This window comes from Bradyrhizobium sp. HKCCYLRH3097 (genome assembly GCF_051167875.1).
Classification (GTDB): Bacteria; Pseudomonadota; Alphaproteobacteria; order Rhizobiales; family Xanthobacteraceae; genus Bradyrhizobium.
Genome location: NZ_JBNPTX010000003.1, coordinates 508,621 through 564,728 on the forward strand (window position 1 = coordinate 508,621; position 56,108 = coordinate 564,728).

54 protein-coding genes (2 of these 54 only partly in view) are annotated in these 56,108 nt (G+C 65.7%); 27 read left to right on the top strand and 27 right to left on the bottom strand.

Annotated elements, in window-relative coordinates; genetic code table 11:
* The 4 genes from ACQR0U_RS11315 to ACQR0U_RS11330 form a co-directional block, all read right to left on the bottom strand.
* Positions 1-196, bottom strand: the 5' portion of a protein-coding gene (locus ACQR0U_RS11315; protein ID WP_434843221.1) for a hypothetical protein. Its footprint begins 530 nt before the window's first position; 196 of the gene's 726 nt are visible here — the first part of the coding sequence; it begins with the start codon at positions 194-196; its stop codon lies off the left edge, out of view.
* A 240-nt stretch (positions 197-436) separates the two neighbouring features.
* Positions 437-1,288, bottom strand: a complete 852-nt coding sequence (locus ACQR0U_RS11320; protein ID WP_434843222.1) for a DUF3037 domain-containing protein — start codon at positions 1,286-1,288, stop codon at positions 437-439.
* On the bottom strand, positions 1,285-2,076 hold the full coding sequence (locus ACQR0U_RS11325; RefSeq protein WP_434843223.1) for a HipA family kinase: 792 nt from the start codon (positions 2,074-2,076) through the stop codon (positions 1,285-1,287). The genes ACQR0U_RS11320 and ACQR0U_RS11325 overlap by 4 nt, the downstream gene beginning before the upstream one ends.
* 1,293 nt (positions 2,077-3,369) lie before the next feature.
* The gene (locus tag ACQR0U_RS11330; protein ID WP_434843224.1) at positions 3,370-4,863 is read right to left on the bottom strand and encodes an FAD-linked oxidase C-terminal domain-containing protein; all 1,494 of its coding nucleotides are present in this window, start codon (positions 4,861-4,863) and stop codon (positions 3,370-3,372) included.
* Positions 4,864-5,071: 208 nt separating this feature from the next.
* Here ACQR0U_RS11330 and cycA point away from each other — a divergent pair, with 208 nt between their 5' ends.
* On the top strand, positions 5,072-5,467 hold the full coding sequence (gene cycA / locus ACQR0U_RS11335; protein WP_315716648.1) for a cytochrome c-550 CycA: 396 nt from the start codon (positions 5,072-5,074) through the stop codon (positions 5,465-5,467).
* A 65-nt stretch (positions 5,468-5,532) separates the two neighbouring features.
* On the opposite strand, the gene ACQR0U_RS11340 is transcribed toward cycA, so the two are convergent.
* On the bottom strand, positions 5,533-6,492 hold the full coding sequence (locus ACQR0U_RS11340; RefSeq protein ID WP_434843225.1) for an alpha/beta fold hydrolase: 960 nt from the start codon (positions 6,490-6,492) through the stop codon (positions 5,533-5,535).
* A gap of 251 nt (positions 6,493-6,743) precedes the next feature.
* On the opposite strand from ACQR0U_RS11340, the gene ACQR0U_RS11345 reads away from it, so the two are divergent.
* Positions 6,744-6,926: a hypothetical protein gene (locus tag ACQR0U_RS11345; protein ID WP_315716646.1), complete on the top strand. Its 183-nt coding sequence runs from the start codon at positions 6,744-6,746 to the stop codon at positions 6,924-6,926.
* Between the two features lie 28 nt (positions 6,927-6,954).
* Here ACQR0U_RS11345 and ACQR0U_RS11350 read toward each other — a convergent pair whose 3' ends face one another.
* From ACQR0U_RS11350 to ykgO, 3 genes are all read right to left on the bottom strand, one after another.
* Positions 6,955-7,212: a hypothetical protein gene (locus ACQR0U_RS11350; RefSeq protein WP_315825408.1), complete on the bottom strand. Its 258-nt coding sequence runs from the start codon at positions 7,210-7,212 to the stop codon at positions 6,955-6,957.
* Positions 7,213-7,315: 103 nt separating this feature from the next.
* Positions 7,316-7,945 carry a tetratricopeptide repeat protein gene (locus ACQR0U_RS11355; protein ID WP_315825409.1) on the bottom strand — a complete coding sequence of 210 codons (630 nt, stop codon included), beginning with the start codon at positions 7,943-7,945 and terminating at the stop codon, positions 7,316-7,318.
* A 96-nt stretch (positions 7,946-8,041) separates the two neighbouring features.
* The gene (gene ykgO, locus ACQR0U_RS11360) at positions 8,042-8,167 is read right to left on the bottom strand and encodes a type B 50S ribosomal protein L36 (RefSeq protein ID WP_006611362.1); all 126 of its coding nucleotides are present in this window, start codon (positions 8,165-8,167) and stop codon (positions 8,042-8,044) included.
* Positions 8,168-8,421: 254 nt separating this feature from the next.
* Between ykgO and ACQR0U_RS11365 the strand changes: the two genes are divergently transcribed.
* The 3 genes from ACQR0U_RS11365 (at position 8,422) to ACQR0U_RS11375 (ending at position 10,607) form a co-directional block, all read left to right on the top strand.
* A complete protein-coding gene (locus ACQR0U_RS11365) occupies positions 8,422-9,306 on the top strand; it encodes an amidohydrolase family protein (RefSeq protein WP_315716643.1) in 885 nt (294 codons plus the stop codon).
* Positions 9,307-9,403: 97 nt separating this feature from the next.
* The gene (locus ACQR0U_RS11370) at positions 9,404-10,150 is read left to right on the top strand and encodes a haloacid dehalogenase type II (protein ID WP_315825410.1); all 747 of its coding nucleotides are present in this window, start codon (positions 9,404-9,406) and stop codon (positions 10,148-10,150) included.
* Positions 10,140-10,607: a YbaK/EbsC family protein gene (locus tag ACQR0U_RS11375; protein WP_315716641.1), complete on the top strand. Its 468-nt coding sequence runs from the start codon at positions 10,140-10,142 to the stop codon at positions 10,605-10,607. The genes ACQR0U_RS11370 and ACQR0U_RS11375 overlap by 11 nt, the downstream gene beginning before the upstream one ends.
* Before the next feature lie 23 nt (positions 10,608-10,630).
* On the opposite strand, the gene ACQR0U_RS11380 is transcribed toward ACQR0U_RS11375, so the two are convergent.
* Positions 10,631-11,539: a LysR family transcriptional regulator gene (locus tag ACQR0U_RS11380; protein ID WP_315716640.1), complete on the bottom strand. Its 909-nt coding sequence runs from the start codon at positions 11,537-11,539 to the stop codon at positions 10,631-10,633.
* Positions 11,540-11,669: 130 nt separating this feature from the next.
* Between ACQR0U_RS11380 and ACQR0U_RS11385 the strand changes: the two genes are divergently transcribed.
* The 3 genes from ACQR0U_RS11385 (at position 11,670) to ACQR0U_RS11395 (ending at position 13,269) form a co-directional block, all read left to right on the top strand.
* The gene (locus ACQR0U_RS11385; protein ID WP_315753387.1) at positions 11,670-12,368 is read left to right on the top strand and encodes a pirin family protein; all 699 of its coding nucleotides are present in this window, start codon (positions 11,670-11,672) and stop codon (positions 12,366-12,368) included.
* A gap of 74 nt (positions 12,369-12,442) precedes the next feature.
* Entirely contained in the window at positions 12,443-13,042 is a 600-nt protein-coding gene (gene wrbA / locus ACQR0U_RS11390; RefSeq protein ID WP_315825412.1) for an NAD(P)H:quinone oxidoreductase, read from the top strand.
* 77 nt (positions 13,043-13,119) lie between these two features.
* Positions 13,120-13,269, top strand: coding sequence for a hypothetical protein (locus ACQR0U_RS11395; protein WP_315753383.1), 150 nt, complete (start codon positions 13,120-13,122; stop codon positions 13,267-13,269).
* On the opposite strand, the gene ACQR0U_RS11400 is transcribed toward ACQR0U_RS11395, so the two are convergent.
* The 9 genes from ACQR0U_RS11400 to ACQR0U_RS11440 all read right to left on the bottom strand — a co-directional run bounded on the left by ACQR0U_RS11400 (position 13,256) and on the right by ACQR0U_RS11440 (position 23,326).
* Positions 13,256-13,849, bottom strand: a complete 594-nt coding sequence (locus tag ACQR0U_RS11400) for a 3-keto-disaccharide hydrolase (RefSeq protein ID WP_315753381.1) — start codon at positions 13,847-13,849, stop codon at positions 13,256-13,258. The two genes, ACQR0U_RS11395 and ACQR0U_RS11400, sit on opposite strands and share 14 nt — an antisense overlap.
* A 103-nt stretch (positions 13,850-13,952) precedes the next feature.
* Complete coding sequence (locus tag ACQR0U_RS11405) at positions 13,953-14,813, bottom strand: D-amino-acid transaminase (RefSeq protein ID WP_316226963.1); 861 nt, start codon at positions 14,811-14,813, stop codon at positions 13,953-13,955.
* Between the two features lie 151 nt (positions 14,814-14,964).
* Positions 14,965-15,696: an amino acid ABC transporter ATP-binding protein gene (locus ACQR0U_RS11410; RefSeq protein ID WP_315753377.1), complete on the bottom strand. Its 732-nt coding sequence runs from the start codon at positions 15,694-15,696 to the stop codon at positions 14,965-14,967.
* 9 nt (positions 15,697-15,705) lie between these two features.
* Positions 15,706-16,398 (bottom strand): amino acid ABC transporter permease, encoded by a 693-nt coding sequence (locus ACQR0U_RS11415; protein ID WP_315736525.1) that lies wholly within the window; start codon positions 16,396-16,398, stop codon positions 15,706-15,708.
* A 1-nt stretch (position 16,399) separates the two neighbouring features.
* Complete coding sequence (locus ACQR0U_RS11420; RefSeq protein ID WP_315736524.1) at positions 16,400-17,131, bottom strand: amino acid ABC transporter permease; 732 nt, start codon at positions 17,129-17,131, stop codon at positions 16,400-16,402.
* A 204-nt stretch (positions 17,132-17,335) separates the two neighbouring features.
* The gene (locus ACQR0U_RS11425; protein WP_315753374.1) at positions 17,336-18,250 is read right to left on the bottom strand and encodes an amino acid ABC transporter substrate-binding protein; all 915 of its coding nucleotides are present in this window, start codon (positions 18,248-18,250) and stop codon (positions 17,336-17,338) included.
* Between the two features lie 417 nt (positions 18,251-18,667).
* A complete protein-coding gene (locus ACQR0U_RS11430) occupies positions 18,668-20,050 on the bottom strand; it encodes a M20 family metallopeptidase (protein WP_434843226.1) in 1,383 nt (460 codons plus the stop codon).
* A 333-nt stretch (positions 20,051-20,383) separates the two neighbouring features.
* Complete coding sequence (locus ACQR0U_RS11435) at positions 20,384-22,048, bottom strand: thiamine pyrophosphate-binding protein (protein WP_434843227.1); 1,665 nt, start codon at positions 22,046-22,048, stop codon at positions 20,384-20,386.
* Between the two features lie 153 nt (positions 22,049-22,201).
* On the bottom strand, positions 22,202-23,326 hold the full coding sequence (locus ACQR0U_RS11440; protein WP_316226966.1) for an alkene reductase: 1,125 nt from the start codon (positions 23,324-23,326) through the stop codon (positions 22,202-22,204).
* A 100-nt stretch (positions 23,327-23,426) separates the two neighbouring features.
* Between ACQR0U_RS11440 and ACQR0U_RS11445 the strand changes: the two genes are divergently transcribed.
* From ACQR0U_RS11445 to ACQR0U_RS11455, 3 genes are all read left to right on the top strand, one after another.
* A complete protein-coding gene (locus ACQR0U_RS11445) occupies positions 23,427-23,816 on the top strand; it encodes a winged helix-turn-helix domain-containing protein (protein ID WP_316184228.1) in 390 nt (129 codons plus the stop codon).
* A 151-nt stretch (positions 23,817-23,967) separates the two neighbouring features.
* A complete protein-coding gene (locus tag ACQR0U_RS11450; protein ID WP_316226967.1) occupies positions 23,968-24,819 on the top strand; it encodes an SDR family NAD(P)-dependent oxidoreductase in 852 nt (283 codons plus the stop codon).
* Between the two features lie 532 nt (positions 24,820-25,351).
* Positions 25,352-26,830, top strand: a complete 1,479-nt coding sequence (locus tag ACQR0U_RS11455; protein WP_316174950.1) for a hypothetical protein — start codon at positions 25,352-25,354, stop codon at positions 26,828-26,830.
* Here the strand turns inward: ACQR0U_RS11455 and ACQR0U_RS11460 are convergent.
* From ACQR0U_RS11460 to ACQR0U_RS11475, 4 genes are all read right to left on the bottom strand, one after another.
* Positions 26,757-28,031 (bottom strand): hypothetical protein, encoded by a 1,275-nt coding sequence (locus tag ACQR0U_RS11460; RefSeq protein ID WP_316174951.1) that lies wholly within the window; start codon positions 28,029-28,031, stop codon positions 26,757-26,759. The genes ACQR0U_RS11455 and ACQR0U_RS11460 overlap by 74 nt on opposite strands.
* Complete coding sequence (locus ACQR0U_RS11465; RefSeq protein ID WP_315716623.1) at positions 28,028-29,032, bottom strand: hypothetical protein; 1,005 nt, start codon at positions 29,030-29,032, stop codon at positions 28,028-28,030. Before ACQR0U_RS11465 ends, ACQR0U_RS11460 begins: the two co-directional genes overlap by 4 nt.
* Before the next feature lie 335 nt (positions 29,033-29,367).
* Positions 29,368-29,643 (bottom strand): YiaA/YiaB family inner membrane protein, encoded by a 276-nt coding sequence (locus ACQR0U_RS11470; protein WP_315716622.1) that lies wholly within the window; start codon positions 29,641-29,643, stop codon positions 29,368-29,370.
* A gap of 55 nt (positions 29,644-29,698) precedes the next feature.
* On the bottom strand, positions 29,699-30,397 hold the full coding sequence (locus ACQR0U_RS11475; RefSeq protein WP_315716621.1) for a PspA/IM30 family protein: 699 nt from the start codon (positions 30,395-30,397) through the stop codon (positions 29,699-29,701).
* 103 nt (positions 30,398-30,500) lie between these two features.
* Here ACQR0U_RS11475 and ACQR0U_RS11480 point away from each other — a divergent pair, with 103 nt between their 5' ends.
* The 4 genes from ACQR0U_RS11480 to ACQR0U_RS11495 all read left to right on the top strand — a co-directional run bounded on the left by ACQR0U_RS11480 (position 30,501) and on the right by ACQR0U_RS11495 (position 35,385).
* Positions 30,501-31,118 carry a TetR/AcrR family transcriptional regulator gene (locus ACQR0U_RS11480; RefSeq protein WP_434843228.1) on the top strand — a complete coding sequence of 206 codons (618 nt, stop codon included), beginning with the start codon at positions 30,501-30,503 and terminating at the stop codon, positions 31,116-31,118.
* Positions 31,119-31,504: 386 nt separating this feature from the next.
* Positions 31,505-33,139, top strand: a complete 1,635-nt coding sequence (locus ACQR0U_RS11485) for an ABC transporter substrate-binding protein (protein WP_434872148.1) — start codon at positions 31,505-31,507, stop codon at positions 33,137-33,139.
* Between the two features lie 264 nt (positions 33,140-33,403).
* Positions 33,404-34,444 carry a tryptophan--tRNA ligase gene (trpS, locus tag ACQR0U_RS11490; RefSeq protein ID WP_434872149.1) on the top strand — a complete coding sequence of 347 codons (1,041 nt, stop codon included), beginning with the start codon at positions 33,404-33,406 and terminating at the stop codon, positions 34,442-34,444.
* Between the two features lie 191 nt (positions 34,445-34,635).
* Positions 34,636-35,385 carry a Crp/Fnr family transcriptional regulator gene (locus tag ACQR0U_RS11495; protein WP_434872150.1) on the top strand — a complete coding sequence of 250 codons (750 nt, stop codon included), beginning with the start codon at positions 34,636-34,638 and terminating at the stop codon, positions 35,383-35,385.
* Positions 35,386-35,445: 60 nt separating this feature from the next.
* Here ACQR0U_RS11495 and ACQR0U_RS11500 read toward each other — a convergent pair whose 3' ends face one another.
* Positions 35,446-36,018 (bottom strand): Crp/Fnr family transcriptional regulator, encoded by a 573-nt coding sequence (locus ACQR0U_RS11500; RefSeq protein ID WP_434872151.1) that lies wholly within the window; start codon positions 36,016-36,018, stop codon positions 35,446-35,448.
* A gap of 21 nt (positions 36,019-36,039) precedes the next feature.
* On the opposite strand from ACQR0U_RS11500, the gene ACQR0U_RS11505 reads away from it, so the two are divergent.
* The 3 genes from ACQR0U_RS11505 to ACQR0U_RS11515 all read left to right on the top strand — a co-directional run bounded on the left by ACQR0U_RS11505 (position 36,040) and on the right by ACQR0U_RS11515 (position 38,826).
* Positions 36,040-36,216, top strand: a complete 177-nt coding sequence (locus ACQR0U_RS11505; RefSeq protein ID WP_315716614.1) for a hypothetical protein — start codon at positions 36,040-36,042, stop codon at positions 36,214-36,216.
* 857 nt (positions 36,217-37,073) lie between these two features.
* Positions 37,074-38,342 carry a sensor histidine kinase gene (locus tag ACQR0U_RS11510; RefSeq protein ID WP_434872152.1) on the top strand — a complete coding sequence of 423 codons (1,269 nt, stop codon included), beginning with the start codon at positions 37,074-37,076 and terminating at the stop codon, positions 38,340-38,342.
* A gap of 211 nt (positions 38,343-38,553) precedes the next feature.
* On the top strand, positions 38,554-38,826 hold the full coding sequence (locus ACQR0U_RS11515; protein ID WP_434872153.1) for a hypothetical protein: 273 nt from the start codon (positions 38,554-38,556) through the stop codon (positions 38,824-38,826).
* 38 nt (positions 38,827-38,864) lie between these two features.
* On the opposite strand, the gene galE is transcribed toward ACQR0U_RS11515, so the two are convergent.
* Positions 38,865-39,860, bottom strand: a complete 996-nt coding sequence (gene galE / locus ACQR0U_RS11520) for a UDP-glucose 4-epimerase GalE (protein ID WP_316193607.1) — start codon at positions 39,858-39,860, stop codon at positions 38,865-38,867.
* 602 nt (positions 39,861-40,462) lie between these two features.
* On the opposite strand from galE, the gene ACQR0U_RS11525 reads away from it, so the two are divergent.
* Positions 40,463-41,587: an HlyD family secretion protein gene (locus ACQR0U_RS11525; RefSeq protein WP_315810741.1), complete on the top strand. Its 1,125-nt coding sequence runs from the start codon at positions 40,463-40,465 to the stop codon at positions 41,585-41,587.
* Positions 41,574-43,199, top strand: a complete 1,626-nt coding sequence (locus ACQR0U_RS11530; RefSeq protein WP_315753352.1) for an MFS transporter — start codon at positions 41,574-41,576, stop codon at positions 43,197-43,199. The genes ACQR0U_RS11525 and ACQR0U_RS11530 overlap by 14 nt, the downstream gene beginning before the upstream one ends.
* Positions 43,200-43,458: 259 nt before the next feature.
* On the opposite strand, the gene ACQR0U_RS11535 is transcribed toward ACQR0U_RS11530, so the two are convergent.
* Both ACQR0U_RS11535 and ACQR0U_RS11540 read right to left on the bottom strand, forming a co-directional pair.
* Positions 43,459-44,934 carry a M81 family metallopeptidase gene (locus ACQR0U_RS11535; protein WP_316184242.1) on the bottom strand — a complete coding sequence of 492 codons (1,476 nt, stop codon included), beginning with the start codon at positions 44,932-44,934 and terminating at the stop codon, positions 43,459-43,461.
* 118 nt (positions 44,935-45,052) lie between these two features.
* Positions 45,053-45,670, bottom strand: coding sequence for a TetR/AcrR family transcriptional regulator (locus ACQR0U_RS11540; RefSeq protein WP_315716607.1), 618 nt, complete (start codon positions 45,668-45,670; stop codon positions 45,053-45,055).
* Between the two features lie 190 nt (positions 45,671-45,860).
* Here ACQR0U_RS11540 and ACQR0U_RS11545 point away from each other — a divergent pair, with 190 nt between their 5' ends.
* From ACQR0U_RS11545 to ACQR0U_RS11575, 7 genes are all read left to right on the top strand, one after another.
* Positions 45,861-47,099 (top strand): efflux RND transporter periplasmic adaptor subunit, encoded by a 1,239-nt coding sequence (locus ACQR0U_RS11545; RefSeq protein WP_315753346.1) that lies wholly within the window; start codon positions 45,861-45,863, stop codon positions 47,097-47,099.
* A gap of 323 nt (positions 47,100-47,422) precedes the next feature.
* Positions 47,423-50,605: an efflux RND transporter permease subunit gene (locus ACQR0U_RS11550; protein WP_434843231.1), complete on the top strand. Its 3,183-nt coding sequence runs from the start codon at positions 47,423-47,425 to the stop codon at positions 50,603-50,605.
* A gap of 21 nt (positions 50,606-50,626) precedes the next feature.
* On the top strand, positions 50,627-51,079 hold the full coding sequence (locus tag ACQR0U_RS11555; RefSeq protein WP_316168069.1) for a hypothetical protein: 453 nt from the start codon (positions 50,627-50,629) through the stop codon (positions 51,077-51,079).
* Between the two features lie 318 nt (positions 51,080-51,397).
* On the top strand, positions 51,398-52,399 hold the full coding sequence (locus ACQR0U_RS11560) for an ABC transporter substrate-binding protein (RefSeq protein ID WP_434843240.1): 1,002 nt from the start codon (positions 51,398-51,400) through the stop codon (positions 52,397-52,399).
* A 105-nt stretch (positions 52,400-52,504) separates the two neighbouring features.
* On the top strand, positions 52,505-53,599 hold the full coding sequence (locus ACQR0U_RS11565; RefSeq protein WP_316184247.1) for an ABC transporter ATP-binding protein: 1,095 nt from the start codon (positions 52,505-52,507) through the stop codon (positions 53,597-53,599).
* 35 nt (positions 53,600-53,634) lie between these two features.
* Positions 53,635-54,747 (top strand): ABC transporter permease, encoded by a 1,113-nt coding sequence (locus tag ACQR0U_RS11570; RefSeq protein WP_434843241.1) that lies wholly within the window; start codon positions 53,635-53,637, stop codon positions 54,745-54,747.
* Positions 54,744-55,523 (top strand): ABC transporter permease, encoded by a 780-nt coding sequence (locus ACQR0U_RS11575; protein WP_315753338.1) that lies wholly within the window; start codon positions 54,744-54,746, stop codon positions 55,521-55,523. The genes ACQR0U_RS11570 and ACQR0U_RS11575 overlap by 4 nt, the downstream gene beginning before the upstream one ends.
* Before the next feature lie 125 nt (positions 55,524-55,648).
* Here the strand turns inward: ACQR0U_RS11575 and ACQR0U_RS11580 are convergent, their stop codons facing one another.
* Positions 55,649-56,108, bottom strand: partial view of an NAD-dependent epimerase/dehydratase family protein gene (locus ACQR0U_RS11580; protein ID WP_434843233.1) — the 3' portion only. Its footprint extends 440 nt past the window's final position; 460 of the gene's 900 nt are visible here — the last part of the coding sequence; the start codon falls outside the window, past its right edge — the gene reads right to left on this strand; its stop codon occupies positions 55,649-55,651.

Here is a 56,108-nt window from a genome sequence, read left to right on the forward strand (position 1 = left end):
TCTGCATTGTATTCTCGTCTTCGGATTGAGATTTGTGGTCGATAGTGTAGACAAAGATCAGCGACATTAGCCTTTGTATCATTTCCAGCCGTCGCGCCAGTTCCGGGTCAGCGCGCACCAGGGCCAGGCTTTCCTCGCGTAGCCTTTCCTCATGGCCATGCGTCGTCTCGATGTCCTCGAACTGCGCCTTCGCCATCGACTCTCTCCGAAAAAGCGACACCAAGAACCGCCAACCGCGCCGGATTTTATCAGTAATCCACACCCACATCACCGCCCTCCCCCGATGAGATCCAGAACCGGGCAAGCACCCAGAATGTCGGCGGCGCCCCAATCTTCCGCGCTCGACGTGATTCAGAAGCGAAGGTGTTCGAAGGTCGCCCCGGCCCTCCACTACTGGCAGCGCACGATTCCTGACTGAAAACAAGCCGCTCAACCTTTAAGGCTGGAAGTGCGCCCTGACTTCATCCTCAATCTGAGCAACAAACTCATCAATTTGATTTTCTTCGAAAACTTCAGGACTATTGGGCGCTTGTCGTAGTATCTTTTTTGCGGCCTCATAGGCATCGTGGAGCTTAGGCTCAGATGGAGCTCCAACAAAGAAGTGCGGCTTGAAGGACTCCGCCGTACCATCCGCGACCACAGCAGACAGATGCCCGAGCCACTCGCGCGCCTTAGCTTTTATGCCGTCTGCTTCAGCTAGGTCGAAGGAAACAGGTTCATAGACATGCCATTGACCATTCTTCCAAGCATGCTTGAAGGTAACGTCATCGACGGTACTCGCAATTACCTTCTCCTGAAGCTTACTATCGAGATTTAGCTCGGCAAGCCGCACGAGCACCGGTCGCCAAACCTCGTCATCGGTACGACGGTGAGTCGCCTTTTGATCATAACGACTGACGAACTGATAATAGAGGCGCTCGAAGGTTTCTTGGGGATTCGAGGTGAAGCCACCTCCCACGGAAGACCATTGCAACGAACTATCGTCGTGCGGAACGGCCTCCCTTGCAATCGTCAGCACCGACTGATTGGAGGAGAACATGTCAGCGGCCGGTCTTCGTCTCGCGATTTTCCGAAAGCCCCTACTCACGTTTCTCATCGCCGAAAGGAAAGCAGCTCGATCCAGATCAGGAAACACCCCCCTGAGCCTGCCCATGGTGTGTCGCGTCCTAGCGAGGATACGACCATCCTTCGGCAGGTACATGACCAAGCCTACATTAACGAATTCAGCAGTCAGGACGTCATGCACATAGCGCAAGACCGTGAAGCCGTATTGTTGCTTTTCCTTCATGATAGAATCCGCCTGATTTCGTCTAGGCAGCCATCGATATTGTCACGAGCGTCACGAATGAGCTTCAGTGCCGAATCGACGTCCGCAGAGATGTTGCCCCACTGCATCGGAACGGCTGCCCGGTACTCGGCGAGTCGCTCGTCGCTTATGGCGCACCAACTCGTTCGGACAGCGGCAAAATCAGCTCCAGAGCGCTTTAGGTCCGCAAGGAAAATATGACTCCCCTTCCTCTCAATCCAGTTAAGGCCTCCGGGCGTCCAGGGCGGTCGCCAGCCTAGAATTAGGCGGTGGGCGAAAGCTAACTCGTGATCGAAAATACGGATCTCTTCACCTCGGACCAGACAATTCGGATTCTCGCTTCTCCGGTCAGAATTTTGAATGATCGCATCAAAGGCAAAGATCGCCGTTGCGTTATCGATCATCCCGGCCGTTATCCGAGTATCTGGCGTCCAGGCGTTATAGCCACCCGTAACCAGCAATGAACCGAACGCGAATCCTCCGCTTGCTCGCACCTTCGCTTGCCGGACCGGATCAGGGATGACGTCGGCCCAACCACCCGGCACCGCAACGAGAAACGGAACAGGGATCGGAAGCCCGAGATCGGCTGCAAGACACGCCGCCACTATCTCTCTCGCCAAATGAACTTCCTTCTGGTCACAAAATTCAGAGAACTTCGCGACGACCGCGACAATTTCCCCGTCGGCCTTCTCGCAATTTACGAGTAGCGGACTTGTCCGGCCCGCGTCCATAGGACGCACATATTCCGCGGCCGTTGCGGTCGCTAGCATTAAATCCCCCGCGTTTAGGGCGATTGTGACCCATCCGCGGTAGGAAAGTCCAGGACGTTGCAACCCTCACTGGCGCCATGCCGTTGCGGTCGCGCTTCGCAACTCAGATCCGCTGCTGCGTATTCATGGCCACGCATCGTCGGCCGGGCCGCTCACGAGCCGACAAGAGTTTCTTGCTCCGGCCGTTCGACAAAGGTCGCAGCACTTCTCCACGAGCTTTCGCGCGCGATTAATTTCCACCCGGACGGACACCGAGTCCGCCCTGGGCTCACCACCCTCTGAAGGTCCTCGGGTGAATATTAGAACATAAAAAGAACAAAAGGTCTAGCTGCCAGTTTCGAGGCGAGGTCACTTGCAAGACGATCTTCGTTTCAAGATCAAAGTGACAATCCAGGAAGCGGCGTGCTCGGTAGCGCTCACCCGGTTTTACAGCGGCTCCAATCCACGCTCGCCCGGCTTGAGCCCACATCTCAACTTCTGACTGTGGCGCAGGAAATTCATTCCGTGAGCATTTTCAACGCCGAGCGAAAAGACGCCCAGCAAACAGAAATTAATCTTCCGATTTTTCGAAAACCATGCCATACTCCACCCATCCCGCCTCACCGAGAGGGGCGTACGCGCGGTCGTCACGATATGCGAGGCGGGGATGCGGTGGCCGTGTCGGGTCGCAGCGTGGCTTCAGTCATGCCGACGAACGACTGTGATGCGGACGTGAAATCGTGTGGTCCTGGCCTCCCGGTGCTGAGGCCAAGCGTGCGATGCCCCGATAGGGGCACGCAGGCGACGGGGGCAAGAACGCCGGTCCCCGAGGAGATCACGTATAAGCGTTAAGACCGCCGGGCGGGGAATGCCGGTTGTTCGGCTGAACCTGTGGTACCTGCCGCCTGCATTTTTTTTCGCAGGCGGGCCATGGGTGAGGCCTTCACCCGGCATTCCCCGCGCCCTCTCGTTTGCTTCGAAGGGCGATGTCGATGGCATGATCCGGGCGTCAAGCGCCGCGGGGATGCGGACGTGTGTCTGCGGAGTGGAGATGGATGCGATGAGGACAACTCTCTCGTCGTCATTCCGGGGCATCGCGCAGCGATGAGCCCGGAATCCATAACCACAGGCGGATGTTGGTCGAGCGGGATGGAGCTGCCCGCGTGCCTCACGTATCGGCCCGTGGCTATGGATTCCGGGCTCGCCCTGCGGGCGCCCCGGAATGACGCGGGGAGAGAGGTTCGCGTCAGATCCAGCAGACGTAGTTGATCGGGCAGACGTCGGATGACGCCGCCCTGCTCTCCCGTCCGCGCCTCAGAATCTCGGCAGATCGGGAAACGCCAGCTTGCCGCCGTGGACATGCATGCGGCCGAGCTCGGCGCAGCGGTGCAGGGTCGGGAACACCTTGCCGGGATTGAGCAGACCCTGGCTGTCGAACGCGCACTTCACCCGCTGCTGCTGGTTGAGGTCGATCTCGGTGAACATCTCCGGCATCAGGTCGCGCTTCTCGATGCCGACGCCGTGCTCGCCGGTCAGGACGCCGCCGAGCTCGACGCAGCAGCGCAGGATGTCGGCGCCGAACGCCTCGGCGCGCTCCATCTCGCCCGGCTTGTTGGCATCGTAGAGGATCAGCGGATGCAGATTGCCGTCGCCGGCATGGAACACGTTGGCGCAGCCGAGCTGGTACTTCTCCGAGAGCTCGCGGATGCGGGCCAGCGCCTTCGGCAGCGCGCCGCGCGGGATGGTGCCGTCCATGCAGAGATAGTCCGGCGAGATACGCCCGACGGCCGGGAACGCCGCCTTGCGGCCGGCCCAGAACAGGTTGCGCTCGGCCTCCGAGGTCGAGATGCGGCAGGTGGTCGAGCCGCAGGCGTTTGCAATGGCCTCGACGCGGCCGATCAGCTCGTCCACCTCGACGCCGGGGCCGTCGAGCTCGATGATCAGGAGCGCCTCGACGTTGAGCGGATAGCCGGCATGGACGAAGGCCTCGGCGGCGTGGATCGCCGGCTTGTCCATCATCTCCATGCCGCCGGGGATGATGCCGGCGCCGATGATGCGCGCGACGCATTCCCCGGCCGCCTCCACTTCGGCGAAACCGACCATCAGGGCGCGGGCCGTCTCCGGCTTCTGCAGGATGCGCACCGTCACCTCGGTAACCACGCCGAGCAGGCCCTCCGAGCCGGTGATCAGGCCCATCAGGTCATAGCCGGCGTTCTCGGCGCACTTGCCGCCGATGCGCAGGACCTCGCCGGTCATCAGCACGAACTCGCAGCCGAGCACGTTGTTGGTGGTCATGCCGTATTTCAGGCAGTGCACGCCGCCGGAATTCTCGGCGACATTGCCGCCGATCGAGCAGGCGATCTGCGACGACGGATCCGGCGCATAGTAGAAGCCGGCATGCGCCACCGCCTGGCTGATGGCGAGGTTGGTGACCCCTGGCTCGGTGACGACGACGCGGTTGTCGAAATCGATCTCGCGGATGCGCTTGAACTTGCCGAGCCCGAGCAGCACCCCGTCGGCGAGCGGCAGCGCGCCGCCGGACAGCGAGGTGCCCGAGCCGCGCGGAACCACCTTGATGCCCTGCCCGTGGCAATATTTCAGGACCTGCGAGACCTGCGCGGTGGTCTCCGGCAGAACCACGACCATCGGCGGCTGGCGGTAGGCCATCAACCCGTCGGACTCGTAGGGCAGCATCTCGGCGGCGCTGTCGATGACGCCTTCGCCCGGCACGATCGCGCGCAGTGCAGCAACGATCTCGTCGCGGCGCGCCAGCACCGCCCGATCAGCTTCCGGCATCATGATCGCCATCGCGTTCCTCCGGCCCTCGATTTGTGCTGGCATATCAATCACAACGGAAACGGTTTGGATAGGCAGCGGATCCGCATCGAAGTTTGCGGCAGAGCAACAAGCTCCGCCATTATGCTGATTTGCCTCAGTGCTTCCCCGCTTGTGCGTCGCCTGAGGCCATGCCACAACCTGCGCGCAAACTCGTCTCGTAACCCACAGAGCCTGATCCATGAAGAAAATGACTTTGAGCGCGCTCGTCGTCCTCGCCTCGTCGTCGCTGGCATCTGCCGCGCTGGCGCAGGATGCCGCCGCCGGCAAGACGTCCTTCAACAAGTGCCTGCCCTGCCACGCGATCGGCGAGGGCGCGAAGAACAAGGTCGGCCCGGAACTCAACGGCCTCGACGGCCGCAAGTCGGGCAGCGCGCCGGACTACAACTATTCGGAAGCCAACAAGAACTCGGGCATCACCTGGAACGAGGCGGTCTTCAAGGAATACATCAAGGACCCGAAGGCCAAGATCCCCGGCACCAAGATGACCTTCGCCGGCATCAAGAACGAGACCGAGATCAACAACCTCTGGGCCTATGTCTCGTCGTTCGACAAGGACGGCAAGCAGAAGCAGTAAGCGGCCGCCGGCCGACACGTCACCTCGACTGCAAAGCCCCGGCGGACCGCCGGGGCTTTTTCACATCACGGCGCCAGGGCGTCGACCGGGATCACCGCGGCGACGATCCGGTCGACCTCGCCCGCCACCAGCTCCGGCACCGCGTTCTGGACCATGTGCCCGAGGTCGGGCAGCACGATCAGGCGGCTCTGTGGCACGACCCGCGCGAGCGGGCGGGAATGGATGTCGGTATGGACCGTCCGGTCGGCCTCGCCCGCCACGATCGTGACCGGGACCTTGATCTCGCCATAGCGCGGCGCCTGCTCGATCACCGCCTGCTTCAGGGTGACGAGATCGCGGGCATTGGCCATGAACTCGCGCGGGCGCAGCAGCAGCGGCGTCGCGGTCCGGTCGACGAAATCGTCCGGCATCGCCTGCGGCGCGAACACGCCGCGGGCGCCAGGCGCCATCAGCGCCAGGCCGAGCGGCAGCGTGATCGTGTGCGCCAGCAACGGCCCGACCACCGGCGTCGTGACGGCCTCGTTGTAGCGCCCGACCCCGCCCCGCCAGGGATAGGCGACCGGCGCCAGCATCACGAGGCCCGCAACCCGGTCGGGGAAGTCGAGCGCCATGCGCAGGCCGAGCGCGCCGCTCCAGGAATGCACCACCAGGACGACCTGGCCGACGCCGAGCCGGGCCAGCACCTCGTCCAGCATCCGGGCCTGGGCGGCGGGCGTGGAATCCTCCGGCCGCGCGCGCGGGCTCCAGCCGTGGCCGGGACGGTCGACCAGGAGCACCCGGTGGCGCTGCGCCAGGAGATCACCCAGCGGGCGGCGCATGGCTTCGAGGTTCGAGCTCGCCCCATGGAGCAGCAAGAGCGGCGGTCCAGACGCGTTGCGCGGCCCGATATCCACAAGATTGATGGTCGCACCGGCGACCGGGATCGCCTGCCCTTGCTGCGGATAGCGCTTTTCGACGATCGCTATACCGGCCCGCGTGGCCAGCGCGAGCCCTCCCAGGACGACAGCAATAGTGATTGAAATCATTGATACTTTTCTACGTGTCACGCTGACAGATACGGTGCAGAACGAAGGCGGTTGCGCGGGCAAGCGCGCAATTCCACGTCCCGTCAAGCCAGTCCTGTCATCATGGCGTCGTCGGCCATTTTATAACCATGGTCGGGACATTTCCTCGCAATCGGCTGATGCCCGTGAATTACTTGCGGTCAGATCATTGCGTCGTTTGAACACGATGACCGGCCCTGTGTTTTGTTTGGTGTTTTGGGAGGGGGTTACCGATGAGTTTTCGTTCGAGCGAGGCTGCGATCGACGAGATCGTCGCAAGTTGCAATGGCGATCTCCGCGGCGCGCTGAAGGCCCTGCTGCTGGTCAACGAGCATCTCGAGGCCGAGATCGCGCAGCTGTATGCCGCAGCCGCGCAGTACGGCATGCCGGACCGCCGCAGTACCGCATTTCACTGAGCCGGCTGACCGGGCCGGATTGCGCCGATCAGTCCTCGGACGTGATGTCCTTGTTCGGGCACGCGTTGATCGTCGATCGCGCCAGCTTGGCGTCGTCTTTCGACTTGAACGGCCCGGACGCGAACCAGATGTCACCCATGGTGGGGGTGACGATCGGATTGCTGGTCACGATCTCGCAGCGATTGGTGGCGCGGTTGCCGACCACCCAGAACATATCCGGATCCTCGGCCCAGGCGGCCGTCGCCGTCATTCCGATGAGCGCTGCCGTCAGCACTGCACGCGTCATTGCGCCACCTCCTCGCCGGATGTCCTCCGATCAACGGCAGGTGGGATGGCGCGGATCGGCCGGCAAGGACGGCCGTCCTGACATGGTTAATCGACCGCCAAGGCTAGATGTCGCGGCCTTCGACCTTCTCGGTCAGCGTCTTGACCAGCTCCGGCACCTTGTCCAGGTGCGGATTGACCTCGAGCGCCTTGCGGAACGCGTCCAGCGCCCGCTTCTCCTCGCCGAGGTCCTGCATGATCATGCCGAGACCGGCGAGCGCGCCGAAGTGCCGCGGCTCACGCAGCAGGACCTGCTGGATGTCGGCAAGCGAGCGACCGTAATCGTTCTGGAGGTAATAGATCGTCGCGCGACGGTTCCAGGCCTCGACGTAGTCCGGCCGGAGCTTGATGACCGAATCGAGCAGCTTGAGCGCAACCTCGTTCTGCTTCGCGTCCATCGCCGCCTTGGACCGCGCCATCAGCAGGGCGACGGTGTCACTGGGGGTCTGCAGCCAGATCGCCCAGATCCGCGCCTCGACGTGCTTGGCGCTGATCTCGTCGGGTGCGGCCTTCAGGGCGCCGAACAGGAAATCGAGGCCCTTGGTCTTGTCGGCTCCGACCTTGGGCAGCTTGGCCGGAGCCTCGGGCGGCTTTGGCTTGGGCGTCGCGCGCGGCTCGCCCTGCGCAAAGGCAAGATGCGGTACCGAAATGACGACAACGGCGAGAAGAATCGCCCGCAAGGATCGCTTGGCCATGCTCCAAGTCTAAACGCAGTCGGCGCGTCCTGCAAAGCAGCACGCGCCTCAAAGACCTGTGAGGAGGCCCCTCCTCTCGAGGGGAGATCTACGGGATCAGCCCTGGCGCGCCTTGAAGCGGCGCTGGACCTTGTTGATCACGTAGACGCGGCCCTTGCGGCGGACCAGACGGTTGGCGCGATGGCGGCCACGCAGCGACTTCAGCGAGTTACGGACCTTCATGGGACATCCTGATACGTTGAAAGGCCGTGTTGGACAGGCCGGAAGTGGCAAATACAAAGGGAGTTCCGCAAGCGACCAAGTCGCCCGGATTGGCCGGTTTCTAACCACCAGCCCGCCGGATGTCAATCATGGCGGGCCCCGGCTTCAACAGAACCGGCCGGCGACGCGCCCCTCGATCCAACTTGGCGATTGCCAAATTTGTTATATCCTATAATCAATTTTCCAAAGCCAAGAACCAACCGCCGGGAACGCCCATGCCCAAGCTCGCTCTGCCCAAGATCGACGACGTCGTCGCCATCGACATCCACACCCACGCCGAAGAGCCCTGCGGCATGCATGCGGATGACGGCTACGACGATTTCCAGGCCCAGATGGCCGACTACTTCAAGTCGCCGCACAAGCACCCGCCGACGGTGCCGGAGACGGCGGCCTATTACCGCTCCAAGAACATCGCCGCCGTGATCTTCCCGGTCGACGCCGAGCGCGAGACCGGCTTCCGCCGCTACAACAATTACGAGATGCTCGAGGTCGCTTCCGACCATCTCGATGTGCTGATCCCCTTCGTCAGCATCGATCCGCACAAGGGCAAGCTCGGCGTCCGCGAGGCGCGCAAGCTGATCGAGGAGTATGGCGTCCGCGGCTTCAAGTTCCACCCGACCATGCAGGGCTTCTACGCCAACGACCGGCTGGCCTATCCGCTGTATGAGGCGATCAACGACGGCGGCGCGATCGCGCTGTTCCACACCGGCCAGACCGGCGTCGGCTCGGGCATGCCGGGCGGCATGGGGATGCGGCTGAAGTACTCGAACCCGATGTACATGGATGACGTCGCGGCCGACTTCCCCGACCTCAAGATCATTCTCGCCCACCCCTCCTTCCCCTGGCAGGAGGAGGCGCTGTCGGTCGCGACCCACAAGCCGAACGTGTACATCGACCTCTCCGGCTGGTCGCCAAAGTACTTCCCGCCGATCCTGGTGCGCTACATCAACTCGATCCTGCAGGACAAGATGCTGTTCGGCTCCGACTGGCCGGTGATCACGCCCGACCGCTGGCTCGCCGATTTCGCCAAGCTCGACATCCGCGAGGAGATCCGGCCGAAAGTGTTGAAGGCCAACGCGCGCAGGCTGCTCGGGATCTGAGGCCGTCCGACGGCTCGTATCGTCGAGGATCGTGCTATCATCCGCGGGCGCGGTGGCCATCGGCCATCGCGCCTGCCTCTCTGATGAGGTGAGCGCCGTGCCCTTCAAAGCCGTGGTCTTCGATGCCTATGGCACGCTGTACGACGTCCAGTCGGTAGCGGCGGTCACCGAGCAGGCCTTTCCCGGCCACGGCGACATCATCACCCAGATCTGGCGCATCAAGCAGCTCGAATACACCTGGCTGCGCTCGCTGATGCAGCGCTACGAGGATTTTTCGGTCGTTACCCGCGAGTCGCTGCTCTATACGCTGCGCGTTCTCGGCCTGCAGGCGGATGCGATCACACGCGATCGCATCATCGCCAAATATCTCGATCTCGATCCCTACCCTGATGCACGTGCCGCGCTCGCCGCGATGAAGGACCGCCGGCTCGCGATCCTCTCCAACGGCAGCCCAGCGATGCTCGACGGCCTGGTGAAAGCCAGCGCCTTCGACACGCTGCTCGATGCCGTCATCAGCGTCGATGCCCACAAGATCTTCAAGCCGAGTTCGCAAGCCTATGCGCTGATCGAGGAGACACTCGGGCTTGCGCCCGACGAGGTGCTGTTCGTGTCCTCCAATCCCTGGGACGTCTGCGGCGCCAAGGCCTTCGGCCTCAACGTTGCCTGGATCGAGCGCGTCACTCCCGAAGCCATGGCGGCGGCCTGCATCGAGACCGATCTCGTGTCCCCGCTCACGATGTTCAAGGCGCTGCGGACCCAGATGGACGAGTTGGGTTTTGCGCCCGATCATCGTATTGCTGCGCTTTCCGAATTGCCTGAGATCGTCAACACGCATGAGCCTTGAATCCGTCCGCGCCTTCTTCGCCGAAAAAGCCCCCGACATCGACGTTCTCGTCTCCAGCCAGAGCTCCGCAACCGTGGCGCTCGCGGCGGAAGCCTATGGCGTGGAGCCGGCCCGCATCGCCAAGACGCTGTCGTTGCGCGTCGGCGAGCGCGTCATCCTGATCGTCGCCGCAGGCCACGCGCGCATGGACAACAAGAAGGTGAAGGCACTGTTCGGCGGCAAGCCGAAGATGCTCGGCCTCGACGAGGTCGCCGACATCACCGGACACGAGGTCGGCGGCGTCTGCCCGTTCGGCTTGAAGTCGCCGCTACCGGTGTATTGCGACGTCTCGCTGAAGGCCTTCGACATCGTGGTGCCCGCCGCGGGCTCGACCCACAGCGCGGTGAAGATCACGCCGGATCGCTTGGCCGAGCTGACGGGAGCCGCATGGGTCGATGTGTGCGAGGTGCAGTCCTGATCGGCTGGGATCGGCGGCCGCGATCATCGCTTCTTCCCCTTCGCGAGTTCCTTCACCAGAAACTCCGTCAGCACCTCGACCCGCGCGGGGCGCGGGCCGCCGGGCGGCATCACCAGATGCATTGCGCCTTCGGGCTGGCTCCAGCCCTTCAGCACCACCTCGACCTCGCCAGACGCGATCGCGTCGCCAACGATGAAATCCGGCAGGTCCGCGATGCCGAGCCCGGCGAGCACCGCCGGCAACAGCGCTTCGCCATTGTTGACGCGCAGCTGTCCCGCCGGCCGTACGCTGGCCTGCTCGCCGGCCGCATTGGTGTAGTGCCAGACGCCGGCGGTGGAGAGATAGGCGTAGCCGAAGCATTTGTGCTCGGCGAGATGCATCGGATGCGTCGGCCGTCCGTGGCGCTTCAGATAGGACGGCGCCGCCACCGTGTAGCGCGGCATGGGGCAAAGGCGGCGCGCGACCAGCGACGAGTCCGGAAGCCGCGCGATCCGCAGCGCGAGGTCGAACCCTTCGCCGATGAGATCGACGGTGGCATCGCTCATGTGGAGGTCGATCGAGACCTCCGGATATTGCTCCAGAAACGCCGGCAGCAGCGGCGCGATCTTCTTGACGCCGAACGTCATCGGCACCGCGAAGCGCACCAGGCCGCGCGGCGTCAGCGACTGCGCGAGCGCCTCGGTCTCGGCAGCCTCGCCATCGGCGAGCAGCTGCGCGGCGCGCTCGGACAGGCGCTGGCCGGCGTCCGTCAGCGCCAAGCGCCGCGAGGTGCGGTTGAACAGCCGCGTGCCCAGACGCTCCTCCAGCCGGCTCACCGCCTTGGAGACGGAGGCCTTGGAGAGGCCCAGCTCCTGCGCGGCGCCCGCGAAGGAGCGCAGCTCGACGACCTTGGCGAAGATCGCCATCGCCTCGAAATCCGGAAGTCGCGCCATCGCCTCAAATCTCGTTTTTGGAAACAATAGGTTTCAATAGTTTCTATTTCTATACTCCGGTCGCTTCCTTATTCCAATGCCCAACAGCACGGCGGCCCCGGCCGTCCGTTGCAACCACAGGAGCAGACCCATGATCGAATTGAAGCCCTTTGCGGCGCTGGGCGGCGCCGACCACGGCTGGCTGAAGGCCAAGCACCATTTCTCGTTCGCGAGCTACTACGACCCCAGCAACATGGGCCACGGCGCCCTGCGCGTCTGGAACGACGACGAGATCGCGCCGAACACCGGCTTCCCGGCGCATCCGCACCGGAACATGGAGATCATCACCTATGTCCGCGAGGGTGCGATCACCCATCAGGACAGCCTCGGCAACAAGGGCCGCACCGAGGCCGGCGACGTCCAGGTGATGAGTGCGGGCAGCGGCATCCGCCACTCCGAATACAATCTGGAGCCGACCACGACGCGGATCTTCCAGATCTGGATCGAGCCGACCACCGATGGCGGACAACCGACCTGGGGCGCCAAGCCGTTCCCGAAGTCCGACCGCTCCGGCAAGCTGGTCACGCTGGCGAGCGGCTTCGCAGATGACGGCGACGCGTTGCCGATCCGTGCCAAGGCGCGCGTACTCGGCACCACGCTGAAGGCCGGCGAGACCGCCGAGTACAGCGCCGACAAGGCCCGGCACATCTATCTGGTGCCCGCAGCCGGCAGCGTCGAAGTGAACGGCGTCCGAGTCAACGCCCGTGACGGCGCCGCCATCCGCGACGAGGCCACGCTCAAGATCACCGCGCTCGAAGATTCCGAGCTGGTGCTCGTCGACGCCGCCTGACCTCTCACGCGATCCCGGCCGGGCATCCGGCCGGGACGCTCTCCCCGATCATCCTCGTCCCCACGGAGACTGCCATGACCAAGGTTCTCGTTCTCTACTACTCCGCATACGGCCACATCGAAGCGATGGCCAACGCGGTGGCCGAAGGCGCCCGCGAGACCGGCGCCACCGTCGACGTCAAGCGCGTGCCCGAACTGGTGCCGGCCGACGTCGCCAAGGCCTCCCACTACAAGCTCGACCAGGCCGCTCCGATAGCAAAGGTCGAGGAGCTCGCCGACTACGACGCGATCATCGTCGGTACCGGCACCCGCTTCGGCCGCATGGCCTCGCAGATGGCCAACTTCCTCGATCAGGCCGGCGGCCTGTGGGCCAAGGGCGCGCTCCACGGCAAGGTCGGCGGCGCCTTCACCTCGACCGCGACCCAGCACGGCGGCCAGGAGGTCACGCTGTTCTCGATCATCACCAACCTCTTGCATTTCGGCATGACCATCGTCGGCCTCAACTACGGCTTCGCCGGCCAGATGAAGCTCGACGAGGTGACCGGCGGCTCGCCCTATGGCGCCACCACCATCACCGGCGGTGACGGCAGCCGGCAGCCGAGCGCGAACGAGCTGGCGGGGGCGCGCTATCAGGGCCGCGTCATCGCCGAGACCGCAAAGAAGCTGCATGGCTGATGCGACTGGGGCGGCACTTCCGTAAACGAAGTGCCGCCCCATCTCGCAAAAGTCGGAAGGATGCCAAGGAGTCTGCAATGCCCGCCATGCTCGAACTGGTGACGCTGGCCCGGTTGGCCCGCCATCCCCTGCAGATGATAGCGCGCCGCTGGTACTGCAAGAGCCTCTACCGCGCCAGCCGCGGCCAGCGCCGCTGCCCGGAATGCACGGCCGCTACAGCGGCTTGATCTGCACCTTCCTGAACTTCACGACGCCCGAGCCGTACTGCAGGGCGATCGGTCCCGCCGCGTGCTTGCTGTCGTCGACATCGGCGGTCTTCTCGCCGTTGAGGATCACGGTCAGCCGCGTGCCCTTGGCGGTGATCTCATAGGTATTCCACTTGCCGCCGGCCTTCGGCATCGGATCGACCTTGGACACGTCGACGATCGCGCCGGTGCCGTATTTCGGATCGGGCCGCTTGTCGAAGATGTTGACCTCGTAGCAGATGTTGGAGTCGATCTTCGCCGACTGGTCGCAGCGGATGAAGATGCCGCTGTTGGCGGCGTCATCGACCCAGAACTCGGCCTTGATCTGGAAGTCCTTGTAGCTCTCCTTGGTCACCAGATACGATGGATCCTTGCCATCGAGCTTGTCGGCCGACAGCGCGCCGTCCTTCATCTCCCAATTGGCCTTGCCGACCTCGGTGAAGTCGGCCTTGGTCGTGGAGTCGACCAGGGTCACCCAGCCGTCATCGGCCAATGCCGCTCCCGTCATGCCTGCGCCCGCAATCAATAGTCCGGCCGCGAGCCCTCTCAAGCGATACCGCATCGAAACTCCTCCCTGATTTCTGTTTCGTTCGTCGCCACGATAGCAAAGCGCCGGACAATGCAAACGGGTTTCGATGCTGCACCTGCTCTATCGTCTCCTCCAACTACACCGCCGTGGCGCGCGCAAAATCGACATAGATCTCGCGCAGCCGCGCCGCCACCGGTCCCGGCTTGCCGTCGCCGACGGGCTTGCCGTCGATCGTGACCACCGGCTGCACGAACGAGCTCGCGCTGGTGATGAAGGCTTCCTTCGCCGCGAGCGCCTCCTCCACCGTGAACAGCCGCTCCTCGACCTTGAGCTGGCGCTCCTCGGCGAGCTTCACCACGGCCTTGCGGGTGCAGCCCGGCAGGATCGCGTTCGAGTTCGGCCGCGTCACGATGACGTCGTCCTTGGTCAGGATGAAGGCCGAGGACGAGCCGCCCTCGGTGACATGACCGTCCTCGACCATCCACGCCTCGCCGGCCCCGGCCGCGGCGGCCGCCTGCTTCGCGAGCACCTGCGCCAGCAGCGCCACGCTCTTGATGTCGCGGCGCGCCCAGCGGATGTCGGGCACGGTGATGACGCCAATTCCCGTCTTCGCCGAGGGCGCATTGATGATGTCCTTGGCGGTGACGAACATCACCAAGGTCGGCTTGACGTCGCCCTTGGGAAACGGGAAGTCGCGGCCCTTGTCGGCGCCGCGCGTCACCTGCAGATAGACCATACCCTGGTCGAGCCGGTTGCGTGCGACCAGCTCCTTCTGCAGCTCCTCGATCCGCGCCAGGCTCTCCGGCAGCGCCAGCCCGATCTCGCCGACCGAGCGCTTCAGGCGGGCAAGATGCGGGGCACTGTCGACCAGCTTGCCATCGAGCACCGCCGCCACTTCGTAGATGCCGTCGGCAAACAGGAAGCCGCGATCGAGGACCGAGACCTTGGCCTCGGACAGGGGCACGAAGGCGCCGTTGACGTAAGCGATCGGGTCCAAGGACGTGTCTCCATTCTCATCTGCGCACGCAAAGCCATCTGCGTACACCAATTGTTACTCTCGCCGTCATTCGGGGGCGATGCGCAGCATCGAACCCGGAATCTCGAGATTCCGGGTTCGCCCTGCGGGCGCCCCGGAATTACTCACCGGACTAATGCGACAGGATCTTCGACAGGAACTGCTGCGCGCGCTCGCTGCGCGGCTGGCCGAAGAACTCCTCCTTCTTGGCGTCCTCGACGATCTCGCCGCGGTCCATGAAGATGACGCGGTGGGCGACCTTCCTGGCGAAGCCCATCTCGTGGGTCACGACCATCATGGTCATGCCCTCGCGGGCGAGATCAACCATGACATCGAGCACCTCGCTGATCATCTCCGGATCGAGCGCCGAAGTCGGCTCGTCGAACAGCATCGCGATCGGATCCATGGCGAGCGCACGTGCGATCGCCACGCGCTGCTGCTGGCCGCCGGAGAGCTGCGCCGGAAACTTCTGCGCCTGCTCCTTGAGACCGACGCGATCCAGGAGCTTCATGCCCTTCGCGGTCGCTTCCTCATGGCCACGACCCAGCACCTTCTGCTGGGCGAGGCAGAGGTTGTCGATGATCTTGAGATGCGGAAACAGCTCGAAGTGCTGGAACACCATGCCGACCCGCGAGCGCAGCTTCGGCAGGTTGGTCTTGGAATCATTGACCTTGAGGCCGTCGATCGTGATCACGCCGTCCTGGAACGGCTCCAGCGCGTTGACGCATTTGATCAGGGTCGACTTGCCGGAGCCGGAGGGGCCGCAGACCACCACCACCTCGCCCTTGGCGACCGAGGTCGTGCAGTCCTTCAGCACCTGGAAGCTCGGGCTGTACCATTTGTTGACGTGGCTGATTTCGATCATGGGAGCCGACTATCTGATGATGGAGATGCGCGACTGCAGGCGGCGGACGCCGTAGGACGCGACACAGGAGATGGTGAAGTAGACCAGGGCCGCGAACAGGTACATCTCGACCAGGCGGCCGTCGCGCTGGGCGACTTTCGAAGCAGCGCCGAGGAAGTCCGGAATCGAGAGCACGTAGACCAGCGACGTGTCCTGGAACAGCACGATGGTCTGGGTCAGCAGCACCGGCAGCATGTTGCGGAACGCCTGCGGCAACACGACGTAGCGCATGGTCTGCGCATAGGTCAGGCCGAGCGCCGAGGCCGCGGCCGGCTGGCCGCGCGAGATCGACTGGATGCCGGCGCGCATGATCTCGGAGAAATAGGCCGCCTCGAACAGGATGAAGGTGATCAGGGAGGACGCGAACGCGCCGACCTTGATCGGCCGCGACGAGCCGGTGATCCACTGCCCGATATAGGGCACCAAGAAGTAGAACCAGAAGATCACCAGAACCAGCGGCAGCGAGCGCATGAAGTCGACATAGAGCCCGGCGATAAAGCCCATCACCCGATAGCCGGACAGCCGCATCAGCGCGATCAGGGTGCCGAACACAAGACCGCCCGTCGCCGACAGCGCCGTCAAGGTCAGCGTGAAGGTCATGCCGTCGATGAAAAGATAGCTCAGCGAGCGGCGGATGACGTCGAAATCGAAATTGGCCAGCATCTCATTTGCCCGTGATGTAGCCAGGGACCGCCACCGCGCGCTCCAAGAGCCGCATGCCGATCACGACGATGACGTTGATGACGAGATACATCAAGGTGGCGGCGCTGAAGGCCTCGAACACCTGGAACGAGAATTCCTGCATGGCGCGCGCAGCGCCCGTCAGTTCGATCAGACCGATCGTGATTGCGACGGCGCTGTTCTTGACCGTGTTGAGAAATTCGGACGTCAGCGGCGGCAGGATGATGCGGAAAGCCATCGGCAGCAGCACGTAGCGGTAGGCCTGCAAGGTGGTGAGGCCGAGCGCGGTCGCCGCCAGCTTCTGGCCGCGCGGCAGCGAGCCGATGCCGGCCGCCAATTGCACGGCGACACGCGCCGACATGAACAGGCCGATGCCGACGGCCGCCGTATAGAATGGCGCATTGGGCATCTGCTTCAGCCACAGGCCGATCGTGGGCGGCAACAGCTCCGGCAGCACGAAGAACCACAGGAACAGCTGCACCAAAAGCGGCATGTTGCGGAAGAACTCGACATAGGCGAAGGCGATCCAGGTCGCCAGCTTGGACGGCAAGCTGCGCAGGATGCCGACGATCGTGCCGCAGATCAGCGCGATCACCCAGGCCGACAGCGAGGTCACGATGGTGACCTTCAGCCCCGCCAGCAGCATGTCGAAATAGGTGCCGGCCCCGGTCGGGTTCGGCTCCAGGAAGATGTGCCAGTTCCAGGTGTAGTTCACGGGGACATCCTGAGAGGGAATTAGCTCGCAAGTCGCATTACACAGTCTTTGCCAAAAACTCGCTGCGCTCCCTCCCCCCCTTGCGGGGGAGGGTCGGGGTGGGGGGTCCACACGGGCAGTCTTTCCTGAGACCCCCACCCCCGACCCCTCCCCGCAAGGGGGAGGGGAGCACATCGAATTCGGCGCGAGAGCTGCGGCCTCACGTTACGGCTTGTACGAATCCGGATCCGGCGAGTCCGACGGCTTGGCGAACTCGGCCTTCAGCTCGGCCGACAGCGGGGTGTTGAGGTTCAGGCCCTTCGGCGGGATCTTCTGCATGAACCACTTGTCATACAGCTTGGCGCCCTCGCCGCTGGTGTAGATCTTGGCGGTCGCCGCATCGACCACCTTCTTGAACTGCGGATCGTCCTTGCGCAGCATGATGCCGTAGGGCTCGGGCTTCGAGAACGCGTCCTTGGAGACGACATAGGCGGCCGGATCCTTGGAGCCGGCGACGAGGCTCGCCAGAAGAATGTCGTCCATCACGAAGGCGACGGCGCGATCGGTCTCCACCATCAGGAAGGCCTCGGCATGATCCTTGGCCGGAATGATGTTGATGCCGAGATTGCGCGCGGCATTGGCCTCGGTCAACTGCTTGATGTTGGTGGTGCCGGCGGTCGACACGACCGATTTCCCCTTCAGATCGTCGATCGAGTTGATCTTGCTCGCCTTCTTCGAGACGTAGCGGCTCGCCGTCAGGAAGTGGGTGTTGGTGAAGGAGATCTGCTTCTGGCGCTCGGCATTGTTGGTGGTCGAGCCGCATTCGAGATCGATGGTGCCGTTGGCGAGCAGCGGGATGCGGGTCGACGACGTCACCGGGTTGAGCTTCACATCGAGCTTGTCGAGCTTGAGCTCCTTCTTCACGGCATCGACGATGCCCATGCAGATGTCGATGGCAAAGCCGATCGGCTTCTGATTGTCGTCGAGATAGGAGAACGGGATCGAGGAGTCGCGGACGCCGAGCGTAATGGTGCCGGTCTCCTTGATGTTCTTCAGGGTCCCCGTCAGGTCCTCGGCCTGCACCTGGCCGGCGCAGAGCGCGGCGGCGACGGCAAGACCGAATAGGCGAAGCTGCTTCATAACTGATCTCCTCAATCCGGCTGATCGCCGGATGCTTGCATAAACCACAGCGAACTCAAAATGGCCCCCGCCCCCGGACGATCTCCGGCCGGACGAGCGCGGGCACCATAGACCGCCCCGCGGCGGGACGTCCTCGGACGATTGCGACAAATTGCCTGTCCCGCGTCCCCTTCGACAAGACGTCCGGGCTGAAACGGCAGCGCCGAACGTCGGGATGGTAAACTACGAGGGGCTCGCAGGCCCCGCGACCAGACGAAAGTTGCAGGCGGGTTCCCGCACGCGGCAATGCAACCGCACGGCACACGGACCTCATGGTTCGAGACGCGCCGCGCCCAGCAAGCCCGCCTTCCGTCTTCCTGGCCGGCGCGCGCTCCTCACCAGACGCCAGGCGATGTGTGCTCATGCCTCCTTCTCGGCTCACAGCGGCTTCCGCAATTCACCAAGATCCCAGAACAGCCCGGCCATCAGGCCGAGCGCCTCGTCCGTGACATCCAGCAGGATGTGCTCATCCGGCGCGTGCTGCGAGCAGCCCGGATAGGAATGCGGCACCCACATGGTCGGCATCTTCAACACGTCGGCAAACACGTCATTGGGCAGCGAGCCGCCGAAGTTCGGCAGCACCGCGGGCGCCTTGCCGGTGCTCATCTTGATGGACTCCGCGGCCCATTTGATCCAGGGGCTGTCGATGTCGGCGCGCGAGGCCGCGAAACCTTGCGTCATGCTGACCTCGACCATCGGGAAGCCGTGCGCGGCGAGATGGCTCCTCACGTCCTCCACGATGCTGTCGACCTTGGTGCCGACCACGAAGCGCAGCTGCAGCACGGCGCGGGCGCGGCCGGGGATCGCATTCGCCGGCTTGTCGATATTGCCGGAGGAGATCGCGAGCACCTCGAGCGTATTCCAGGCATAGAGCCGCTCCGCCGGCGTCAGCCCCTCCTCGCCCCAATGGTCCGACAGCGCCGGCTCGTCGGCGGTCGGCTCCACCTTCACGTCGGCGAGGATGGCGCGGATGGCATTGGTGAGGCGCGGCGGCTTCAAGGTATCGAGCTTGATACGGCCATGGCCGTCGACCAGTGTGGAAATGGCATTGGCAAGGATGGTCGCGGGATTGGCGAGCACGCCGCCCCAATTGCCGGAATGGTTGCCGCCCTCGCGCAGGTTGACGTCGAGATGCAACCGGATGCCGCCGCGGCAGCCGAGAAAGATGGTGGGGCGTGCGGTCGACAGCCGCGGGCCGTCCGAGCCGATGAAGACGTCGGCCTTCAAGGCGTCGCGATGCAGATCGGCCACCTTGGCGAGATCGGGCGAGCCGATCTCCTCGCCCATCTCCATGATGAACTTGGCATTGAAGCCGAGCTTGCCGCCGCGGGCCTCGCGCACCGCGCGCAGCGCCGCCATGTTGATGCTGTGCTGGCCCTTGTTGTCGGCGGTGCCGCGGCCATAGAGACGATTGCCCGCTGGCGTCACCGCCCAGGGATCGCGGCCGTCGCGCCATTCGCCGGCCATGCCGTCGACGGTGTCGCCGTGGCCATAGCTGAGCATCGTCGGGGCGCTGTCGCTCTCGTGGTAGGTCGCGATCAGGAACGGCGACTTGCCGCTCGGCGAGGGCACGAGCTCGGAGGAAAAGCCGAGCGCTGCAAAGGACGGCGTCAGCTCGTTGGTCAGATACGCCGCGAGCTCGTCCTTGCGCTCGGGATTGAGGCTCTCGGTGCGATAGGCGACCCGGCGGCCGAGCTCGGCCAAGAAGTCACCGCTCGTCAGGCTCTGACGGGCACGGGCGATTGCATCAATCCTGGTCATGGCGCTTTTCCAGTCACAACGAAGGCGGCGTCATATCGGGATCGCGCGACGAGCGGAAGGGGCTGGGTTTGAATTCAATGCTGACATCAAGCAAGTCTCGGATTTCGGAACTTGTCGCAGAGATCGATGATGGGCGTGTGTCGGGATGCGCGCTTCCGTTCTCGCGGCGCCAGGAGCGTCCGAGGTTTGCCGGTGCGGTGCCTTCGCAAGGCGGAGGGCGCGGGGATGCCCGGCGAAGGCCTCACCCATGGCTCGCCCGCAGAAGAAAAGCAGGCGGCAGTCACCAAAGGTTCGGCCGGACGTCCGGCATTCCCCGCGCGACGGGAGTAACGCTCAGTTCACCGCGTTGCTGACCATCACCTCGATCAGCTTGGCGCCGGGGCGGCGGAACGCCGCCGAGAGCGTCGGCTGCAATTCACGAGGATCGCTGATGCGCATTGCCTCGCAGCCGAGCGAGCGGGCGAGCCCGGCAAAATCCACCTGCGGATCGACAAAATCCATGCCGATATAGTTGTCGTCACCGTGGAACGACAGCAGCCGCTGCTTGATGATGCGGTAGCCGCCATTGTTGACGATGACGACCGACAGCGGCAGCTTGTGATGCGCTGCGGTCCACAGCGCCTGGATCGAATACATCGCGCTGCCGTCGCCGGAGTAGCAGACCACGGGGCGATCGGGATTGGCGAGGCTGACGCCGACCGAGGCCGGCAGGCCCCAGCCGATGCCCCCCGAGGCGAGCGCGTGATAGTTGTAGCGGTCGCGATACGGCCACAGCGCCGTCATGTAGCGCGCCGAGGTCAGGCCCTCGTCGACCATGATGCCGTGCTCCGGCATGGCCTCGGCGACCTGCAGCGCCAGGTAGTCCGGATCGATCGGCGTCCGCTCGCGCGCCGCTTCGATCTGCGCGGCCAGCTTGCGCCGCCGCGCGCTCCAGTTCTTCGAGGACAATTCGGCCACGCGCTCCTGCGCACGCGCCTGCAGGGCCGCGCCGCCGAGCTCGCGCAAGAGCGGCGTGAGCTGAAGCAGCGTCTCGCGAACGTCGGCCTTCAGCGCGATCTCGGCACCGAAATTCTTTCCCAGCTCCCAATCGACGAGGCCGATCTGCACGATCGGCAAGCCCTCGGGCAGCGGCTCGATCTCGCTGTGCACGGACATCCGCAAGGGATCGGCGCCGAGCACGATGAGAAGATCGTGTGGCGCGAGCAGGTCGCGGACCTGCTGCTGCGCGCGCGACAATGAGCCGATGTAGCAGGGATGCTCGGACAGGAAATGCGCGCCATAGGGCGCGGACTGCTGATGCACGGGAGCGCCGATCGCCGACGCGAACTCGGCCGCCTCCCGCAGCGCATCGCTCTTGACGACCTCGTCGCCGGTGATGACCACCGGCCGCTGCGCCTTGAGAATGCGCTGCGCCAGCCCCTGCAAAGCGTCCGCGGCCGGCAACACGCGCGCATCGACCCGGGTGGAACGGCCGAGCTCGATGCCGGCTTCGGCATTGAGGATATCGCCGGGCAGCGAGATGAAGACGGGACCGGTCGGCGGCGTGGTCGCCACCTTGGCGGCGCGCCTGATGATGCGCGGCAGGTCCTCCAGCCTCGTCACCTCGACCGCCCATTTCACCAGCGGCTCGGCCATCCGCACCAGCGGGCCGTAGAGCAATGGCTCCATCAGGCCGTGGCCCTGCTCCTGCTGGCCGGCGGTGAGGATCATCGGCGTGCCGGTGAACTGCGCATTGTAGAGCGCGCCCATGGCGTTGCCGAGACCCGGCGCGACGTGGACGTTGCAGGCGACGAGGCGTCCCGAGGCGCGACTGAAGCCGTCGGCGATCGCCACCACCAGGCTCTCCTGCATCGCCATGACGTAGGTGAGATCGGGATGGTCCTTCAGCGCATGCATGATCGGCAATTCGGTGGTGCCGGGATTGCCGAACAGATGCGTGATGCCCTCATCCTTGAGCAGCGCGAGGAAGGCCGAACGTCCGGTCGTGCGGTTCTTCATGGGGCGGTGTCCTCCCGGGCTCAGGCTTATTGGTTGACGCGAACTCTCGCTCCACCGTCATTGCGAGCGAAGCGAAGCAATCCAGGGTGGCGCACGCGACTCTGGATTGCTTCGTCGCTACGCTCCTCGCAATGACGGCGGAGAGAGCGCGGACTACACCTTCGCCATCTCCTGATACACCGGATAGTCCGTGTAGCCCTTCTCCTCGCCGCCGTAGAAGGTCGGGCGGTGATAGGGCGTCAGCGGCCAGCCGTGCTGCAGCCGGGCGGGCAGGTCCGGGTTGGAGATGAAGGTGCGGCCGAAGGCGATGGCGTCGGCGAGGCCGGCCCGGATCGCGGCGTCGGCCGGCTCGCCCGTGAAGCCGCCGGCGCCGATCAGGACGCCCTTCCACACCGGCCGGAACAGAGCGATGGCCGACGGCACGTTCTGCCAGTTGACGTCGGCGCGGCCGGCGCCGGAGGAGCGCGGCTCGATCAGGTGTAGATAGGCGATGCCGAGCTTGTTGAGCGCCTCGATCGCATAGGTATAGAGCGGCATCGGCTCGGCTTCGCCGGAGCCGTTGGCGATGCCATAGGGCGACAGCCGCACGCCGACCTTGTCGGCGCCGCAGGCATCGATCACCGCCTGCGTGACCTCGAGCAGGAAGCGGCAGCGGTTCGCGATTCCGCCGCCATAGCGGTCGGTGCGCTGGTTGCTGCGGGTCTGCAGGAACTGCTCGATCAGGTAACCGTTCGCACCGTGCACCTCGACGCCGTCGAAGCCGGCGGCCATCGCATTGCGCGCGGCTTGGCCATAGGCGGCGACAAGCGCGGGGATCTCGTCGGTGTCGAGCGCACGCGGCGTCTCGTAAGCTGCGCCTTTGCCTTCCGCCGTCATCGCCTTGAGATCGTCGCCGATCGCGATCGCCGACGGCGCCACCGGCAGCACGCCGCCGGGCTGGAACGAGGAGTGCGAGACGCGGCCGACGTGCCAGAGCTGCAGGAAGATGAATCCGCCCTTGGCATGCACCGCATCGACGACCTGCTTCCAGCCGGCGATCTGCGCCGCGCTGTAGATGCCCGGCACGTTCGGGCTGCCGGTGCCGGTCGGCAGCACCGGCGAGGCCTCGGCGATGATCAGGCCGCCCGGCGTCGCGCGCTGCGCATAATACTCGACGTTGAGCGGCCGCGGCGCGAGCGTCTCCCTTGCGGCGCGCATGCGGGTCAACGGCGCCATCACGACGCGGTGCTTGAGGCGATAAGGACCGATCGTGAGTGGTGAAAACAGCGCAGGCAGCATTTCGTCCCCAGATGTCGTTGCGATTGTCGATTTGGATCATCTTGTTCGCAAAACATGATGGTGGCAATGTCCGCCCCACGTCAGTACGAGCAGACCCTCCATGCCGAAAGCGAACGCCCTGCCCTCGCTCAGCCTGCGCATCGATCTCGATGACGGCGGCCGGATCGGGCCGGGCAAGATCGCGCTGCTGGAGAACATCGCGCGACACGGCTCGATCTCTGCGGCCGGGCGCGCGATGGACATGTCCTACAAGCGGGCCTGGGACCTCGTCGACGAGATCAACCGGGTGTGCCGGCAGCCGGCGGTGGCGCGCCAGACCGGCGGCCGCAATGGCGGTGGCGCGGCGCTGACGGCGTTCGGCACGCAGTTGGTCGAACGTTACCGGCGCATCGAGCGTGACGCAGCTGACGCCGTGAAGAAGGATCTCGCCGCGCTGCGCAGCGACATCGAGAAGCCAAGGAAGACCCGCGGGGCCAGGGCCGCGTCGTAAGCCGGTTCCAGCCGACGCGATGCATCCGCGACCGGACTGATGCGCCTCGCGTTGCAGCCGCAAAAAACCGTCTTGCCGTCAGCCGGATGATCTTGCGGCCGCGCCAAGACGTCATACACCAGCATCTCGTCGTCATGCCGGAGAACCTGCCGTGTCTCACCCTGCCTTGTCCGCCGACCACACCGCCGTCGTCACCGGAGGCGCCTCCGGCATCGGGCTCGCCGCCGCCACGCGCTTCGCAGAGCGCGGCATGAACGTCTGCATCGCCGATGTCGACGAGGCCCGGCTGCGCGACGCCGCCGCCAGGCTCGCGGCTGCGGCCAAGCGTGGCGAGGCTGCGGTCATGACCGCCACGGTCGATGTGAGCAACCGGGACAGCGTGGTCGCGCTCGAAACGGCGGTGCGGCAGCGCTTCGGCGCGATCGACGTGCTGATGAACAATGCCGGCATCCAGCCGGGCAGCAAGATGCTTGCCGAGGAAAATTGGCAGCGCATCCTCGGGGTCAATCTGTGGGGCATCATCCATGGCGCGCAGGTGTTCGCGCCCAACATGATCGCGCAGAGCAAGCCGGCGCTGATCATCAATACCGGCTCCAAGCAGGGCATCACCACGCCGCCCGGCGATCCCGCCTACAACGTCTCGAAGGCCGGCGTGAAGGCGTTCACCGAGGCGCTGCAGCACGAGCTGCGCAACACGCCCGGCTGCCAGGTGACGGCGCATCTGTTCATTCCGGGCTTCGTGTTCACGCCGCTGACGGCGAATGGCCGCGTCGAGAAGCCGGCCGCCGCCTGGACGCCGGAGCAGACGGTCGACTTCATGCTGGAGCGCGTCGCGGCCGGCGACTTCTACGTGCTGTGCCCTGACAACGACGTGCCGCGCGCGCTGGACGAGCGGCGCATCCTGTGGGCGGCCGGCGACATCGTCGAGAACCGGCCGCCGCTGTCGCGCTGGCATGCCGACTACGCCGACGCATTCGCCGCGTTCGTAAAGAAATCGCCATGATCCGGCCACATCGGAGCGGCGGCGCGTAGCTGCTCCCGGTCTCATCACAAGTTCCCGGACGCGTCGGATCGTCGCAAGGCGGTCCGCGTGCGCTCGGAACGTCTACCATCGACCGAATCGCTACGGTCGAACGCTCTTGCAACTCACTGATTTGCCGCGGGCGCGACATCGTCGCTGAGAGCCGGCTCCCGAAGCGCGCCTCGACCGTCAAGCGGTGAGATGTCGCAGCTCTGCGGGAGCACCACCCGTACGCCGCACGACAATCTGACGCAGACGCATTCCACAATCCCTGCGCGAAGCAGCCACGAAGCAGGCAGCAGATGGCCCTCATCATCCGCACCCGCGTCAGCCGCGCCGCATTGCTTCGGCTCATCCGCAGTGGTGCGCAGCTTTGGGGAGTACGTCGGACATGTCGCGCCATCACCGTCACCATCACGACAGTCACCACGGTCACCATCATCACAGCGACCACCACCACCACCATCATCATCACGATCATCACTGCCAGCCGGCTCCTGCGCCGATGCCTCCGATGCCTCCGACGCCGCCCACACCCACGCCGCCGACGCCCGCGCTCGGCTTTGCCGATCTCGGCGTCGTCTTCAACGACGCGACGCGCTTTCTCGAAGGCGGGCTGTGGCGCAACGTGGTCGAGGAAGGCGGCCAGGGGCTTGGCAGCGTCTACAACTACACCGGCGATCTCACCGTGATTCAGGATGGTCTGAAGGCGATGGTTGCCGCCGGCCAGTTCACCGGGCAGACGCTCACCAACATCAACAAGATCCTCGCCGACATCACGGTCGCGCAGGATGCCGCGATGGCTTCGGTGACCGGCGGCGGCGCGTTCGGCAGCATCGCCGCCGCGGAGACCGCGCTGCGCAACGCGCACCTCGACATCCTCAACGTCGTCAACAACGATCCGAACCTTGCGGGCAATGCGACCAACGCCGACGGCGTCACCGGCTTCCTGCAGGCGCCGGCGCTGCTGCCCGAAGGCGTGACGGCCGCAACCGCCGCCAAGGGCACGCTGGCCGAGCTCGGCCTGATCTTCAACGACGCCGCCAACCGGCTGATCGGCGGCGTCAACGAGAGCAACGTCGACGTCATCCAGGACGATGTCGACGCGCTGATCGCCGGCCTCAATGCGCTGGTCGCCGCCAATCCGCTGCAGTTCGGCGGCCTGACCGGCGTGCACGCGCTCGCCATCATCGACCAGCTCGCGCTCGTCAACACCCACATCAACGGCGCGGCCGGCAATGTCGACATCGGCCGCGCGCTGAACGACGACTTCCTCGACATCATCGACATCGTCGCCGGCGACACCAATCTCGCCAACATGGCGCAGCAGAACGGCCTGAACGGCTGGAGCGGCTTCGGCGACTTCCTCAACCCGACGCCGGCCTATCAGGACAACCAGGCACAGACCGATTTCTGGGCCATGTTCATCGCCCAGTCGAACGCGCTCGGCAAGGCTGCGATCGCGGCCGTCAATTCCGGCGACGCCGCCGCGATGGCGCAGGTCACCGCCGACCTGATGACCTTCAAGAAGGACGTCACCGATTTCGACGCGGCGCAGGGCGGCATCTTCCAGGCCCGCTTCGACAACGAGCTGCTCGGCGACCAGAGCACGCTCGGCGCCGAGATCGCCAAGATCCTCGAGGGCTTCCAGGCCGGCAACAAGGCGCTGGTCGCCGCGGCCGCCGACCAGATGCACCAGAACGCAGCCGATGTCGGCGGCAACAACATCCCGGTCAATGGCGGCGCCTACAATGTCGACGGCACCACGATCGGCCAGGTGCTGGCGACCACCGGCGGCGGCAACAGTGCCGACGCCGCCGCGCTGCTGGCCGCGGTCACCAGCGCGCCGGCCTCGAACGTGATCATGCTTCCCAGCGCCGCGCCGGCAGCACACGCCAGCGCCGCCCCGGCAACCCTGGTCATGGACGGTCCGATGATGGAGGGGCCGACGATGGAGATGTCACAGCATCAGCATCATCACATGTGGGCGTGATCACCTGTCGCTCGGGCGCCTGCACCAGCAGGCGCCTGACGAGCGCGAGCGCGGTTTCCGTGGCCGGATCGGCCGAGATCACGGAGACCGCGAGCACGATGAGATCGACCGGCTGGTGCGACAGCACGATCACATGCGTCGCATGCCGCGCATCCATCAGCGCCACCATGCGCTCGACGGCGGGGTCGGTGGCCGCCCGGCGCCACGGCGCATCGGCCCGGCGCAGCACGCGGCTTGACGCGAGAAAGTCGCGCAGCAGCGGCGGATCATAGGCGGTCAGCTCAGCCTCGCGACAGCGGCGTGCGCTTTCGAAGACCGGCTGGCGCGTGAGCTCGGCGATCAGGTCGTCGGGCGTCGCCGCGATCGACGCCCCGATCGAGTCGAGTACGCCCGGCTCGCGCGCTTGCAGCATCGCGCGCAAGGCATCGCCGATCAGCCCGATCGTGAGCACGCCGGCCACCGCGACCGCGCAGAAGCGCATCAGTTGCGCCGCATCGACGTCCGGCGACAGCGCGGCCGCGGCAGCGCCGAGCAGGGCGGCGCCGAGGATCCGCAACAATGTCAGCAGCCCGCCCTGACGCTGCGTCTCCGCGCTGGCGCCGGCGATGAGGATCGCGGTCACCGCCAGCAGCGCGCCCAATGCGCCGAGCCGCACCGGCATGCTCGGCGCCAGTACGCGAAAATCGGTGATGATGAAGGGGATGACGATGATGGCGCCGAACGCGACGCGATCGATGGCGCGGTTCTCCCAGGCCAGCAGGCGCGCGCGGTCGCGGCGAAGCAGCAGCCAGGCGCAGGTCGCAAAGCCCGCGAGCTGAAAGGCCGACAGCATGACCGTGTGGTGGCTTTCGAACTCGGCCGGACCGAGCGCGCCGGCGAGCGCGAGCACCACGCCGCCGGCCAGCGCGATCGCCTTGAGCGCGCGATGCGCGTGTCGGCGCAGCAGACCTTCCGTCACCACCAGCGCGCCGAGCGGGATCAGCGCCGCCGGAACCAGCGAGATGCGGTCGAGAAAAGCATTGTCCGTCCACCAGGCGACGCCGCGCAGCAGGAACAGCGAGGCGACGGTCCCGAGCAGAACGACGAGCCGCGCCGTCAGCGGTCCCCTCGGGTCGCGCCGGTGCAGCATGGCGGCGGCCACCGCGAGGCCGATCGCGCCGCAGAGGTTGACGACGGAGTCCGCAACGATGCCGGCCGTCATGGCGCGGGCTCGCCGGGCGGCAGGCGCGGACGCAGCGTGCCGAACGTCCTGGTGTCGTCGAGCCAATGTACCAGCGGCAGGATCATCCGCTGCAGCGCCAGCACGCCCGAGGTCGCCAGCAGCGCCGGCAGCGAGCCCGAGGGGATTTCGCGCAGCAGATAGCGCCGGGCGGCGGCGAGATCGATCCGGCCGAGCTGCAGCAGGTCGTCGCCCCTGGTGTAGTCCAGCTCGCGCGCGCAGAAGCCGTTGTAGACGGCGTCGCGATGCTTCGGCGCATCGTCATACGTCTTCTTGAGCGCGTCGGAGCCGCCGGTATAGGCGTTGGTGATGACAAAGCGCTGTTCGTCGAACCCGGCCTCGTCGCCGACACCGAACACCGCGCGATGCGCCCGCATGATGCCGCGCGCGAGCTGAAGATGCGCAAAGCTCTGTCGGGCCTGCGGCAGCGGCGACGGATAGACGTCGGAGAAGGTCTCGCAGACCATGCCGGCCACCGCCGGCACCTGCGTGACGTTGGAGATCCATTTCGGCCGCAGCCCGTCGCGGACGAACAGCAGCAGCGTCGTGAGGCCGTAGAGCACGCCGGACAGGCCTTTGCCGCGCGCTTCCGGATCGACCATGACCAATCCGAGATGGATCACCTGCTGGCTGTCGCCATCGCGCTCGACCTGCATCACCGCGAGCGCATTGAAGGCGATCGGCCGGCCGCCCGCCTCCTCCGACACCACCGTGATGATGGCGCGCGCGAGCGGCTCGCGCGCTCCGGAGAAGATGCCGTAGGTGAGCTCGCCGGCGGGCAGCGTCTTGCCGGCAATGGTGCGGAGATCGGCCACGAGCGCCGCCAGCGCCGCATCGTCCAGGGTCGTGCCCGGGCTCTCGACGATGCGCGTGCGCAACTCCGCATGGGTGCGTAGCGACAGGTCCATCGCCTCCTGGCCGAGCGCGGTCAGCCAGAAGCCGATGCTGCGTCGGATACGCCCCACTGCTGCGACGATGTTCATGCCTCAACCTAGCACGGCGTGATCAGGAAGCGGCGCAGCCGGGATCACGGCCGCCCTGGCCGCCTTATGCCCTGGTGCTGTTAATTCACGATAACGACGCGGGACGGAGCGTGAGCGAGGGTAAACGCAGGTTGAACGACGTGAGCGGCGGACGCCTTCGCGCCCACCGCCTGCCGGCGCTGTCTCGCCGAAGTCGGAGCTTGCCCCGCAAACTTCCCCTCACCCGGATTGCATCTTCGATGCAATCCGGCCTCTCCCCGCATCCGCCTTCGCTCGTCGAGCTACGGTGGACAAGAGCGGGGAGAGGCCAAGAGAGCGAGACGACTGCGGCCGCCCTAAGCTGCCTTCGACACCTCCATCAGCAGGCGCTCGGCGCGAGCGTCTTCGATGCGATTGACGAGCTTGCCGCTCTCGTGGCGGTCGCGCAGCGTCTTGGTCAGGGTGACGCAGGTCTGCACCAGCATGACAATGCCCATCGTCAGATAGCCCTTCATCCAGAGATCGATCGGCATGAAGAAGACGCCGAGAGCGACGAGGAAGGCGGAGGCGGCGAACGAGGCGTAGGAGAAGGTGATGAAGGCGCTGCTGTGCGGCTGGGTGTTCTGGTTCATGGTCGGCTCCTATGATGACGTGGTTGTTGATGCGTTCGATTGGTCGTGACGAAAATCAGTTGGCCGGTGCGGCGCGGCCGGCCTTCAGCCGCGCCAGCACGTCGTCGGCAGTGGTCTTGATGCGTGGGCCAAAGCCCTGCTCGGCGAGCTTCTCGGCCGTGGTGATCGGCCCCGTCGCGGCATCGAGCTCCATGAGCGCCTCGTCGGCGGCCTGCGCCTCGATCTGCCGCTCCCGCAGCCGTTTCAGCGTCGCTTCGGCCTCGGGCAGCGTGCACTCGTAAGGACGCGCCGCCTCGATGCCGCCGCGGCGCAGATTGCGCACGGCCTCGGAGGCGCGCGCAATCCGCCGGCCGCGATCGAGCTCGGCAATGCGCGCCTCGGCGTTGGCGACATGTTTCTTCAGCCTGGTGATCTCGGTCGCGAACAGCGCCCGCGCCGTCCGCGCCGCGTCACACTCGGCCTCGAGGCCGGCGATCGCCTGCGCCGCCTCGCGGGCCAGATCCTCGCGGCCGCCGTCGAGCGCTGCGGTGGCGCGCACCTCGAGATCGGTGATCCGTGCCAAGGTCGCCTCGAGCCGCTTGCCCTCCTGCTGGTCCTGCGCAATGGCCAGCGCCAGCGCGCGCTTGCTGCGATCGACGGCGGCGGCGGCGTCACGCAGCTGCTGATCCAGGATCACCAGCGCGGTCCGGTCCTGCAGCTCCTCCTCCGCGACGGCCACGGTGCCCCGAAACAGCGTGAGAACGGTCTTGAACATTGTGAACTCCCTGTTATGAGCATCGCTCATGACGTTTCTTCTAGCGCAACCATGAGCGACGCTCAAGAATTATTTTGAGCATCGCTCAATATTTTGGTTAACAATGTCCAAGACACTGGAAAGACGTGCGAAACAGCGCGAAGCCTTGATCGAGGCCGCCGAGCGGATGATCCGGACGCGGGGTCTCGCGGGTCTGAAGACGCGCGATCTCGCCCAGGAGATCGGCGTCGCCAATGGCGCGGTCTACAATCTCGTCGCCGACGTCGACGAACTGGTGCTGATGGTCGGATCACGCACCTTGGCGCAGCTCGACGCCGACCTGTCCGCAGCCGAGAGCGCGGGCCCTCCCGGCCCCGAGGCTGCGCTGGTGCGCATCGCGATCGCCTATTGCGACTTCGCCGCCCACAATCTCGAGCTCTGGCGCGCGCTGTTCGAGCACCGCATGCCGCCCGAGAAGCCGCTGCCCGACTGGGCGATCGCCGACCAGATGCACCTGTTCCGTCACATCCACCAGCCACTGGCGGCGTTGTTTCCACTGCGCTCTTTCGACGACATCAGCGTCACCGCGCGCAGCTTGTTCTCGGCCGTCCACGGCATGGTCGCGCTCGGCCTGGAGCAGAAGCTGATCGCTGTGCCGCTCGCGGCCTTGCGCGCGCAGATCGCGACCATGGTGAAGGCGATGGTGACGGGACTGGTGGCGGAGGAGACGACCGGCCGGTGACGCGGAGCTCGGCGTCGGGCGCAGCGTCATCGGATGCTGATGCCAACAACAAGTCCGACTGCTTCACGGCACTTCTCTCCTGCTTGCTGTCAGAGCCAATTTGCCGCCATGGCGGCGCGGCTCCCTCCTTGTTCAGCTGGAATTGACGGCGAGAACAAACAACCGCCCCATTGCTTCGCAGTATCATGCCGACGTTCGGACTTGTTCCAGACAACATGTCTGGAACTGCCGTTCCACCGACGCTCGACGACGAGTGTTAGTTCGTGTGACATGTGCAGATCTCGGCGCATGGCCACGCTCATCCGGCCGGCAGAACCTGCAGCGTATGCCGCGCGATCAAGAAAAAACTCCAACGAGTCCATGACGCGCGAGCCAAGGGGAAAATCGTGAGACATCTGCGTGCGCCCAATGACGACCGCGATCCGCCATTCCCGTCCGGCTACGACGACGGCCGGCGTCCGCTGTATGAACAACCGTGGCGCGACGAGCACGATCGGCCTACCCCTGCTGAATTCGCGTCCCGTTACGGCGTGCAGGAGGTTCCTCCGCCGCCACGGGAACGGCGTCTCCTCGGCGCGTTGAGCGTGATGGGGCTCGTGGCTGTTGCCGCGGGCGTGGCCGGCCTTGCAGCGACGAGACTTCCGACGCGGTGGACCGCTGCGCTCTCCGCCAAGAGCAGCGCGGCGGTGACAACGACGGCAACAGTCCCATCGTCGCCGGTCCAAGCCGCGCAGACCGTTGCGCCAGTCCAGGATATTCTCCGGACCGGAGCGCTCGCGAGCGCCGCTCCGGCGGTCGCGCCGGACCAGAACATGCCGCTGAGGGAGGACGACCGTGTGCCGAAGTTCGACACGCGGGTGGCCAATGCCGCGTCGGCGCAGCCGACCAGCACGCGCGCCCCGGTCCAGGGCGTGACCGATACCGAAATCAGCTTCGGAATGGCGGCGCCGTTTTCCGGGCCGGCCAGGGAGATGGGCCATCAGCTCAAGCTCGGCATCGACCTCGCATTCGCTCAGGTCAACGAGGAAGGCGGTGTGCATGGCCGGCAGCTCAAGCTCTACACGGCCGATGATGCCTATGAGCCGACGCGGACGCTGAACGCGATGAAGGACCTTTACGAGCAGCACAAGGTGTTCGGATTCGTCGAGAACTACGGCAGTCCGACGGCCCTGATCTCGGTGCCGTACGCGCTCGAGCGTCATGCGCTGTATTTCGGCGCCTTCACCGGGGCTCCTTCGCTTCGCCGCGATCCGCCGGACCGCTACGTCTTCAACTACCGCGCCGGCTACGCCGAGGAAGCCCATGCGCTCGTGAACTATCTCGTCAAGATCCGCAAGCTGCGTCCGCAGGAGATCGGAGTTCTCACCCAGCAGGATGCCTATGGCGACGCGGGGTGGGAGGGCGTCAGCAGGGCGATGCACGGGCTGCGCGGCGGCGCGGGCGAAGCCTTCCGCATGAGCTACAGCCGCAACACCGTCAATGTCGACGAGGCCATCGCACAACTGCGCCGGCAGAAGCATGCGATCAAGGCGGTGGTGCTGGTCGCCACCTTTCGCGCCGCGGCCAAGTTCATCGAGAAGACCCGCGACCTGTATCCGGACATGACCTACGCGACGATCTCCGGCGTCGGCAGCACCGGCCTCGCCAGCGAGCTGATGGTGCTCGGCCCGCGCTATGCGGACGGCGTCATCTGCACCCAGGTCACGCCGGCGGTCGACGGCTACGCGTCCGTCACCCTGAACTACAAGAAGGCGCTCGACAGATACTTTCCGGGAGAGCCGGCGGATTACTCGTCCCTGGAAGCCTATCTCACGGCCAACATCCTGATCGAAGGGCTGCGCCGCGCCGGTCCCGCGGTGGACACGGAAACGCTGGTCGATGTCCTCGAATCGATGGGGAACTACGAGCTGGGCGTCGGATCGAAGGTGAGCTTCGGCCCCTCCGACCACCAGGCGCTGCACAAGGTCTGGGGCACGCAGCTCGACAAGTCCGGCCAGTATCACGCGATTGATCTCGAATAGGCGGAATGGCTGAACTGGCCTGAGGCCGCGCTCTGCGCAGCGTGCCTGAGCGGGTTGCATTCATCGGCGGTTTCGGCCATATCGGTCGCATGATCAAGACTGAGACCTTGCACGCGAACACGTGGTGGCGCTCCATCTAGGAGCGGCACGGCCTCGTCATTCATTCGCCCGTCGCCGCCGTTCATCGGCCTGCGACGCGGTTCTTGTTATCAACAGCATCGAAGAGCTCGATCGAGCGGCGGTTCTCACTCCTGGAGAACCACGATGCCTCTCTCAATGCCAGACCGTCCCGTCATCCTGACCGGCGACAGAACCACCGGCCCGCTGCACCTCGGCCACTATGTGGGCTCGCTGCAGACCCGCGTCGCGCTGCAATCGACGCATCGGCAATTCCTGCTGCTGGCCGATGCCCAGGCGCTCACGGACCACGCCCACGATCCGGCCAAGGTGAGCCGGAACATCCTGGAGATCGCGACCGACTATCTCGCCGTCGGCATCGATCCGGAGATGACGACCATCTGCCTGCAATCGCACCTGCCGGCGCTGGCCGATCTCACGCTGCTCTACATGAACTTCGTCACGGTGGCGCGGCTCGAGCGCAACCCGACCATCAAGGACGAGATCCAGGCGCGCGGCTTCGGCCGCGATATTCCGGCCGGCTTCCTGTGCTATCCCGTTGCGCAGGCCGCCGACATCACCGCCTTCAAGGCGACCATCGTGCCGGTCGGAGACGACCAGGCGCCGCTGATCGAGCAGGCCAACGAGATCGTCCGCCGCATCAACCGCCAGGCGGGCACGGAAGTGATTCCCGAGGCACGCGCGCTGATCCCGAGCGTCGGACGCCTGCCTGGCGTGGACGGCAAGGCCAAGATGAGCAAATCACAGGGCAACGCGATTCCGCTCTCCGCCACCGCGGACCAGATTCGCGATGCCGTCCGCCGCATGTTCACCGATCCCGGCCACGTCAGGGCCGCCGATCCGGGCCGCGTCGAAGGCAATGTCGTCTTCACCTATCTCGACGCGTTCGACGACGATCCTGCGGCGGTTGCGGACCTGAAGGCGCGCTATGTCCGCGGTGGCCTCGGCGACAGCGTCGTGAAGCAGCGACTTGATGACGTGCTGCAGGCCGTGGTCGCGCCGATCCGCGACCGGCGGGCGGCGTTTGCGCGTGATCCCGGCCACGTTCTCGAGATCGTCAGGCGCGGCACCCAACTGGCGCGCACCGTCACCGATGCGACCTTGCGTGACGTCCGCGAGGCACTGGGCCTGTTCGCGCTGCATGAGCGGTGCGATGCTAATGCTTGATAACATGAATTAACTAATTTTCGCGCCGCTGCGTCACTTGAACACGAAGCGGCTGTGCGCGTCCGGTCGAATTAGACGCTGCGCTGTCAAGCGGCCGCGAAAGGCGCTATGCTGCGTTCGCGCCTGCCCAACCGTGATGCCGAGATCCGGCTTCGAAGTATCCAGCACTCGCGTTTCACCCGGGAGAACACATGGCGAAGCGACCCATCGTAAAGCCGCCGACGGCCGCAAAGCCGCCGCCAAAGAAGCAGGCTTTCGATCCGGCGGTGTTCCTCAAGACCGAAGGCCCGGGCCGGACGATCGGGAAATACCGAAAGGACCAGCAGATCTTTTCCCAGGGCAGCCCCGCCGATGTGCTGTTCTATATCATCACGGGCACGGTCAAGATCGTCGTCCATTCCGAGCAGGGCAAGGAGGCGGTCATCGCGCTGCTCGGTCGGGACGATTTTTTCGGCGAAGGGTGCCTGGCCGGCCAGTCTCATCGGCTGTCGGCGGCGTCGGCCATCACGGACAGCGAAATCCTGCGGATCACCAAATCGGCCGCGCTGAGCGCCCTGCGTGAGCAGCCGGCGTTCTCCGAGATCTTCGTTTCGCACATTCTCGCCCGCACGATCCGCGTCGAGGCCGATCTCATCGATCAACTGTTCAATTCGAGCGAAAAGCGCCTTGCGCGGGCGCTACTGCTGCTGGCCAATTTCGGCAATGACGGCAAGCCGCAGCGGGTCATCGCGAAGGTTAGCCGGGAGATGCTGGCCGACATGATCGGCACCACCCGCTCGCGCGTCAGTCACTTCATGAACAAGTTCCGCAAGCTGGGCTTCATCGACTACAACGGTCACCTCGAGATCAACAGCTCCCTGCTGAACGTCGTCCTGCACGATCAGCCGCATATCGCAGGCGACAAGTCGGTCGGAGGCAAAGGTCCGCTGAAGAGCTTGTGACCGGGCATCGCGAGATCGAGCTGGGCCGCCCTGCTCGGCTCGATCCACGCCACCATCACATCATTGCAGCTGACTGCGCACCGCCGTCGTAGGCGGCTGGAGAAACGCATCGAACCGCTGCTTGACGATGGCGTAGCATTCGCACGAGGCTGTCTCGAGGCCGGGCCGGTCGAGCACCTGAATGGTGCCGCGACGATAGCTGATCAGGCCGGCCGCCTGCATGGATTGCGCGGCAAGCGTCACCGACTTGCGATTGGCCCCGAGAATCTGCGACAGGAACTCGTGCGTATACGGAAGCACCGCCCCTTCGGCCCGGTCGTGCATCATCAGCAGCCATCGGCAGATGCGCTCTTCGGTCGAATGCATGGCGTTGCAGGCCACCGTCTGCTGAACCTGGGACAGCAGCGTCTCCGAGTAGCTGACGAGAAGATTGCGCACATGTTCGCTGGAGTCGAACTCGTGCTGCAGCAGCTCGATCGGACACCGGACGGTATGCCCTTCGAGTTGAACGATGCAACGGTTGAAGGAGGCCCGGCTGTACATGGCGGCGAAGAGGCCGAAGGCGCCCTCGCGACCGATATTGGCCGTCTCGATGGCGTCGCCGTTCTCCAGCACGGTCAACAGCGACAACACCGATCCTCTCGGGAAATAGGCATGCCGGAGATGGCCGCCCGCCTCGCAGACCACGGCGCCGAGCTTGAAATCAACGGGCTCGAGGTGCGGCTCGATCCGGCCGCGGCTGTCCGGCGCCAGGGCATCGAGCAGCTGATTGCTCCGCAGATCGCGATCGGTTTGCGCCTTGATCATTCCAAAACTGACAAGCCACGATGAGGGACGGAGGCCACGGCGCAGAGGCGGCTGTCCGCGCCGTCGCCCCCGTTTCTTGGGCGCTCTCGACCGGCAAGTCTGAGCAAAATTGCTCACGAGCTCCCGCACGCAAGGCTCCCCCGCCGCGCCGCAACAACGGCCCTGCTCGCTCATCGCGCATCCGGCGATTTCACTGACTCGGATCGTCCGATTCCGCGCCGGGATTTCCGGCGGCCCGATCGGTCCAGAAGGCGGCCATCCGCAGGCAATGCGCCTGCAGGTCCGGATCGACGGCATCGCGCGCAAGTTGCGTGAAATCCGCCGCCAGACGCAGGCATTCACGGATGAAATTGAGGTCGTTGACGGATTCGGACAGGACACACCCCTTCGACGGGATCCATCTGTCACACGCCCCACGGCTCGCTGTCGGTGGGCCACACCACCGAGCGGCCCAAAAGAATGGCCGCCGAATGAGCGGATCTGGCCGGCGCGCCAACCCGGCCTGCCGCCCGGCTCAAGGCTGGCCGATCGCGCATATGGCGGTTTCCGTGAGGATGGTGCCGCCCACCCTCTGACGGGCTGCAAGAGCGCGCGTCGCGCCGCGGCGCCGGTGCCCGCTCTCCGTGGAAGGTCCTCTGGATGAGCGCGCGGGCACGGCAAGCGTCAGGTGCAACTGCCAAGCGCCCCCTCGACGCGAGCCGGGGCGCCTTTCGCCTCGATCCGGCTCGCGACGAATTGCGCTGCGGCAAACTGGACCATGTCCGCTTTTGCTCAGACTCCGGCCGGTGAACGGCAACACAATAGCCCTACAATATCAAATCGTAAGGAAGAGAGCCGCGGGGAATTTGTAGTCGGGGTGCGTTCTGTTTTGGAGAATCCGCGTGTTGGGACATCAGAGCCAAGATACCGCTTTTCCGATCCTTCTCGAGCGCGCGGGCGTCCGGAATGACATGCGCAGCTACAGGCTCATCCAACAATCTGCGCTCGCCGAATTCAGTCGTGCTGCATTGCAGACCCGCGACATCCACGTCGCTCTTCAGCGCGCCGCCGCGCTCGGTGCCAAGGGCCTCAATGCACCGTTCGCGATGGTGATGGAATTCGTGGCGGACGGAAAGAGACAGCTGGTCCGCGCGGGGTACGGATGGCCGAGCTCGGTCGAACAATCATCGTTCGTCGTGGACAGTACCTCGCCTGCCGGGCGCGCCTTCCAGACGGGTCAAGCCATCATCACCGGTCGCGCCCCCCCGGATGGTCGCTTCGAGATACCGGGGCTTCCAGTAGACCGCGGCATCAAGACGTCGATCAGCGTCCGGATCGAACGCGGCGGACGAGGCGGCGGCTATTTCGGCGTGCTCCAGGTCGACAGTCCGGCCCCCCGCCGCTTCGACGAGGCGGACGCTGCCTTCCTCACCGAATTCGCCGACATCGTCGGGATTGCAATCGAGCGCCTGCATGAGGAGACGCGGCTCCGGGACGCCTTGGACCATCAAACCATGCTGACGCGCGAAATGGGTCACCGCGTCAAGAACAGCCTGTCTTCCGTCGTGGCCATGCTCCGGGTGCAGGCATTCGGGACGGATTCCGTTGAGGCCAAGCTTGCCCTCGGCGAGGCCGGATCGCGCGTAGCAGCCATTGCCCAGGTCCATGATCATCTCTCGCGGGCATCACAGATCGGCTTCATCGACGTCGACGTCTTCCTCATAGACTTCTGCAAGAGGCTGCAACGCGTCGCGGGAGCGCATATCCTGAACTGCGATGCCCATCCGATGCGGCTGTCGGCCGATCACGCCGTGCCTCTCGGTCTCCTGCTCAATGAGTTGGTCAGCAACGCCGTGAAACATGCCTATCCTGGCCAGGACGGACCGATCGACATCTCCGCCCGCGACATCGACGGTTGCCTGCAGCTCAGCGTGTCCGATCAGGGCGTCGGTCTGCCCGATGGTTTCGACATCGATCAACCGCGCACAAGCCTGGGGTTCCGGATGATCAAGGGGATGGTCCAGCAGCTTCGCGGCCGTCTCACCCTGAGCGCCAACCAGCCGACTGGCACGCGTGTCCTGTTCGAACTGCCGATCCTCCCCCGCAATGAAGCGGTTGTCCCGGCAGCCCTCGTCACCACAGAGCGCCCGGTGCTGGAGAAGGCCCGGTGATCCCTTGCGCGATCATCCCAACGGCCACCGCGGCCGATGCGATCCGCTGCTGACAAGGCTGGCCGCTTGCTCGAACGGCGCCTCTTGTCAGAGCACCTCGTCCACGCTTCGCTGATGGCGACCAGCGCGCTACGCGCTCCATGGTGAGACCACCTGCGCCGGCGCGGCGGCATTTACCGGGCGGAAACCGTTGCTGTCGTTGAATGCGAGCATGGCACAGTTGCGCATGGAAGTTCGCGATTCGGCCGGCACCATCCTGCCGGGCCATGGCGACGCATTCTTCGACCTCAGGCTCCCCGGCGATCACCGCCGCGTGGCGCAGACCCTGCTCCGGATCATTCGCGGCGACGACTTCCGCTCACCGGTCCACAGCGTCCACTTCTTCCGGGGCGCTTCCGAGATCGGCTGCTGGTCGGTCGACGACGAGCGCGCGGAGATGAGCTTCGCGGACGAGTTCGCCCACACGCCGCCGGCCGCGGCGTAACAGCTTCCCCGACGAGCCCCCGGCACGCGGCATCGGCCTCATGCGATCCGGGGGTGCGCGGTCTGGTGCCAGGTCCAGGCCGAGCGGATGATCGTGCCGAGATCGGACCGATGCGCCGCGAAGCCGAGCTCCTGCTGGGCAAGATGGGGATCTGCGACCAGGACCGGAGGATCGCCGGCGCGGCGCGCGCGCACCACCAGCGGGACCCGCTCGCCGGTCTCCCTGCCGATTGCATCGACGATCTCGCGCACCGAATGGCCGCGGCCGGTCCCGAGATTGTAGGTGCCACCCGAACCGGTCTGCAGCAGACGCTCCATCGCCGCGATGTGGGCTGCCGCGAGATCGTCGACGTGAACGTAATCGCGCACGGCGGTCCCGTCGGGTGTGTCATAGTCGGTGCCGAAGATCGCAAAGTCCGGCACGTGGCCGAGGATCGCCATCAGCGCTCGCGGGATCAGGTGCGTCTCGGGATCGCGCAACTCACCGATCAGGCCTGACGCGTCGGCGCCGCCGGCGTTGAAGTAGCGCAGCACGATGGCCGACAGGCCGTAGGCTGCCTGATAGTCCGCCAGGATCTGCTCGATCATGTATTTCGAGCGGCCGTATGGATTCAGGGCCGATCCCGCGGCGCTCTCGGGAATCGGATCCCGCCCGGCGTCGCCATAGACCGCGCCGGTCGAGGAGAACACCAGCCGCGCGCAGCCGGCCTCGCGCATGCCCTGCAGCAGGCCCAACGTGCCGACGACGTTGTTCAGATAATATTTGTGCGGATCGGCGACGGATTCGCCGATCGTGCTCGGCCCGGCCAGGTGCATCACCGCGTCGACCGCGTGGGCGCGGATGGTGTCAGCCACCCTGGCGCTGTCGGCGATGTCGCCGACCACGAGCGGTCCCCATCGCACGAAGCGGCGATGGCCGGTGGACAGATTGTCGTAACAGATCGGCACGTAGCCAGCCCCGGCGACAGCCTTGCAGCAATGAGCCCCGATGTAGCCGGCGCCGCCGGCAACCAGGATCGCTCCCTTGTGACCCATGCATGAAAGCCTTCTGATCAGCAAACGGCTGGACCCAAGTCGCGGATGAGAAATGTGACCCAGCGAGGCGACCGCTGCAACCGGGCAGCGCGCGCCGGCCGGCGTCACCGACAACCGCTGGGCGGCAGGCCGCTCCGTGCTCTTAACGCTCTCGCACCCAGCCGGTCGTCCAAATTGCGGTCAAGTGACGCCGAATAGCTGATGTCACGCGATGACGGCACGACATCTAGCCGTGAACAGACCTCGTACCGGGCTGCGCCGCTGATTCGGACGCGGTTCGTTCAAGTCACGTTCTGAACGTTAACGTGAGCGCGCGCGACGTCGCATTCTGGGACATCAGGCGCGGGCTGGTCGCGGCAGCGAATCCGGCGCCGATGTCGTTGGCGCGATCCCGGCGCGGCGATCGCGGGCTGTGCCTGTGCTCAACCTGCTGGCCTGTTAGCTGGTTCATCACGGTCCGATCGCCCGCGGGTTCCGTTCGGCGCGCAGATGTCCATGCCCCGCGACGCATGGCTCACAACCCAGAGTCCAGGTGGCACGCGGCGCAGAATGGGATACGAGTCGTCGGACTGATCAGCGTCGGCCGATGCAGGAGGCGTCCCTTGAGTGAAACACCGAGCAACGTCGACGCGGCGGCGCGCGCTGCATCGACGCCGCCCGCCGCGGCGCCCGGGCTCTGGGCGCGTCTCGGCATTCCGCTGCTTGCGGTGATCGCAGCGCTCGCCTTCGTGGCGCTCGCGACCACGCGCTGGAACGCCTGGACCGGCAACGCAACGACCCAATCGACCAACGATGCCTATGTGCGCGCCGACCTGACGCAGCTCTCGAGCCGCGTGGCCGGCGAGGTGACGAAGGTTGCGGTCAGCGATTTCCAGCAGGTCAAGGCCGGCGACCTGCTGGTCCAGATCGATCCGGCCGACTACGAGGCACAGGTGTCGCAGGCCGAGGCCAATGTCGAAGCGGCGCAGGCGGCGCTCGACAACCTCAGCAACCAGGTCGAGCTGCAATATGCGACCATCGCCCAGGCCGAGGCGCAGCAGGTCTCGGCCGGCGCGGCCGAGGTGCAGGCCAGGCAGGAGGAAGAGCGCCAGCAGTCGCTGTCGCAGAGCGAAGCGGGTACCAAACAGCGGCTGGAACAAGCCACCGCCGCCTATGCCAAGGCGCAGGCCGACGTGCGCGCGAGCCGCGCGGTGATCGCCGCGCAGCGTCATCAGCTCGAGGTGCTCACCGGCACCAAGAAGCAGCGCGGTGCCGATCTCGCCGGCGCCAAGGCCGCGCTCGCCGCCGCGCGGCTCAAGCTCGGCTACACCAGGATCACCGCGCCATTCGACGGCGTCGTCGGACAGCGCCAGGTGCAGGTCGGCGACTACGTCAATATCGGCAGCAGCCTGATCGCGGTGGTGCCGCTGCCGCATGTCTTCGTCATCGCCAACTACAAGGAAACGCAGCTCACCCATGTCGCGCCCGGCCAGCCGGTCGAGATCACCGTGGATTCGTTCCCGGGCCAGAGGCTGCATGGCCGCGTCGAGCGGATCGCGCCGGCCTCCGGCTCGCAATTCGCGCTGCTGCCGCCCGACAATGCCACCGGCAACTTCACCAAGGTCGTGCAGCGCATTCCGGTCCGCATCGCCCTCGACGGCGACCAGCCGCTGCTCGCGCGGCTGCTGCCGGGCATGTCGGTCGTGACCCACATCCGCACCACCGGCCAGGCCGATGGCGCCAAGTGAGACCGATCGCGGACCGCTGTCGCGCGGCGGCCAGGCGGCGCATCCGCTGTTTGCCGTCGGCGCCGTCCTGCTCGGCTCGTTCCTGGCGAATTTCGACAGCCGGCTGACCTCGGTCGGCCTGCCCGATCTGCGCGGCGCGTTCTCGCTCGGTTTTGACGAGGGCGCCTGGCTGTCCACCGCGGCGATCGGCTCGCAGATCGTGATCGCGCCGGCCGTGGCGTGGCTCGCGACCGTGTTCGGTCTGCGCCGTGTGCTGGGTATTCCCAGCCTGATCTATGCGGTGCTGTCCCTGATCATTCCGTTCGTGCGCGACTATCCGACCTTGATCGCGCTCGCGATCCTGCACGGCATGCTGCTCGGCACCTTCGTGCCGGCCACGCTCATGATCATCTTCCGCAACCTGCCGATCCGCTGGTGGCTGCCGGCGATCTCGATCTATGCGATCCGGGTCGGCTTCGCGCTGGATACCTCGACCTCGCTGGTCGGCTTCTATGTCGAGCATCTCGGCTGGCAGTGGCTGTACTGGCAGGGCGTCGTGCTGGCGCCGCTGATGGCGCTGATGGTCTATCTCGGCACCCCGGCCGAGCCCGTCAACCGCGCGCTGCTCGAGAACGCCGACTGGGGCGGGATGCTGCTGCTCGGCAGCGCCGTGGCGATGATCTATGCCGGTCTCGACCAGGGCAACCGACTCGACTGGCTGCAATCGGGCACGGTGATGGCGCTGCTGTGCGGCGGCGCCGCGCTGTTCGTCCTGTTCCTCGTCAACGAGGCGCTCGCCCCGCAGCCATGGGCGCATTTCAACGTGCTGTTCTCGCGCAACATCGGGCTGTCGCTGGTCGTGATCCTGCTCTACACGCTGACCAGCCTCTCGAATGCGTCGCTGGTGCCGAACTTCCTCGTCACCATCACGCAGTTGCGGCCGGAGCAGAGCGGCTCGCTGCTGTTGTTCTACGGCGCGCTGCCGATGGTCGTGCTGGTGCCGCTGTCGATCGTCCTGCTTCGCCATCTCGATCCCCGCATCGTCGTCGTGCTCGGTCTCAGTGCCTTCGCGGCGGCCAATCTGCTCGGCACCCAGATCACCCATGCCTGGGCGCGCGAGGATTTCATCGTCATCGTCGTGCTGCAGTCGATCGGACAGGCCCTGACCTTGCTTCCGATCATCATCCTCGCGCTGTCGAATTCCGATCCGGCGCGGGCGACGTCCTTTGCGGCCTATATCCAGGTGATGCGGCTCGGCGGCGCCGAAATCGGCGTCGCCCTGATGGGAACGTGGCTGCGGGTGCGTGAGCAGGTGCATTCGGCCTATCTCGGCCTCAACATCCAGAGCGGCGATCTCGACGTCGCGCGCGCGCTGCAACGACTGACCGGCTATTTCGCCGCGCATGGCGGCGGCCAGGCCAAGGCCCGCGCCGTCGGGACCTTGGCCGCGCAGGTGCAGCGCGAGGCCAACGTGCTCGCTTATCTCGATGCGTTCTGGCTGTGCTTCTGGCTCGCGATCGCCGCGCTCCTGCTGGTCGCCCTGATCACGCGCGCGCCGTCGGGCCCGTTCTCGCCGACACCGATCGGTCTGAGGGCGGCGTGGATGCGACGGTTCGGAACGTCGACGACGTGAGCGGGCCCGCCCGCAGCATGCGGGGGCGTCGCCTTCTCTCCAACAACGCCGGCGCGCCTCTGCGCCTTTAACCTTCTGACGAAAGCCGAGCCGCACGATCAGAATCGCCGGCGCTGCATGTTGCGCGCCATCTCCGAGAGCTACGACATCTAGCCGTGAACAGATCTCAAACTGTGATTCGCAAGCGATTCGGACGCGGTTCGTTCCAGCCGCGTTCCGAACGTTAACGGCGGTGCGATGATCGTCGCATTCTGGGACATCATGCTCGCGATGATTGCGGCAACTCATCGAGCGGCCATTTCGGACGCTTGATCTTCTTGTAGGGCAACGTCGTCACGTCGCGCGCGACCACGCCGGGCGCATCGACCATGATGATGTCGGCCGCGATCGGCGCAAATGCCGCGCGGAAATGCTGGGCGGATTTCACCACGACGAGCTTGCGCGTGGCAGGATCGCAGCCGAGCTGCGTGAAGAAGTCGGTGCCGAACGCCTGGCAGCGGAACGTGGTGATCACGACCTCGACGCCATTGCTCCCGATCAACGCGCAATCGCCGAGCTTGGCGGGCGTGCCGGCAAGGCCCGTCATCACCATATTCTCCTTCAGCGCCTTGATCTCCCAGGTCGCATCGACGGGATCACCCGACAGCGGCCCGATCTTGCCGCCGATCCGCAGCGGCAGCTTGGCGCCGACGCCGGCATCGAAGGCGATGCGCACCGCGATCGGATCCCAGAGCGGACCGAGGCAGGCATTGCCGATGTTGCGGTCGAGCAGCCGGCGCAGGATGAACGTGGAATCGCCGGGCGCACCGCCGCCGGGATTGTCGCTGGCATCGCCGAGCACGATGGTGCCGTCCTTCGCCAAGGCCTGGTCGAGCGCAGCATCGACGCCGGGCATGCGTTCGGTCACCGCCTCGCGCATGCCGATCAGCTCGTCCGCGAGCTTGCGCGCCAGCGCCTGCGCCTTGGCGCCATCGGGATCGACGGCGGCATCGCTATAGACCAGCACCTTGGTGCCCATGTCAGGCGTGTCGCCCCAGCCGAAGCCGTGCACGATCGAGACCGAGACGATGCCGTCCTTGCCTTCCAGCGCGGTGACGCGGTCGACGAAGCTGCGCACCGGCTCGCGCGTGGTGTGCAGGGTCACGATCATGTCGGTGTCGACCAGCGCCTTCTGCAGCTTCAGCCGCTTCTCGGCGATCTCGGTGCAATGTTTCACCAGATCCTGGGCCCGCTCGAGAATGTCGGTGTGCGGATATTCCTTCCAGCAGATCAGCAGATCGGCGCTTCTGACCATCAGCTCGCTCATGTGAACGTGGGGGTCGAGCGTCGCGCCGATGACCACATCGGGTCCGACGATCTCGCGTATCAGCGCGAGCAGCTCGCCCTCGCAATCATCATAGCCGTCGGCGATCATCGCGCCGTGCAGGCCGATCAACGCCATGTCGACCGGCAGCGCGGCTTCGAGGTCGGCGAGGATCTGGTCGCGCAGGGTTTCGAACGCGGCGCGGGTGACGAGCCCGTTCGGCACCGCTGCGGCGACCAGCCCCTCGATCAAGGTCCAACCTTTCGATGGCCCGACCTGCCGCGCCGCCCATAGTGGCCCGCCATGCATCTGCATCTTGTCCGGATGCGTTCCGGCCGGAAAGTAGGCGCGCTCGTGGAAGGTCGCGAGCCCCGTCGGCATCGGCGCAAAAGTGTTGGTCTCGGTGGCAAGGGCGGCGGAGAAGACACGCATGGAGGAATTGCTCTTGGTTCGCGCGATGACAATGAGGCGGCCGCAGGGGATCGCATTGCGCCCACGAGCACAAGACTTTGCGACGGCAGAGCACCCGCCGCTCAGCGCATGATGTCGATCAGTTCGCCGCCGCCGGCGCCCTCACCGACTGATCCTCGATCGCCTTGATCGCGACGACGGCGACCTGGGATAATGCCTCGCGGTCGGCGCCTGACGACGCCATCACGCTCATGCCGGTGATCACGGCGGAAACATAGCGCGCGAGCGCAGCGGGGTCGGCGGCTTCAGCCAGATCGCCTTCGCGCTTGGCGCGCTCGAAACGGTGCCGGAGCTGCTCCTCGGTCTGTGCGCGGCGGGCCGCGAGCTCGAACGGCACGTTGGAAGAGCCGGAGCCGCAGGCGAGACCGCCCTGCACCAGCAGGCAGCCGGGCGGATTGGAGGGATCGGTCTGTTTCTCGGCGACGCCCATCAGCATCCGCGCGGTGACCTCGTGGGCGGTCGGCGCGCTCAGCACCTCGTCCATCCAGGCCTCCCGTCGCGCCGTGTAGCGGTCGAGCGCGGCCCTGAGCAGGGCCTCCTTGCTGCCGAACGCGGCATAGAGGCTGGGCGGGTTGATGCCCATGGCATCGGTGAGCTGGGCGATGGTGGCGCCCTCATAGCCATGGCGCCAAAACACCTCCATCGCCTGGTCCAGCGCGGTGTCGCGATCGAAAGTCCGGGGCCGTCCGATGCCCATCTGCAAAACTCCTGTTCCGTCTCCGCCCCGTCTGATTCTTATCTAGTTGTTCTTGAACGCGATTTCTTTGATCTGGCGCAGTCCGCCGAAAGTCGGGCTACTATTTTCGTAGTATCCGTTACATAAGTCTCTTGCGAACGGGTTGCCAGCGCCACATTTGTAGCGAGCACTACAAATCTGGAGCGCGCCAATGCCTTCGTCCGAAATTCGTTCTTCCGGCCGCCTGAAGCGGTGGCTGAGCACCGTCGCCGCCGCCGGCTTGGTGATTGCCGCCGGCTCCTACGCCGGCTCCCAATATTTCCACTTCAGTTCCGCGCCGAATGCGGCCCGCGCCGCGGCCCCCGAACAGGCCGTCCCCGTTACGGTTGCCGTCGTCGAGCCGCGCCAGGCGAGCCTGTGGGACGAGTTCTCCGGCCGGCTTGAAGCCGTCGAGCGGGTCGAGATCCGGCCGCGGGTGGCCGGTGCCATTCTCGGCACCAATTTCACCGAGGGCTCGCTGGTCAAGGCTGGCGACGTCCTGTTCAAGATCGACCCGGCGCCCTACGCCGCCGAGGTCGACCGGGCGCAGGCGCAACTGGAAGCGGCGCGCGCCCGCGCCGCCTTCGCCGCCAACGAACTGGAGCGCGGCGCGCAGCTGGTTGGCAATTCCATCGTGACCAAGCGCGATTACGACCAGCGCGACAACGGCAATCGCGAAGCCATCGCCAACGTCAAGGCCGCCGAAGCGACCTTGCAGACAGCCAAGCTCAATCTCGACTACACGCAGGTGCGCGCGCCGGTCGACGGCCGGGTCGGCCGGATCGAGGTCACGGTCGGCAACCTCGTCGCCGCCGGGTCGGCCTCGCCGGTGCTGACCTCGCTGGTGTCCGTCAACCCGATCTATGCGAGCTTCGACGCCACCGAAGAGCTGGTGTTGCGCGCATTGTCGGCGATTGCCGACGGCTCGGGCAAACGCGGCAATCTCGACCGCATCCCGGTCGAGATGACGACCTCGGGCGGCATCACGGCATCCGGCCATATCCAGTTGATCGACAATCAGGTCAACGGGCAGAGCGGCACGATCCGCGTCCGCGCCGTGTTCAAGAACGAGGACGGCCGGCTGATCCCCGGCCAGTTCGCGCGCGTGCGCATGGGCCAGCCGCAGCAGCAATCGCTGGTGCTGCTCGACGAGCGCGCCATCGGCACCGACCAGGACAAAAAATTCGTGATGGTGGTCGGCGACGACGAGCGCGCTGTCTATCGCCCGGTCAGCCTCGGCGGCAGCGTCGACGGCCTGCGCATCATCTCCGCCGGCCTCAAGCCCGGCGAGCGCGTGGTGGTCAATGGCCTCCAGCGGGTGCGGCCAGGTGCGTTGTTGAAGACGCAGGTGGCCGCGATGGGCGCACGCGACGGGGCGGCCACTGACAACAAGCGACTGGCGCAGCGCTGATCATGATCGACAATGGCGGTCACCACACACGCGATGCCCACCCTCCCCTGGAGGGGGAGGGTCGACGCGCGCACAGCGCGCGGCGGGGTGGGGTGACGGTCTCAGTTGGTGAAAACCTGCTCGCACCTCCTCAGCATCCGTGCGTCGCGGGTTCGTCTCAATTGAGCACCGCACGCGCGGAGGGGCCGCCACCCCACCCCGTCTCGCATGTCGCTGCGCTCATGCGAGCCGACCCTCCCCCTCCAGGGGAGGGTGAACATCGCGCCCCCTCGACGACCGACGCCAATCAGAGCCACTGACATCTCCCGACCACGGGGCCTCCCATGAACCTCTCCAAATTCTTCATCGATCGGCCGATCTTCGCAGGCGTGCTGTCGACGCTGATCTTCCTCGGCGGCTTGATCGCGCTGTTCTCCATGCCGATCTCCGAATATCCCGACGTCGTGCCGCCCTCCGTGGTGGTGCGCGCGACCTATCCCGGCGCCAATCCGAAGGTGATCGCCGAGACGGTGGCGACGCCGATCGAGGAGCAGATCAACGGCGTCGAGAACATGCTCTATATGAGCAGCCAGGCGACCACCGACGGCGCGATGACGCTCACGGTCACCTTCAAGCTCGGCACCGATCCGGACAAGGCCACGCAGCTGGTGCAGAACCGCGTGCAGCAGGCCGAGCCGCGGCTGCCCAATGTCGTGCGCCAGCTCGGCGTCATCACCAAGAAGAGCTCGCCCGACCTCACCATGGTCGTGCATCTGATCTCGCCGAACGGCCGCTACGACACGACGTACCTGCGCAACTACGCGGTGCTCAACGTCAAGGACCGGCTGGCGCGCATCGACGGCGTCGGCGACGTGCAGCTGTTCGGCGCCGGCGACTATTCGATGCGGGTCTGGGTCGATCCGCAGAAGGCGGCCGAGCACGGCCTCTCCGCCAGCGACATCGTCAAGGCGATCCAGGCGCAGAACGTCGAGGCCGCCGCCGGCGTCGTCGGCGCCTCACCGAGCGTCAAGGGCCTCGATTTGCAGCTCTCGGTCAATGCCGAGGGCCGGCTGTCGAACGAGGACCAGTTCGCCGACATCGTCGTGAAGACCGGAACGCATGGCGAGATCACGCGGCTGCGCGACGTCGCCCGCATCGAGCTCGGCGCCTCCGAATATGGCCTGCGCTCGCTGCTCGACAACAAGCAGGCGGTGGCGATCCCGATCTTCCAGGCGCCCGGCTCCAACGCGCTGCAGATCTCGGACAACGTCCGCGCCACCATGGCCGAGATCAAGAAGACGATGCCGGAGGGCGTCGAGTACCACATCGTCTACGACCCGACCCAGTTCGTGCGCTCCTCGATCGAGGCCGTCGTGCACACGCTGTTCGAGGCGATCGTGCTGGTCGTGATCGTCGTGATCCTGTTCCTGCAGACCTGGCGCGCCTCGATCATCCCGCTGCTGGCGGTGCCCGTCTCGATTGTCGGCACCTTTGCCGTGATGCATCTGTTCGGCTTCTCGATCAACGCGCTCAGCCTGTTCGGGCTGGTGCTCGCGATCGGCATCGTCGTCGACGACGCCATCGTCGTGGTCGAGAACGTCGAGCGCAACATCGAAGGCGGGCTGTCGCCGCGCGACGCCACCTACCAGGCGATGCGCGAGGTGTCGGGACCGATCATCGCGATCGCGCTGGTGCTGGTCGCGGTGTTCGTGCCGCTCGCCTTCATCTCCGGCCTGACCGGGCAGTTCTACAAGCAGTTCGCCCTGACGATCGCGATCTCCACCGTGATCTCGGCGGTGAACTCGCTGACCTTGTCGCCGGCCCTGTCGGCACTGCTGCTCAAGGGCCACCACGAGCCGAAGGATCGCCTCACCCGCATCCTCGACAAGAGCCTCGGCTGGTTCTTCCGCGGCTTCAACCGCGCCTTCGTCCGCGCCTCCGAGAATTACAGCGGCAGCGTGTCCAAGGTGATCACCGGCAAGGCCGCGGTGATGATCCTCTATGTCCTGCTGGTCGGCGCCACCGCCATGCTGTTCAAGCAGGTGCCGGGCGGCTTCGTGCCGGGCCAGGACAAGCAGTACCTGGTCGGCTTCGCGCGGCTGCCGGACGGCGCCACGCTCGACCGCTCCGAGGAGGTGATCCGCAAGATGAGCGACATCGCGCTGACGCAGCCCGGGATCGAGAGCTCGGTCGCCTTCCCCGGCCTGTCGATCTCCGGCTTCACCAACTCCTCCAATGCCGGCATCGTGTTCTCGACCTTGAAGCCGTTCGACGAGCGCAAGGATCCGTCGCTGTCCGGCGGCGCGCTGGCGATGGAGCTCAACAAGAAATATGCGGGCATCCAGGACGCCTTCATCGCGATGTTCCCGCCGCCACCGGTCAACGGTCTCGGCACGATCGGCGGCTTCAAGCTGCAGATCGAGGACCGCGCCGGCCTCGGCTACGAAGCTCTGAACGACGTCACCAAGGCGTTCATGGCGGGCCTGCAGAAGTCGCCGGAGATCGCCGGCGTGTTCTCCAGCTTCCAGGTCAACGTGCCGCAACTGTTCGCCGACATCGACCGCACCAAGGCGCTGCAGCTCGGCGTCCCCGTGACGGAGGTGTTCAACACCCTGCAGATCTACCTCGGCTCCTACTACGTGAACGACTTCAACAAGTTCGGCCGCACCTATTCGGTGCGCGTGCAGGCCGACGCGCCGTTCCGCGCCCGTGCCGACGATATCCGCCAGCTCAAGGTGCGCTCCGCCTCCGGCGACATGGTGCCGCTGTCGGCGCTGCTCAACGTGCGACAGAGCGCAGGTCCCGAACGCGCCATCCGCTACAACGGCTTCCTGTCGTCGGATATCAACGCGGCAGCGGCGCCCGGCTTCTCCTCCGGCCAGGCGCAGGCGGCGGCCGAGCGGGTCGCGGCCGAGGTGCTGCCGCCCGGCTTCGCCTTCGAATGGACCGACCTGACCTACCAGGAGTTCATCGCCGGCAACTCCGGCCTGTGGGTGTTTCCGCTCGCGATCCTGCTGGTGTTCCTGGTGCTGGCCGCGCTGTATGAGAGCCTGACCCTGCCGCTGGCGATCCTGATGATCGTGCCGATGGCGCTGCTGGCGGCGATGTTCGGTGTCTACCTCTCGAAGGGCGACAACAACATCTTCACCCAGATCGGCCTGATCGTGCTCGTCGGCCTCTCCGCCAAGAACGCGATCCTGATCGTCGAATTCGCGCGCGAGCTCGAATTCGCCGGGCGGACGCCGTTGCGCGCGGCGATCGAGGCCAGCCGCCTGCGGCTGCGACCGATCCTGATGACGTCGATGGCGTTCATCATGGGCGTGCTGCCGCTGGTGCTCTCGACCGGCGCCGGCTCGGAGATGCGGCGCGCGATGGGCGTCGCGGTCTTCTCCGGCATGATCGGCGTCACCGTGTTCGGCCTGTTCCTGACGCCCGTGTTCTACGTGCTGCTGCGGACGCTGACCGGCATGAAGCCCCTCACCCAGCATGGCGGCCACGGCACGGTGGCGGCTCAACCCGCGGAGTAAACAAGAATGTGAACGCGCGTGATGTCGAGCGCCCGGAAACGCGATCGTCTCTTGATTCGTAGAGACAAATGGCAGCCGGCGTCCCGATCACGCTCCACGGATGATCCGATTCACGATCAATTCTACACGACTGTGAAACGGATCACAGACCAGCGCAGCGAGATGGAGGACGCCAACTCCAGCACGTTGCGCCGACCCGGCGGCCTGTCCCGCACCAGGCCGCCGGGTCATTTGACCACACGGAGTTGCAACATGGATTTTTTGAATCATCTTGTCGCCGCCAGACTGATGAAGACAGCAGAGGGTTTTGAACGCATCGGCGCCCACGGTGCATCGCGGCGGCTGCCGGCTCCGACCCGTGCGCGGGCGACGAGCACACCGGCGCTCGGTCTCGTCGTCGACAATTCGGCGGGGAGCGAACCGGTGCCGGCGCTTGCCTGCCCGGACGATCAAGGCTGCAGCGCCGGATTGTAGGACCGCAACGCTCCAAACACGTCCCCGGGGGCGTGACCCCCGCCGGACCAGACCATGCGCCGGCAGCGGACGATCTCAACACGCCCTGCCGCAACGCGGCCGGCGCGGCGCCTAGCGCCAAAATGGCATCATCTCACGATCAAAACTCGCGCTTGCCACGGCTGGGAACAGCCGATAGCTTTTTTGAACCTTTCAAAGCGCGACGGATCATCGAGCATGTTTTCACGGCGGACCAGCCCCACGGGTGTGAAGGTGTCGAACGGGACGCCACGCGCGGCCCTCACCGTCTCGAAGACGGTGCTGGTGGCGGCGGCAGCCATGCTGAGCGTCGCCGCGGCGGCGCAGGCGCGCGATCTCACGGTGGTGTCGTGGGGTGGCAACTATCAGGACGCGCAGCGCAAGATCTACTTCCAGCCGTTCGCCGCCAAGCTCGGCGCCACCGTGCTCGACGAGAGCTGGGACGGCGGCTATGGCGTGCTGCAGGCCAAGGTGAAGGCCGGGGTGCCGAACTGGGATGCGGTGCAGGTCGAGGCCGAGGAGCTCGAGCTCGGCTGCAGCGACGGCATCTATGAGAAGATCGACTGGAGCAAGATCGGCGACAAGAAAGGCTTCATCCCGGCCGGCGTGAGCGATTGCGGCGTCGGCGCCATCGTGTGGTCGACGGGCATGTCCTATGACGGCGACAAGATCAAGGATGGGCCGAAGACCTGGGCGGACTTCTGGGACACGGCGAAGTTTCCGGGCAAGCGCGGCCTGCGCAAGGGCGCCAAATACACGCTCGAATTCGCGCTGATGGCCGACGGCGTGCCAGCCAGCGACGTCTACAAGGTGCTGAAGACCAAGGAGGGCGTCGAGCGCGCCTTCAAGAAGCTCGACGCGCTCAAGGCCGACATCGTGTGGTGGGAGGCCGGCGCGCAGCCGCTGCAGCTCCTGTCATCCGGCCAGGTCGCGATGACCTCGGTCTATAACGGCCGCATCAGCGCCATCAACCGCACCGAGGGCAAGCATTTCGGCTTCGTGTTTCCGGGCAGCATCTACGCTGTCGACAGCTGGGTGGTGCTGAAGGGCTCGCCAAACAAGGACGCCGCGATGAACTTCATCGCGTTTGCGAGCCAGGCCGAGAACCAGGCCAAGCTGCCGGAATACATCGCCTATGGCCTGCCGAACATCGCCGCTGCCAAGCTGGTGCCGGAAAAGTTCGCCGCCGAGCTGCCGACCACGCCGGACAATCTGAAGCAGGCGATCGCGCTCGACGTCGCCTTCTGGACCGACAATTCTGAAGAGCTGTCGAAGCGCTTCAACGCCTGGCTCGCGCGCTGAGGCTCGCCGCTTCAGCAAACCGGGCGCGCGATGATCGTCGTCGCGACGCGCGCCTGCCCTCCTCGTGCATGAGTCCCGGCGAGGTCCGCGCCGAAAGCCTCCGTCATGGATACCCCCTTCATCTCGTTCCGGCATGTGGTCAAGCGCTTCGCTGCGCTGACCGTGGTCGACGATCTCGATCTCGATATCGCGCGCGGTGAGTTCGTCGCCCTGCTCGGGCCCTCCGGCTCCGGCAAGACCACGCTCCTGATGATGCTCGCAGGCTTCGAGCAGCCGACCAGCGGCACGATCGAGGTCGGCGGCGCCAGGGTCGACGGGCTGCCTCCGCACAAGCGCAACATGGGCGTGGTGTTCCAGAACTACGCGCTGTTCCCGCATATGAGCGTGCGCGACAACATCGCCTTTCCGCTCAGGATGCGCGGCACGTCCAAGCCCGAGATCGCGCAGCGCGTCGCCCGCGTGCTCGACATGGTCAAGCTGTCGGCCATGGCCGAGCGCAAACCGGCGCAGCTCTCCGGCGGCCAGCAGCAGCGCGTCGCACTCGCCCGCGCCCTGGTGTTCGAGCCACAGGTGGTGCTGATGGACGAGCCGCTCGGTGCGCTCGACAAGAAGCTGCGCGAGCAGATGCAACTCGACATCCGCGACCTGCACCGCCGGCTCGGCCTCACCATCGTCTTCGTCACCCACGACCAGGACGAGGCGCTGACGATGTCCGACCGCATCGCCGTGTTCAACCACGGCAGGATCGAGCAGATCGGCACGCCGCGCGAGATCTACGAGCTGCCGCGCACGTCATTCGTCGCCGAGTTCATCGGCGAGACCAACCTGCTGGCGTGCAAGCTCGACGAGCACGCGGGCGAGGTGATGCGGCTGACGACAGACTCGGGCCTCACGCTGTCGGCGCATGCCGGCGCCGCCCGCATCGATGGCGGCAAGGTGCAGGTTTCGATCCGTCCCGAGGCCATCCGGATCAACGATCATGCAGCGGCGACCGCGAACCGCCTGACCGCGCGCATCCTGGATGCGGTGTATTTCGGCGATCACATGCGTCTGGTCGCCACGGCCGGCGCGCAGCGGCTGATCATCAAGGGCGATCGTGCCGGTCAGGCCGCGGAGGTCGGCAGCGAGGTCGCGCTGTCGTTCGCGGCGTCGGATGTCTGGGTGGTGGGATCATGCGACCAGACCTCCGCCAACGGTTGACGGCAGTTCTGCTGCTGGCGCCGCTTCTGGCGTTCATGCTGTCGTTCTTCGTCGTGCCGCTGGTGACGATGATGAAGTCTGCTGTATCCGATCCAGTCGCGACCGAGTCCCTGCCCCGCACCCACAAGGCGCTGGCGCGCTGGGACCGCACGAGCGTGCCTCCTGCAACCGCACAGGCCGCGTTCATCGACGACATCCGCAAGCTGACCAATGACGAGCAGTTCGGCGATCTCGTTCGCCGCCTCAACAGCGCGCAGTCCGGATTCCGCAGCCTGCTCGGCAAGACCCGCCGCGCGCTCGACGGCACCGGCGCGGTCGACCTCGCCGCAATCGACTCGCGTTGGAGCGAGACCTCCTATTGGACGACCATCGCCGAGGCCGTCGCCTCGCCCTGGACCGACAAGAACCTGCTCGCTGCTGTCGACCTCGAGCGCAACGCCGCCGGCAATATCGCTGCGATGCCGGAGGGCGCCTCGGCCAACCGCCTGATCATGATCCGGACCTTCGTGACCTCGGCGCTGGTGACGCTGGCCTGCATCCTCATCGGCCTGCCGTTCGCGATGGTGGCCGCCTCGGTCGACGGCTGGCGCCGGCAGATCCTGCTCGGCGCGGTGCTGCTGCCGCTGTGGACCTCCCTCCTGGTACGCACCGCGGCCTGGTATGTCGTGCTGCAGGACAACGGCCTGATCAACGCCACCTTGAAGGGGCTCGGCCTGACGTCAGCGCCGGTGCCGCTGATGTTCAACCGGCTCGGCGTCGTCATCGCCATGACGCATGTGCTGCTGCCGTTCATGGTGCTGCCGATCTTCAGCGTGCTGATCGCGATCCCGCGCAATCTGATGCCGGCGGCGGCCTCGCTCGGCGCGCATCCGCTGCGCGCCTTCGTCCACGTCCTGCTGCCGCTGTCGATGCGCGGCGTCGTCTCCGGCGCCCTGCTCGTGTTCATGGCCGCGCTCGGCTACTACATCACGCCGGCGCTGATCGGCGGCGCCAACGATCAGATGATCAGCTCGGTGATCGCCTACTACGCCACGGGAGCCGCGAACTGGGGCATGGCCGGCGCGCTCGGCCTCGTCCTGCTCGCGATGACGATCCTGCTCTACGCCGTCTACATCCGGCTGACCTCGACCGAGGAGCAGCGCGCATGAAATGGCTGCCGCTCGTCAAGCTGCTGTTCGCGATCGCCGTCATCGTGTTCCTGCTCGGGCCGTTGATCGCGGTGCTGCCGCTATCGCTGACCGACAGCGTGTTCCTGAACTATCCCATTCCCGGCTATTCGACGCGCTGGTTTCGCGAGCTGGTCACCGCCGACTCCTGGCGGCTGTCGATCGTCAACAGCCTGCTGATCGGCGCGGGGACCACAGCCCTTGCAACGTTGCTCGGCACGCTCGCCGCGCTCGGCCTGCGCGGCAAGCCCGCCTCGCTGCTGTTCGCGACGCTTCGCACCGTGTTCCTGCTGCCGATGGTCGTGCCGGCGGTGGTGCTCGGCGTCGGCATGCAGCTGATGTTCTCGCGCTACGGGCTCACCAACACCTATCTCGGCGTCATCATCGCGCACACCGTCGTCGCCGTGCCGTTCGTGCTGGTCAACGTCTCCTCGGCCTTGCAGGGCGTCGATATCCAGCTCGAGCGGGCCGCCGCGAGCCTCGGCGCTTCGCCCGCCGTGGTGCTGCGCTCGGTGACGTTTCCCATCGCGCTGCCCGGCATGATCTCCGGCGCATTGTTCGCTTTCGCGACGTCGCTGGACGAGGTGGTGCTGACGCTGTTCGTCGCCGGCCCCAATCAGCGCACCCTGGCGCGGCAGATGTTCGCCACCATCCGCGAGAACATCAGTCCGGCGATCGTCTCGGCGGCGGCCGTGTTCATCGTCGGGACGATCGTGCTGTCGCTCGCGATGCTCGCGCTCCGGCGGCGGATGACGTGAGGGAAGGCACCGGTCCGTAGGGCGGATGAGCGCAGCGTAATCCGCCGCCCCGTGCGCGAACAGCCGCTATGCGCACAACAGCCGGAATAGCGGATTACGCTGCGCTCATCCGCCCTACGGCTGCCCTACCCCGCCTTCACGTATTTCCGCCAATTGTGCGCTTCCTTGAACCCGAGCACCTCGCGCGTCTTGCGGTTCGACAGCGGCGCCTCGTCGTCACCCATCTCGCGGGTCACCGGCACATTCGGGCAATAGCGGCGCAGCAGCTCGCGCGTCGGAACGGTGGCCGTGACGGTGTCGTTGACCGCGTTGAAGACCTGGAAGCCGAGCCCGTCCTTCTCGATCGCCAGATGCACGATCTCGCCGAGGTCGCGGGCGTCGATATAGGACCACGCATTGCGCTTGCGCGACGGCGGGTCGGCGAGGAAGCGCGGGAACATGTCGTACTCATGCGGCTCGATGACGTTGCCGATGCGCAAGCAGTAGATGTCGATGCCATAGCGCATCGCAAAGGCGCGCGCGGTCTTCTCGTTCACGACCTTGGACAACCCGTAGGAATCCATCGGGTCGGTGTCGTAGTCCTCA

Bases quoted from the DNA above. Each gene is read 5' to 3' on its own strand.
- ACQR0U_RS11455 (WP_316174950.1), top strand. From the start codon at position 25,352: ATGCCTCCGACGCCGCCCACACCCACGCCGCCGACGCCCGCGCTCGGC.
- ACQR0U_RS11430 (WP_434843226.1), bottom strand. From the start codon at position 20,050: ATGACCAGGATTGATGCAATCGCCCGTGCCCGTCAGAGCCTGACGAGC.
- ACQR0U_RS11460 (WP_316174951.1), bottom strand. From the start codon at position 28,031: ATGACGGCCGGCATCGTTGCGGACTCCGTCGTCAACCTCTGCGGCGCG.
- ACQR0U_RS11570 (WP_434843241.1), top strand. From the start codon at position 53,635: ATGCTGTCGTTCTTCGTCGTGCCGCTGGTGACGATGATGAAGTCTGCT.
- ACQR0U_RS11325 (WP_434843223.1), bottom strand. From the start codon at position 2,076: ATGCTAGCGACCGCAACGGCCGCGGAATATGTGCGTCCTATGGACGCG.
- ACQR0U_RS11560 (WP_434843240.1), top strand. From the start codon at position 51,398: ATGCTGAGCGTCGCCGCGGCGGCGCAGGCGCGCGATCTCACGGTGGTG.
- ACQR0U_RS11535 (WP_316184242.1), bottom strand. From the start codon at position 44,934: ATGCGTGTCTTCTCCGCCGCCCTTGCCACCGAGACCAACACTTTTGCG.
- ACQR0U_RS11425 (WP_315753374.1), bottom strand. From the start codon at position 18,250: ATGAAGCAGCTTCGCCTATTCGGTCTTGCCGTCGCCGCCGCGCTCTGC.
- ACQR0U_RS11530 (WP_315753352.1), top strand. From the start codon at position 41,574: ATGGCGCCAAGTGAGACCGATCGCGGACCGCTGTCGCGCGGCGGCCAG.
- ACQR0U_RS11435 (WP_434843227.1), bottom strand. From the start codon at position 22,048: ATGAAGAACCGCACGACCGGACGTTCGGCCTTCCTCGCGCTGCTCAAG.
- galE (WP_316193607.1), bottom strand. From the start codon at position 39,860: ATGGGTCACAAGGGAGCGATCCTGGTTGCCGGCGGCGCCGGCTACATC.
- ACQR0U_RS11415 (WP_315736525.1), bottom strand. From the start codon at position 16,398: ATGCTGGCCAATTTCGATTTCGACGTCATCCGCCGCTCGCTGAGCTAT.
- ACQR0U_RS11465 (WP_315716623.1), bottom strand. From the start codon at position 29,032: ATGAACATCGTCGCAGCAGTGGGGCGTATCCGACGCAGCATCGGCTTC.
- ykgO (WP_006611362.1), bottom strand. From the start codon at position 8,167: ATGAAGGTCCGTAACTCGCTGAAGTCGCTGCGTGGCCGCCATCGCGCC.
- ACQR0U_RS11350 (WP_315825408.1), bottom strand. From the start codon at position 7,212: ATGACGCGTGCAGTGCTGACGGCAGCGCTCATCGGAATGACGGCGACG.
- ACQR0U_RS11515 (WP_434872153.1), top strand. From the start codon at position 38,554: ATGGCACAGTTGCGCATGGAAGTTCGCGATTCGGCCGGCACCATCCTG.
- ACQR0U_RS11320 (WP_434843222.1), bottom strand. From the start codon at position 1,288: ATGAAGGAAAAGCAACAATACGGCTTCACGGTCTTGCGCTATGTGCAT.
- ACQR0U_RS11565 (WP_316184247.1), top strand. From the start codon at position 52,505: ATGGATACCCCCTTCATCTCGTTCCGGCATGTGGTCAAGCGCTTCGCT.
- ACQR0U_RS11375 (WP_315716641.1), top strand. From the start codon at position 10,140: ATGAGCCTTGAATCCGTCCGCGCCTTCTTCGCCGAAAAAGCCCCCGAC.
- ACQR0U_RS11380 (WP_315716640.1), bottom strand. From the start codon at position 11,539: ATGGCGCGACTTCCGGATTTCGAGGCGATGGCGATCTTCGCCAAGGTC.
- ACQR0U_RS11470 (WP_315716622.1), bottom strand. From the start codon at position 29,643: ATGAACCAGAACACCCAGCCGCACAGCAGCGCCTTCATCACCTTCTCC.
- ACQR0U_RS11440 (WP_316226966.1), bottom strand. From the start codon at position 23,326: ATGCTGCCTGCGCTGTTTTCACCACTCACGATCGGTCCTTATCGCCTC.
- ACQR0U_RS11400 (WP_315753381.1), bottom strand. From the start codon at position 13,849: ATGCGGTATCGCTTGAGAGGGCTCGCGGCCGGACTATTGATTGCGGGC.
- ACQR0U_RS11555 (WP_316168069.1), top strand. From the start codon at position 50,627: ATGTCGAGCGCCCGGAAACGCGATCGTCTCTTGATTCGTAGAGACAAA.
- ACQR0U_RS11505 (WP_315716614.1), top strand. From the start codon at position 36,040: ATGCCGGAGATGGCCGCCCGCCTCGCAGACCACGGCGCCGAGCTTGAA.
- ACQR0U_RS11550 (WP_434843231.1), top strand. From the start codon at position 47,423: ATGAACCTCTCCAAATTCTTCATCGATCGGCCGATCTTCGCAGGCGTG.
- ACQR0U_RS11410 (WP_315753377.1), bottom strand. From the start codon at position 15,696: ATGATCGAAATCAGCCACGTCAACAAATGGTACAGCCCGAGCTTCCAG.
- cycA (WP_315716648.1), top strand. From the start codon at position 5,072: ATGAAGAAAATGACTTTGAGCGCGCTCGTCGTCCTCGCCTCGTCGTCG.
- ACQR0U_RS11385 (WP_315753387.1), top strand. From the start codon at position 11,670: ATGATCGAATTGAAGCCCTTTGCGGCGCTGGGCGGCGCCGACCACGGC.
- ACQR0U_RS11395 (WP_315753383.1), top strand. From the start codon at position 13,120: ATGCCCGCCATGCTCGAACTGGTGACGCTGGCCCGGTTGGCCCGCCAT.
- ACQR0U_RS11545 (WP_315753346.1), top strand. From the start codon at position 45,861: ATGCCTTCGTCCGAAATTCGTTCTTCCGGCCGCCTGAAGCGGTGGCTG.
- ACQR0U_RS11480 (WP_434843228.1), top strand. From the start codon at position 30,501: ATGTCCAAGACACTGGAAAGACGTGCGAAACAGCGCGAAGCCTTGATC.
- ACQR0U_RS11330 (WP_434843224.1), bottom strand. From the start codon at position 4,863: ATGGCGATCATGATGCCGGAAGCTGATCGGGCGGTGCTGGCGCGCCGC.
- wrbA (WP_315825412.1), top strand. From the start codon at position 12,443: ATGACCAAGGTTCTCGTTCTCTACTACTCCGCATACGGCCACATCGAA.
- trpS (WP_434872149.1), top strand. From the start codon at position 33,404: ATGCCTCTCTCAATGCCAGACCGTCCCGTCATCCTGACCGGCGACAGA.
- ACQR0U_RS11540 (WP_315716607.1), bottom strand. From the start codon at position 45,670: ATGGGCATCGGACGGCCCCGGACTTTCGATCGCGACACCGCGCTGGAC.
- ACQR0U_RS11365 (WP_315716643.1), top strand. From the start codon at position 8,422: ATGCCCAAGCTCGCTCTGCCCAAGATCGACGACGTCGTCGCCATCGAC.
- ACQR0U_RS11475 (WP_315716621.1), bottom strand. From the start codon at position 30,397: ATGTTCAAGACCGTTCTCACGCTGTTTCGGGGCACCGTGGCCGTCGCG.
- ACQR0U_RS11340 (WP_434843225.1), bottom strand. From the start codon at position 6,492: ATGATTTCAATCACTATTGCTGTCGTCCTGGGAGGGCTCGCGCTGGCC.
- ACQR0U_RS11345 (WP_315716646.1), top strand. From the start codon at position 6,744: ATGAGTTTTCGTTCGAGCGAGGCTGCGATCGACGAGATCGTCGCAAGT.
- ACQR0U_RS11445 (WP_316184228.1), top strand. From the start codon at position 23,427: ATGCCGAAAGCGAACGCCCTGCCCTCGCTCAGCCTGCGCATCGATCTC.
- ACQR0U_RS11495 (WP_434872150.1), top strand. From the start codon at position 34,636: ATGGCGAAGCGACCCATCGTAAAGCCGCCGACGGCCGCAAAGCCGCCG.
- ACQR0U_RS11575 (WP_315753338.1), top strand. From the start codon at position 54,744: ATGAAATGGCTGCCGCTCGTCAAGCTGCTGTTCGCGATCGCCGTCATC.
- ACQR0U_RS11355 (WP_315825409.1), bottom strand. From the start codon at position 7,945: ATGGCCAAGCGATCCTTGCGGGCGATTCTTCTCGCCGTTGTCGTCATT.